Below are 56,128 nucleotides of genomic sequence, written 5' to 3'. Positions count from 1 at the left end.
CGAAATCTGCGACGACGACGGCCCGTTGGTCAAGCGGTCAAGACGGCGGCCTCTCACGCCGCAAACAGGAGTTCGATTCTCCTACGGGTCATTTAAACTCCTAGGTATCTTTCAGTAGCTTCTTGACAAAAATAGCATATTGTAGTAGTATTCGGTTACAATACCGATTACATAGTTGGTGTTGCTAACGGTGAGGGTCCACCCGTTCCCATTCCGAACACGGCAGTTAAGCTCACTCGTGCCGACAATACCTGGCTGGCGACGGCCCGGAAAGATAGGTAAATGCCAACACAAAAAACAACCTCATTTAGTGTGAGGTTGTTTTTTTGTTCAAAATCGGCAGGAAATACATGGTATGCCGTAAAACCTCGATAATGCAACAATATAATTAGATCCTGCAAAAAACACGAATTATACAACGACATCATAAAATAATATTAAGAATATGAATTTCGCACTTGACAAATGTTCATTGCTTCAATATTATAATAACATACTTCCGGAAGAAGTTACCGCAAAATTTAATCAGGGCAACGGAGCCGATAAAGCTGTACGTCGATGTACGGCATTATTGGCTCTATTATTTTTTAAAGGGAGTGGATATCATGGCGGCACTGAACTCAGGAGATGTCTCCTGGATGCTGACATCGTCGGCGCTCGTACTTATCATGACACCCGGCCTGGCATTTTTCTACGGCGGACTCGTTAAGCGCAAAAACATTATCAATACCATCATGTCCTCGGTCATCCTGATGGGCATTGCATCCTTACTGTGGGTGCTGATCGGCTTTACGCTGTCCTTCCATGGGGGAGAAGGCGGCATCTTCGGCGATTTCGGCTGGTTCGGCCTGAATTTCGATACGCTGAACGACACGACGCTCCCGTACCCGAACACGCTGTGCCTGGCGATTTTCCAGATGATGTTCGCCATCATCACACCGGCGCTGATTACCGGCGCTATCGCCGAGCGCATGAAATTCGGCGCGCTCGTCATTTTCACAACGGTCTGGTCTATTCTCGTATACTACCCCCTGGCGCATATGCTCTGGGGCGGCGGCTTCCTGTTCAAGCTCGGCGCCGTCGACTTTGCGGGCGGCAATGTCGTCCACATCAGCTCCGGTGTCAGCGCCCTGGTTCTGACTCTCCTGCTGGGTAAGAGGAAGAACTTTGGCAAGGCGCCATACCATCCGCACAATGTGCCGTTTGTGCTTCTCGGCGCGGCGCTGTTGTGGTTCGGCTGGTTCGGCTTCAACGCGGGCAGCGCGCTGGCGGCCAACGGCCTGGCAATCCACGCATTCATGACGACGAATACGGCGGCCGCTACGGCGCTTCTGTCCTGGCTCCTTATCGAGGTCATCAGAAACGGCAAGCCGACCCTTGTCGGCGCATCCACCGGTATCGTCATCGGCCTTGTGGCCATCACGCCGGCTGCGGGCTTCGTGCCTGTCTGGGCGGCCATCATCATCGGCGCGCTTGTCAGCCCGATCTGCTATTTCTTCATTACTGTCATCAAGCCGAAGTTCGGCTATGACGACGCCCTGGACGTCTTCGGCTGCCACGGCGTCGGCGGCATCTGGGGCGGCATCGCCACCGGTCTGTTCGCGCAGAAGTCGATCAACTCCGCCGCGGCCTGGGACGGACTCGTCTTCGGCGACGCGCACCTCTTTGTCCGCCAGCTCGCGGCTATCGGCATCACCATCGGCTTTGCGGTCGTCGGCACGCTCATCGCCGCCGGGATATCCTCTCTCGTCACAAAGGGCATCAAGGTGCCGCCCAAGAGCGAGGATGCCGGCCTCGACAGCTCCGAGCACGGCGAAACGGCTTACCCGGCGTTCAACGGCATGGATTAAGTCTGAAACGGAGGGTTTTGTATGAAAAAAATCGACGCATTCATCAGACCGGAAAAGCTCGAAGAAATCAAGGGCGTCCTTGACAAGCTTCAGCTTAACGGGCTGAGCATCAGTCAGGTCATGGGGTTTGGCAAACAGAAGGGCTGGAAGGAATATGTCCGCGGCACGGAGATCGATTACAACTTCCTGCCCAAGGTCAAGCTCGAAATCGTTACCGCCGATGAGGAGGTTGAGGGCGTTATCGCCAAGATCTCGGAAATCGCCTATACCGGCAGTGTCGGAGACGGCAAAATCTTCATCTCGGATATCATCGACGCTGTCCGTATCAGGACGAAGGAGCGCGGTATCGACGCGATAAAATAAAACCAATTACTCCTATCATCCCTCTCAATATACGTACCGCGCACCCGGTAACAGGGTGCGCGGTGACGTTTGGGTAAACTGATTTGTACACGCCACTGACCAGCGGCATCATCTCCCAGGAGGTCTGTGCGCCGGCCATCCTCGTCGTCCTCCTGACAACGGTGATCACGCCGGTGCTTTTGAAAATCGTCTCGGCTCGACAGAAAGAAGTCCGGTGAAATCCCGATGGGGACCGTATGACGCCCATTAGTTACCGCTCGAATGGGGGGCTGGCATAGGGACGCGGCCCGTCGGCGGATCAATGCCGGCTGACAAGATTGGCGGGCGATTCGTGAATCGCCCCTACATAAGCGGGGGTTCATGCTTGCTGCGCTTGTGCGGTGTGGCGCCGACAAGCTCCCTCCTTCAGTCGCCTGCGGGCGACAGCTCCCTCGTCTGAGGGAGCCGGGGAAAACGGGGATACACGCGCAGCCCGGTTCCCGGAGTGCGGTGCGATGGGACGCTAAGGGCGGCGCCCCCTATGACGGATTCGACAGGAAAACAGGCTTGTATTGGATGAAAAAGGGCTTCTGTTGGATATGGTTTGGCTGATTTTGATTAAAAATGCTTTGTAAACCCTTAAAAGAGGCAGAATTGGCGCGATATTTTCCTTGATATGTTACGAGAGTATTAAGCGTTTGGGGCTCGAAGAGTTGTCAAAGCGCTGCGGTTGCTGGATAATGGGTTTTTGAGAATCTCGATTTGTGTTATATTTATATTTTAAAAAACGCCGATTGAAGGCGTTTGTCGGTTTATGTCGAATGAGTATGCGGGTGGGTAGACGGCTTTCTTATAACGGAAAAAGCACGCTCAGTATGTTATACTGAGCGTGCCAGCGCGGGGATGATAGCGCCCCCGAGAGGGCGTTCGGTTATAAAAAATTCGACGGGGCGCGGCACGGAAGGCCCTCATCCGGCGCTGCGCGCCACCTTCCTCGGAGGGGAAGGCTTGGGGACTGGGACCGGCGCTTATTAAAACGCAGGAGCTGTTATTTTAGTTCATCGAAGTGCGTGACCTTCTGTATTCGCACGGCGACAGGGTAGAGGAGCAGGGCAATGACGACACTGGCGCCCCACTGGATCATATTGCCTGGGATGGCATTGCTCACAGCGGCGCCGAAGCCGCCGATGCAGATATCGTATAAACCATAGCCAACGACCATGACCGCGCCGCACAGCACACAGGCTAAAGCATAAATCCAGAACTTCCTTTTCAGCATCAGGCAGCCGGCGATGAGGCCCATGAGACCCTTGATAATCAGGGTCGCCGGCGCATAAACAGCGGCGCCAGCGGTCAGATCCGCCAAACCGCTGCCAATACCGGACGCGAGCGCCGCTAAAGGACCGCCAAAAAGATATGAAATAATATAAATGGCGATATCGCCGAAATTTACATAGGAGCCCGAGGCTGAAACCGTGAAAACGAAAAGGCGCGTTACCGTAAAAACAATCGCGGCGGCGAGCGCCGTATATGTGATTCTCCGGATATTTTTACTCATGTATCTCACCTGATCTTTATGATTTTCGAGGCCACTGGTTTCAAAGCGTTGTTTTAATGCCGTCGTAACCGATCTCGGTATTCCTGAAAACGGCCCGGGCGTTGCCGATATAAGTCTCCGGGTCCTTCATGGCGGGGCTGAAATGCGTCAGCCACAGGCGGCCGGCGCCGGCCATCGAGGCCAGGCGGGCGCTGTCGGCGAAGACCATGTGCCCTTTTTCCTCCATTTTGTCGCGCATCTCCGTCTCCCCGTACATGCCCTCGCAGACGAGCAGGTCGCTGTCCCGGGCGAAGTCCGCCATGGGCGCGGTGGGCACGGAATCGGTGATATAGGTGACGGACAGGGGGCGGCGCTCTCCGTCCAGGACCATCCGCGGCTCGATCTGCCGGCCGTCGTCCAGGCGGACGGGGGTGCCGGCGTGGAGTGTTTTGAACAGATTTTTCGGCACCCCCAGCTGCCCGGCCTTCTCCGGATTGAACACGGGCTTCCGCCGCAGGGAGACGCGGTAGCCGAAGCAGGGAATGCCGTGCTCCAGCGGCAGGTATGACACCGAGAGCTCGTCGTCCTCCAGGAGCCCTTCCGTGCCGTTTTTCAGCTCGATAAGCTCCACGGGGTACGGCAGCGCCGGGGCGATGATCATCAAAGAGGAGACGACGGCTTCGAGGTGCTGCGGCCCGACGATTAGGAGCGGTGTTTTCTTGTCATGGTTGCCCAGCGTCAAAAGGAGGCCCGGCAGGCCGGCGATATGGTCGGCGTGGAAATGCGTCACCAGCAGGATATCCAGGCGGCTCAGCTTGCAGCCGGCTTTTTTCAGGGCAATCTGCGTGCCCTCGCCGCAGTCCACGAGCAGCGCCTTACCCTGGTACTCGATCCAGCAGCAGCTGAGCCACCGCTCGGGAAGCGGCATCATGCCGCCCGTGCCCGGCAGGCAAACGTCCAGCATCACGACGGCCTCCTCTCTTTCGTAATAATATTCGGCAAATTTTAGCATGCAGAAATTATATAGATTTTATACGCTGAGGGCGGGCCGCGTCAATGGCCAATCCGCCGATACGCGCGAAAAAGCTTCTATAAAAAGGGGCGCTGCGCTATAATGGGAGTAAACCGGCCGCGGCTCACAATTTTGCGTAAAGGAGCATCCGCCTTGAACGTGACGAAAAAAACAGACGATTTTCTGCGCCGCTGCGGCATGCATCCGGACGGCGTCGATTTTAATGAAATCAAAAACACCTTCATCGACGAAATGAAGGCGGGTCTTGAGGGAGAGCGGTCTTCTCTGGACATGCTGCCGTCGTACCTGTCGGCGCGGCCCGCCGGGGACGGAACGGCCGTGGCTGTGGACATCGGCGGCACAAACCTCCGCATCGCCCTGACGGCCTGTCAGGGCGGACAATTTCGCATCCTCAGCCTGGACGAATTCCCTGTGCCGGGACTGGAGCGCGAGGTCACAAAGGCGGAATTTTTCCGGGAGATCGCCGGGCATCTCCTGCCGGCGGCCCGGCAAAGCGGCAATATCGGCGTCTGCTTTTCACACGCGGTGGAAATGCTGCCGGGCGGAGAGGGCAGGCTCATCGCTTTCAGCAAGGAAATCAAGGTTTCCGGCGCGGCAGGAATGGAAATTTTAAAGGAGCTGTCGCAGGCGCTCCGTGAGGCCGGCGCCGGACCGGCGAAACACAGCGTCCTGCTCAACGACACGGCGGCCGTGCTCCTGGGCGGAGCCATGGCTTCGGGCGGGCAGGACTGCGGCGGATATGTCGGCTTTGTGCTCGGCACCGGCATGAATCTCAGCTATGTTGAAAGAACCGCGGAGATCAAAAAGCTCGGCGGCGGCGCTGATGATACCATGATCGTCAACACCGAGGCCGGCGGCTTCGGCGGCGTGCCCGCCGGCCTGTTGGACCGGGCGCTGGACGCGGCGTCGTCAAATCCCGGCGCGCACCTTTTGGAAAAAATGACGAGCGGCCGGTATCTGGGGCGGCTCATTCTCCTGACGCTGCAAAAAGCCGCGGCCGACGGGCTCCTGACGCCGCCGGCGTCAGAAGCGGTCCTGCGGCTTGGAGACCTGCCGCTGCCGGCGGCGAGCGATTTTATGTCCGACCCGAGGGGCGGGAGCCGCCTGGCGGCGCTCTGCCGGGACGAATCCGACCGGGACGCGGTCTATACCGTTGCCGACAGGATCGTCGGGCGGGCGGCAAAGCTCACCGCCGCGGCCGTGGCGGCGGCCGTCGAGAAGACCGGCGCGCGGCCCGACAGGCCCGCCTGCGTCACGGCGGAAGGCTCGACGTTTTATAAGCTCTACGGATTCAGGGAGAAGTTCCTGAATTGTCTGGCAAGGGGCGGCTATGGCCATACGCGGGTGACGGGCGTTGAAAACGCCACGCTGCTGGGGACGGCCGCGGCCGCCATGGCCGGCAGATAAAAAAGCAAGCAGGAGCTTGATCCTGCATTAGGCTGTCGATAAAACCGAGGCTGTACACAATGTACAGCCTCTTTTGTATTTTGCCGCTCTGCCGCCGTTCCCGGCCGCATTTGTCCGATGCCGCGATTTGGAATACCCGTAGGGCGGGGGCTTGCTCCCGCCGTTCTTGTTGGCGCGGCGGGGCGGCTGCGATGCCGCGCGGTACGGGAGGCAATCCTCAGTCGGCTTCGCCGACAGCTCCTTTCAAAAAGGAGCCTTGGGACGCCGAGGGCGGCTTCCCCTACGGGGGGAACGTGTCGGCACGGCTTGTTGTCCAGGATAAGGACCGGCGGCGGGCCGGGTCGTCCCGCCCTACGAACATGCCGTTGGATTGCCGCAACGAGGGCGGGATGACCACCTCCCGCCGTTCTTGTGAGCGCGGCGCAGAGGTGTCTCGTCCGGCGCTGCGCGCCGCCTTCCGGGGGAAGGCGTGGATTCCCGCCTTCGCGGGAATGACATGACGGGGGGTGCGCGGGTGACGGCAGGGGGTGCGGGAATGGTACGGCGGGGGTGCAGGGGTGACATGGCGGGGATGGTGTGGCGGGAGGTAGGTAGATGACGCGGGGGCGGCTACTCTTTGCGTTTCAGCTTTTCACGCGTGCCGTCGGGGCGCTGGATGTAGGTGTTGTCCAGCGTGTTGGTGAGGGCGGTGCGGAAGGCGGCCACGTATTCCTCGCGCAGCGCCTTCTGCAGCGCCAGCTCCTCCTCGCAGAGTCCGCAGGCCCGGGCCTTTTTGGCCAGCTCGTTGATTTTATCGATTTTGGATTGCTCCATAGGGGCGCCTCCGTTTGATCAGAAAGTCAGGTTGCCCGGCGTCCTGGGATACGGGATGGTGTCCCGAATGTTGCCGATGCCCGTTAAATACAGGATGAACCGCTCCAGGCCGACGCCGAAGCCGGCGTGCTTGACCGTGCCGAAGCGGCGCAGGTCCACATACCACTTGAGGGGCTCCACGGGAATGTCCAGCTCGCTCATGCGCTTTACCAGGTGGTCGTAGCGCTCCTCCCGCTGGGAGCCGCCAATCAGCTCGCCCACGCCGGGGACCAGCATGTCGCAGGCGGCGACCGTTTTGCCGTCGTCGTTCATGCGCATGTAGAAGGCCTTGATGTCCTTGGGATAGTCCGTGATGAAAACGGGGCCCTTGGCCACCTGCTCGCAGATATACCGCTCGTGCTCCGTCTTGAGGTCGCAGCCCCAATCGTACGGATATTTGAAGTCGACGCCGGATTCCCTGAGGCACTCGACGGCCTCCGTGTACGTCAGGACCTTGAAGCTGGAGTCCGCCACCGCCTGGAGGCGGGAGATGAGGGTGTGCTCCTTGTCGATGAGGTCGTTGAAGAACTGCATCTCCGGCGCGGCCTTTTCCAGCACCGTTTTGATGCAGTATTTGATGAGCCCTTCCATGACGGCCATGTCGTCCTGCAGGTCGGCAAAGGCGAGCTCCGGTTCGATCATCCAGAATTCGCTGGCGTGGGTCGTCGTGTTGGAATTCTCCGCCCGGAAGGTGGGGCCGAAGGTGTAAACCCTGCCGTAAGAGAGCGCGAACGGCTCCACGTGCAGCTGGCCGGAGACGGTCATGCACGCGTGCTTGCCGAAAAAGTCGTTTTCATAGTCGGCGTCGTTCCGGGTGGTGACCGTGAACACCTCGCCGGCGCCCTCGGCGTCGTTGCCGGTGATGATGGGCGTGGTGATATACAAAAAGCCGTTTTGCTGCAGGTAATCGTGGATGGCGGCGCAGAGGATGGACCGGACGCGGAAGAGCGCGGAAAAGGTGTTTGTCCGCGTTCTCAGATGCGGGATCTCGCGCATGAATTCCAGCGTGTGCCGCTTTTTCTGCATGGGGAAATCGGGGTCGCAGCTGCCCAGCAGGAGAACTTCCTGAGCGAGCACCTCAAAGGGCTGCTTGGCTCCCGGCGTCGGCTTGAAGGTCCCGGAGACCTCGATGGAATAGCCGGTGAGGTATTTGGAGGCCTCCTTGAGCTCGCCGTTTGCATCCATGTCATAGACAAGCTGGCAGCCTGAAAAACAGGAGCCGTCGTTGAGCTCGATAAAGCCGATGTGGCCGTTGTCCCTGTTGGTCCTGATCCAGCCCCTAATATTGACGGCTTTGCCGGCCGCGCCGCTGTCATCCTTCATTTTATAAAGATCCGATATAAGCTGATACCCGCTTTGAATCATAATATATCTCCTTTTTAAAGCACCGCTACCACCATCCCTCACAGGGCGGGCGGCACTCCTCTTACTAGAAGAAGTATAAGATAATATGTCCCAATAATCAACTTAAACGTCATGAGAGTCAATATGACCGCCTGGAGAATATCATGGAATGCAAACTGCGGAAGTCACGCATCCGTGGACAAACCAGAAAGGATGATCATTTTGACTATTTATACCGTAAGGAGGGGTGACAGTCTTTACGCGATCGCGAACAAATACGGCGTGACGGTCGATGCCCTGATTTACGATAATCAGATCGCAAATCCTCTCCGCCTCGTGGAGGGTCAGGCCATCTATATCCCGGTCACAAGCGTTTCCTACCGGGTCCGTCCGGGCGACAGCGTCTACTCCATCGCCCGCAGCTACAACACGACTGTGGCTGCCATCACGGCCGCCAACCCGACGCTCAACCCGGCCAGATTATACCCGGGCCAGACGATCACCATTCCGTTCCCCAACGCGATGCTGGGCAATGCCCAGGTCAACGGCTTTACGGTCAGCGGGTCGGAGACGACGCTACGGGAATGGATGCCCTATCTTACATATATCAGCTTTTTCTCCTGGCAGGCCGATGCCGGCGGCGGAATCACGCCCATCAACGACGACAGGGTGCGGACAAACGCCCGGGAGGCAAATGTCGCCCCGCTGATGAGCGTGACGAATATTCAGCCCGGCGGCGGCTTTTCCAGCGATATCGCTCACGCCATCCTGACAAACGAGGAGGCCCAGAGCACGCTGCTGACAAATATTATGGCGGCGATGCGGCAGAGGAATTACTACGGCGTCATTTTCGACATCGAGTACGTCTACCCGTATGACCGGGAGAGCTACAATCAGTTCTTGCGCCGCGCCGTCAGCATGCTCCACGCCGAGGGCTATATCGTCATGACGGCCATCGCGCCGAAGACCTCGGCCACCCAGGCGGGTACGCTGTACGAGGCGCACGATTATCCGGTGCACGGAGAGCTTGTCGATTACGTTATCATCATGACGTACGAGTGGGGTTATTTGTACGGCCCGCCCATGGCCGTGGCGCCCATCAACGAGGTGCGGCGCGTGCTGGACTACGCGGTGAGCGTGATCCCGTCCAATAAAATACTCATGGGCATGCCGAATTACGCCTACGACTGGACGCTCCCGTTCGTCCAGGGGTCGGCGGCGCGGCCCATGTCCAACACGGCGGCCATAGCTCAGGCCTCGGACGTGGGCGCGGTCATCAAATACGACGAGCAGGCACAGGCGCCGTTTTACAATTATTACGACAGCCAGGGCAGGCAGCACGAGGTCTGGTTCGACGACGCCCGGAGCATCGAGGCGCGCCTGCGGCTCATCCACGACTACAATCTGGCCGGCCTGAGCTACTGGACGATCGACAACCTGTTCAGAGCGCAATTTCTTGTGCTGCACACGATGTATAACATCGCCAAGGTCATATAACAAGGACTTGCGGATTTGCTGTCCGCGGAAAGCGACGGAAGGAGGGATACGCGGCACTTTTGGTGCGCCGTATCCCTCCTTCCATCGCCTGCGGGTGAAAGGCGTGCGCCCGGGCGCGCGGCAAGGTTCCCTCCTTCAGTCGCCTGCGGGCGACAGCTCCCTCGTCTGAGGGCGCCGGGGAAAGGGGGCGTCACCTTCCGGGGCTATATCGTGCGCCGGCAGGAGCGGCGGGAGCAAGACCCCGCCCTGCCTTGGTGTAAGGGCGCTGCTCTTGCCGCATGATATTCGGATTGGGCGGGTCACTCCGCCTTGCGCCGATGCGACTATAGCCGCGCCCCGGGGAGGAGGACGGTGAAGACGGTGCGGCCGTTTTCGCTGGCGGCGCGGATTTTGCCGCCGTGCTCGCGGACGATGGATGTGGCGATGGACAGGCCGAGCCCGTACCCGCCGCCGGACCGGGCCTTGTCCAGCCGGTAAAAGCGCTCGAAGATTTTATCGAGCTCCGCCTTCGGGATCGTCTCGCTTTCGTTTGTGATCTCAAGGCAGACCTCGTTTTTGGCGCCGGGCCTGGCGGAGAGCGTGACGCGGCTGGCCGGGGTCGAATATTTGCCGGCGTTGTCCAGAAGTATTCCGGCCAGCTGGTGGAGCCGGGACGCGTCCCCGGTGACAAAAAGGCCGTTGGCAATCTCATAGTCGAAGGCTTTCCCCATGTCGAAAATGACCGGCTCGAACATCAGCGCGGCGCCGAGCAGGACGGCGCTGAAATCGACCCTTTCAAAGCGGGGCCCGGCCCCGGCCTCATCGGAGCGGGCCAGGGAGAGCAGCTCGTCCACAAGGCTTTTCATGCGCTTGGCCTCGGCGAGGATATTGCCCAGGCGGTAGGCCGCCTTGCCGCCGCCCTGCCCGCCTTCCTCGGCGAGCATGGCGCTGTTGGACAATATGACGGTGAGCGGCGTTTTCAGCTCATGGGAGGCGTCGGCAATAAAGCGGCGCTGGCTGTTCCAGGCCTTTTCCACGGGCTTGACGACCCAGCGCGCAAGAAGGACGCTCACCGCGAAAAAGAGGAGAAGCGTGGACGCGCCGACGACGGCCGAGTTTTTCAGGAGATTGGCCAGCACCCGCGACTCCATGGCGTTGTCGATAAATACCAGCCGGGCCGATCCGTCGGGGCTTTTTTCGAGCATGTACCGCAGATTGTAGTCCCTGAGGATGCCGGAGGCTTTGCCGCGCTCCAGCGCCAGGCGCGTGATGGACGGCACGTCACCGTCGCTGAAATTAAAAATCTGATTGCTGAAATCGGTCACGCCGCCGGCGCTGTCGGACGTGACGGTGATGATGGGCACCGGCCTGTCGCCGGGCCTGATGCCCGGCCTACCGCCGCGGAGCGTGGGCCCGCCCGATCGGTCGAGGGCGCTGCTGAGGGCAAACCTGTTCTCCTGCTCCAGATTGCCGTAGGTGGAAATCCAGACGCCGATGAAAGCCGCCAGCATCAGCACCGCCACAACGGACATGATCACCAGGATAAATTTCCGGCGCAGCTTTTTGATCAAGTGCCGCTCACCTCCAGATAATAGCCCACGCGCCGGACAACGGCGATAGAGACCCCCGAGCCTAAAAAAAGCAGCTTTTTGCGGAGAAACGAGATGTAAGCCTCCACGTTGTTGTCGTCGGCCTCGGAATCATAGCCCCAGACCTTGTTGAGGATGGTCTCCTTGGACAGGATCTGCTCCCTGTTCAAAAAGAAAAGGCGCATGATGGCCAGCTCCTTGAAGCTGAGCCGGACCGACCTGTCCCGGCACCGGAGCTCGCAGCCGGAGGGGTTCAGCGTGAGGTCGCCGTAAGTGACGACGTCGGGCATGATGTCGCCGCGGCGGCGCATGATGGTGCGCAGGCAGGCCAGAAACTCGGCGTTTTCAAAGGGCTTTGTCAGGTAATAGTCGGCGCCCAGGTCCAGCCCCGCCACCCGGTCCTCCAGCTCCGCCCGCGCCGTCAGCATGAGGACGGGCGTGCTCACCTTGCCCGCCCGCAGGCGGCGGAGGACCTCAAAGCCGTCGATGACGGGCAGCATGACGTCCAGCACGATGGCGTCGTAAATGCCCGACAGCGCGTTGTCCAGGCCGCTTTCGCCGTCGTAAGAGACGTCGGCGATGTCGCTGCCGGTGGATATGATATCGGCCAGCGTGTCGGCCAGCCGCTTTTCGTCCTCGATCACAAGTATCCGCATGTCTGTCCCTCCTCCTTGACTATCTCACGGCTTCATGATTTCCCCATGACGAAATCATGAAGCTTTTGTAAATTTATCGGAATGCTCCGGCGATGCCATCATAACGAAAAGACCTGAAATTCACCTGAAAGTCCCTGCCGGGCCGCAAGGCGGATTTACAGTATATTCACAAAATGCCAAACTTTTTTCAGCTTGCTTTAAGCGGACGGCTGTACTATTTTTCATGAAATATTACCAGTCGAGCCAATGGAGGGTAAAGCAGATGAGGAATAAGCCTCTGGAAGACACCGCCGGGACGGCGGCGGAAAACGCAGGGCAGGCGGCGCGGAAGGACGAAAAGAGAAAGACGTTCTTCCCCGGCAAAAACAGGAGCCCCGGCAGCAAACCGTTTAATAAGCCGAAGAAGCTATCGGCCAAAAAGCTTTTGCTGATCATCCTGATCTTGGCCGTTTTGGGCGGCGGGGGATTTGGGATTTACAGGTTGTTTTTCTATACCGAGCCTGTGGACATCGCGACGGGCACGACGAAAAGGGACTCCATCACGACCGTCATCACCGGGACGGCCACGGTCGAGCCCACGTCCTTTCAGGACCTGACGATACCCGTCGCCGGCGTTGTGAAGGACGTCTACGTCAAGCAGGGCGACAAGGTCTCGGTGGGAGACCAGCTGTTCGACATCGACACGACGAGCCTGACGGAGGACATCGCCACGGCGGAATCGAACATCGCCAATTACGAGACGCAGCTGGCCACATACCAGAAGAATCTCAGCAACTTGACGGTCACGGCCCCGTTCTCCGGCAAGCTCACCGCGCCGACGGACGCCCTGGCGGGCGATACCGTTAATTCCGGCGCCAAGCTCGCCACGCTGGTGGACGACAGCAGGATGAAGCTGGCGCTGTACTTTTCAAACGCCTATCTGGATGCCATTAAAAAGGGCATGAGCGCCGAGGTTTCGGTGCCGCAGTACATGTCGACCCTGACGGGGACGGTGACCGCCATCGACAACGTCAGCTATGTGACGAGCGAGGGGACCGTCTGCTTTAAGGCGACGATCACTGTGGACAATCCGGGCTCGCTGGTCAAGGGGCTTGAGGCCACGGCCACGGTCACGGCGGACGGCCAGACGATCAGCCCGGCGGACGCGGGTACGCTGGACTACAACCAGGCCAGCGATATTACCGCCAAGGTCAGCGGGACGCTGTCGAAGCTGAATGTCCAGGACTCCCTGAAGGTCTCCTCCGGCGAGGTGCTGGCCGTTATCACGAACGACGATTACACCAATCAGATCAATACGCTGCAGAAGCAGATCACGTCGGCCAACCTGAAGCTCACGGAGCTGCAGGACCAGCTGGCGGAATGTGCGCCCACGGCAACCGTGGACGGGACGGTGATCTCCGTCAGGATCGAGGCCGGCGACGAGGTCACTGCCGGGACGACGGCCATGGCCATCTATAATACGGACCAGATGAAAATCGTGGCGGATATCAGCGAGACCGACAATGATTACATTACGGAAGGCATGACCGTCACCATCACGAAGGGCACGTCGACCTCCTCATCCTCCTCCTCGTCAGCGGCGCGGATGCCGTCGGGCACCGGGGCGAGGGCATCCTCGGGCGCGGCGGCGGCATCACCGGGGGCGGCGGCGGCATCACCGGGGGCGGCGGCGGCATCACCGGGGGCGGCCTCCGCGTCGCCGTCGGGGGCGGCGGGAGACACCGCGTCGCCGTCGCCGTCCGGGTCGTCGTCAACCTTTACGGGGAAGGTCACGAAAAAGAGCCTGGAGGCGACGGCGTCCAACGGTGTGGCGTATTTTGAGACGACAATCGCCATCGACAGCGCAGGCCTCCTGTCGCCGGGCATCTACGTCACTTATACGATCACGGCAGCCCAGGCCTCGGATGTGGTGCTGGCGCCGATCGCGGCCATTCAGCGGACGACGGCGGGCACGTGCCTGTTCATAAAATCCGATACAAAGCCGGATAACGCCGTCGAGCTGGGGGACGGCGTCGTGCCGGACGGCTACTACGCCGTTGTTGTGGAGACGGGCCTGACCAGCAACGACTATGTGGAGATCAAGAGCGGTGCGGACGAGGGCATGACCGTCTTTGAGCGTTACATAAAGCAGAATACGACCTCCGGCAGCGACAAGACGTCGGAGACTTCGAACAACGCCGCGATGCCGTCGGGCGGGCAGTTCCCGGGCGGATACAGCGGCGGCAGCTTCCCGGGGGGCGGCAGCGGCGGATTCTCCGGCGGGCCGCGCGGCAATTAAGGCGGGCCGGGCGATGCTGATATGTATTAACGATGTCTATAAAATTTACGGCGAAGGGCTGGAGAATGAGGTCCGGGCTTTAAACGGCGTCAGCCTCGAGATCGATTACGGGGAGTATGTCTCCATTATCGGCACCTCCGGCTCCGGCAAATCGACGCTGATGAATATCCTGGGCTGCCTCGACGTGCCGACGCGCGGCGCGTACCTGCTCGACGACATCAGCGTCCGGGAGCTCAGCGACAACGACCTGTCACGGATACGCAGCCTGAAGGTGGGCTTTATCTTCCAGGGCTACAATCTGATCCCGACGCTGACCGCCTATGAAAATGTCGAGCTGCCCATGATTTATCAGGGCGTCCCGGCCGGGCAGAGGCGCGCGGCGATACTGGAGGCGCTGGAGCGGGTGGATATGACGGGGCGGATGGGGCACCATCCCTCGGAGCTGTCCGGCGGCCAGCAGCAGCGCGTGGCCATCGCCAGGGCCATCGCGACGAAGGCGCCCATCATCATGGCGGATGAGCCTACAGGCGCGCTGGACTCCAAAACGGGCGCCCAGATCATGGATACGCTCTCCGAGCTCAACAAAACCGGCAGCACCGTCATCCTGATCACCCACGACCTGGCGATCTCCAAAAGAGCGAACAGGATCGTACAGCTGAAGGACGGTAAGATCGTCGGCGACAAGGTGAAGGAGGAACTGGCGCAATGAACCTCATGCAATCCTTCCGGATGGCGCTGGCAACGATCAGGATCAACAAGGTCCGGTCGTTTCTCACGATGCTGGGCATCATCATCGGCGTCACGGCCGTCATCGCCCTGGTGTCCGTCATGCAGGGCTACAACGCGGACCTCACGCAGTATTATGAAAAAATGGGCGTCAACAAGATCACGGTGTCGGCCTCCGTCTATCAGTTTTATGATTCGCTGACGCTGACGGCGGAGCTCGAGGACTACGTGCAGAGCGATCTCGGCACCGTCGCCGCGGGCGTCACGCCGACGCTCAGCACCTCGGGCACGCTGGCATACGGGGCCAACACCGTCGACACCTCGACCGTCTCCCTCGGGAGCGCGCAGTTTTCCGTCTGCAATAACTTTGTACTGCAGGACGGGCGCGATATCGCCTACATGGACGTTGTGAACAAAAACCACGTCTGCGTGATCGGCAGCTATGTGGCGGAGACGCTGTTCGGCTCCGCCGATCCCGTCGGGGAGACAATCACCTTTAAAAGCATACCGTTCCTTGTCGTCGGCGTTTACTATGAAAAGGACGGGTCCACGGCGTCCTCCATGGACGATATGATCGTCATGCCGTATACTTTAAACGCCGAGGTCCTCGGCTCCGTCGCCGTTTCCACCTATACGGTGAAGGCGGCGGACGCCACCGTCATGGACACGCTGTACAATGACCTCGACGCTTTTCTGAAAAGCAAGCTCGACGACGACACCGGCACCTACACGCTGAAAAATGAAAACTCGGAGCTCAACGAGAGCGACGAGGAGGCCGCGTCCCTCAGCCTTGTGCTGGGCGCCGTGGCGAGCATCGCGCTTTTGGTGGGGGGCATCGGCATCATGAACATCATGCTCGTCACCGTCACGGAGCGGACGCGGGAGATCGGCATCCGCAAGGCCATCGGGGCAAACCGCCGGGCGATCATCACGCAGTTTCTCATCGAGTCCGGCGTGCTGTCGGCGCTGGGAGGCGTCATCGGCATCATACTGGGATTTATTATTACAGTCATCGTCGGCAAGGCCATGTACGACATGATTCTCGTGCCGAACACGCTGATGGCTGTCGGCTCGTTCGTGTTTTCCATCGGCATCGGCGTCGGATTCGGCCTGTATCCGGCAATAAAGGCGTCAGGACTGCAGCCTGTTGTTGCATTAAGGGCCGATTAGGGTATATCATAGAAAAGGCAAATTAATGAAACAAGGAGAAACATACGATTATGAGAAAGCTTACGGTTTTTCTGCTCTGCGCAGTCCTGTGCTTTTCCCTCGTTACGGCGCCGGCCGCCGCGGCCTCCGTCGATAAAACGACGTCCGCCGCCGCGGCCCTCAACATGATGGGCGCGCTGCAGGGCGACGGGAGCGGCGATTTAAATCTCGGCGGCGCGCTGACGCGGGCGCAGTTCTGCAAAATCGCGGTCGTCGTCCTGGGGCTCGGGAAAAATGTCGGCCAGTATGCGGGCTATACGATCTTCCCGGACGTGCCAGCGTCGGGCTGGGCCTCGGGCTACGTCAACCTCGCGGTCCGGTCCGCCGGCATCATGTCCGGCTACACCAACGGAAAATTCGGCCCGGACGACGTCATCACCTACGGACAGGCTGTGACGGTTTTGATGAAAATGCTTGGCTACACGACGGCCGACGTCGGGTACACGTGGCCCGACAGCTTTATTTTAAAGGCGGCCGACGTGGGGCTGACGGACGGGGTTTCGCTGTCTAAAAACGACACGGTCACCCGCGGCAGCGCGGCGATACTGTTTGTCAACCTGCTGAACGCCGAAATGAACGGCGGGGCGAAAAAGTTCATGGAGACGATCTCCGGAGCCACAGTCGTGAGCGACGTGTTCCTGGCCTCGAAAAACGCCAAGACGGACAGCGGGGAGACAGGGGCCGTCAATGTCGCCGGATCCAAAAGCGGCACGTATCTCCCGGAGGGCACCGTGCCGTCCGGCCTCGTCGGCGCGTACGGCGCGCTGGTGCTGAACGCCGCCGGAAAAGCCCTCGTCTTCGTCCCGGCCGGGACCGGGAAAACGGTGGTGTCCACTGTTTCCAGCGCCACGGCGTCGTCGATCACATGCGCCGACGGGACGAAAATCTCCGTGAGCTCCTCGGCGAGCTTTTACCTGAACGGTACGGCGAAGACCTACGGCGACAGCTGGGTGGATATCGGCGGGGGCATGCTCGTCTCGGCCTATTACTCCGACGGCGGCACGGTGCAGAGCGTGCTCGTGGCGGACACGGATTCCACCGCCGGCAGCGTTACGGTGGTGACGACGGATGGGTACGCGCTGCCCTCCGCCGCGGCGGTGTACATAAACGGCGCCAAATCCACGGCCGCCGATATCGAAAAATATGACGTTGTCTCCGACAGCGGTTCGGGCATTTACAATGTGACGCGCCGCCGGGTCACTGGGCGCTATGACGACGCCACCCCGAACACGTCATCACCCGGCACCGTCAAGGTCCTGGGGACGGAATTCGAGGTGCTGGACAGCGCCTCCGCGAGCCTTTCCGGCTTTAAGATCGGCGACACGATCACCCTGCTGCTGACGTCCGACAACAAGGTGGCGGGCGCGGTGTCCGGCTCGGCGCTCAGCAATACGAATTACGGCGTGGTGACGGCGCTGACGACGTCCAGCGCCACCGTCGCACTGTCAAACGGCGTTACCGTGTCGGGCGCTGTCCAGAGCGTCGGCACCGATGTGGTGAAGGGAAGCCTCGTCACGGTCGGCTCTTACGACGCGGGGACGATTTATCTGTCCGCCGTGGGCAGCGCGTCGTCGGCGTCGGCGCTCAGCGTCGCCGCCGGCACGCTCGGCAGCCTGAGCCTGTCAAAGGCCGTCACGGTTTACGAGTGCGTGGGCGCCAGCGCCGTCAGCAAGATCGAGCTGGCGGACATTTTGGTGGACACCGTCTCCGGCTCGAAAATCAAGTTCTACGCCACCGATCCGGCGGGCGACGTCAGTATCCTGCTGCTGAACGACGTGACGGGCGACGTCTACACCTACGGGTTTATCAAAAACGGCACCGTTACGCAATCCAGCGGGGGCCTTTCCGCCACCAATCCCACCACCAGTATCATAAACGGCGACGGGACGACGACGGCGGTGACCGGCACCACCGGCCTGACCAACGACACGCCGGCCGGCATCGCGGCGACCGGGAGCGGGACCCTGGCCGGTTATGCCGCGCTCACGGCGGTCAGCGGCGTCAGCCGCACGAGCTTCCACGAGGACGCCGACGGAACGCTGTATGTGACGACCGCAAGCGGATACATCCCGGTCGCCGACAACGTCCAGGCGTATATCGAAAGCAGCGAGACCTGGGCCGCCCTTTCCAAGGCGCGCTCGGTTTCGGACAACCTGACGATCTACTATGACAAAACGCCCGCCGCCGGCGGCAAGGTGCGCGTCGTCATCGCGCACTAAGTAAAAGAAAAGGCGGCTCACGGAGGGTCAAATCCGCGAGCCGCCTTTTTATAGCCTCAATCCGTTTTCATGACCTTTGCGGCGTTGCCGCCGGTGAAGAACGTGGCCGCCGCGGTGGCCGACGGCTTGTCCGGCTTTGATGCCGGCAGGGCTTCCGCGCGGACGGCGCAGAGCGTCCTGCCCGACATGTCGCAGGCGGCTTTCACAATAAGCGCTTCTCCGGCGGGGATGGGCCGCAGGAAGCTTATCTGCATGTTGGTCGTGGGGGTCATCGTCCCGCCGGAGAAGTACACAGAGAGGAGCCCCATGGTGAGGTCGAACATGGTGGCGAGGACGCCGCCGTGCAGGATGTCCGCCACGTTGAGCATCCAGTCCTGGACCTCATAGCGCAGGCGCAGCGTTTTGTTTTCAAGATCGCAGTCCATAAACTGCGGCCGGCAGAGCGCGTTGATGCGCCCGTTCCGTTCCTCCGGCAGCTTTTCGCAGAAGCCGCGGAAGGTGTTTTCCATACTCTCCTGAGACGTGAGATATTCCATTGCGTATAGATCCTTTCAAAGATTGCTGATATAAGGTTTATCGGTAAGCAGGTCCTTATGCGTTATTATACATTAACCGGGGCTGTTTGAGGAGCCTCCGCTTGTTTTCCCGGCGCCGGGCATATATAATATGCGCACGACGACAGGAGGCGGCTTATGAGAAAATGCAAAATAACCGTTCAGAAAACGCTTTATTTTAAAGATCTGGCGGAGAGATACCCACCCCACGAGAAAGGCCCGTGCGATTTTTTGAAGGAGGGCGACGTCTTTTATACGGCCGGGCCGCACGGGGTGGACATCCCCGAGGGCTTCTGCCCGCCGGCCTGGGCGGCGATCGCGCAGTATGCCCACGTCCTCGCCGCGGGCGGCAAGGTCTACAACAGGGACGAGGTGCATCTGACGGCCTGTCCGGACGGCATGCGCCCGGTGATCTTTCTTATGGAGCCGTACGAGGACTGAGCTGAGATAATCCTTGTGAACGGCCCGCCGCGGTGTTATAATTATCCGGATAACCTGAAGGAGTTGGTGCTTTTTGGACGTGCGGCATCTCATCAGCATAGAGGATGTGTCGGTTTCCTGGTGGGACGAGCTGTACAGGCAGTGCTGCGACATCATCGCGCGGCCGGGCGATTACAGCCTCTCCTGCAGCGGCCGCGTTCTGGCGACGCTTTTTTTTGAGCCGAGCACCAGGACGAATTTCTCCTTTCAGTCGGCGATGATGCGCCTTGGGGGCAGCGTGTTCGGCTTTTCGGAGCCCGGCGCCACATCCACCGCCAAGGGCGAGACGCTGGCCGACACCGTGCGCATGATGAGCTCCTACGCCGATGCCATCGTGATCCGGAGCCCCTACGAGGGCGCGGCCATGGCCGCCTCGCTCTACTCGGAGGTGCCGATCATCAACGCCGGGGACGGCGGGCACTTCCACCCCACGCAGACGCTGGCCGACCTCACGACGATCTCCCAGAAGCGCGGCGCCGTCGGCAACCTGAACATCGGCCTCTGCGGCGATCTCTTAAACGGCCGGACGGTCCACTCGCTCGTGCTGGCGCTGTCCAAATTCCCCAACATCAATTACTTTCTCATCTCGCCCCGGGAGCTCTCCATCCCAGACTACATGCTGACGCACCTGAAAAACCAGAATCAGAAATACATCGAGATCACGAGCCTGGAGTCGACGCTGCCACAGCTGGACATATTGTACATGACGCGCATCCAGCGCGAGCGCTTTGCCGACCCGAAGGACTACGACCGGCTCAAGAACGTCTACATCCTCAACAGGCGGAAGCTGATGGCGGCGAAAGAGGAATGCCTCGTCATGCACCCGCTGCCCCGGCTGGACGAGATCGCCCGCGACGTGGACGACGATCCCCGCGCGGCCTACTTCGAGCAGGCCCGTTACGGCATGTTCATCCGGATGGCGCTGCTTCTCCAAATGACCCATCTGGAGCGCGTCGCGCCCGGGCCCGCCGTATCGAATACCGCGCTGCGGTGTACAAACCCGAAATGCATCACCGCCACGGAAACCTACCTGCCCGCGCTGGCCAGGGAAAGCGACCGCGAAAGCTGCGCTTACTGCGATAAAAAGATGTTGACAATTTAGAGTGCGGATGCTATTATTTTTAAGCCGTCATTTTCCGCCAGATACTCTGGGGCCGATGAGGACATACTAAAAATGGCAACCGGCAGCTCATACTCCGATGGGATATGCGGGTGTAGTTCAATGGTAGAATTCCAGCCTTCCAAGCTGGCCGCGTGGGTTCGATTCCCATCACCCGCTCCATTTTTCTGCCAGCAGGAAACGGCGATGTTTGCACAGACACGCGCCAATAGCTCAGTTGGATAGAGCAACTGCCTTCTAAGCAGTAGGTCAGGGGTTCGAATCCCTTTTGGCGTGCTAATAGGACAAAAACGGGAATGGCAGCATTCCCAATATGGTGGGTATAGCTCAGTTGGTTAGAGCATCGGATTGTGGTTCCGAGGGTCGAGGGTTCGAGTCCCTTTACCCACCCCATTTGTTTCAGTCCTTTTCGCTGAGAAAAGGACTGAAACAATAAAACAAACAAAAAGTTGATATTTTTGGGAATAAGGCAGAGTAACCGATAATGGGATGTAGCCAAGCGGTAAGGCACCAGACTTTGACTCTGGCACTCGCAGGTTCGATCCCTGCCATCCCAGCCAGTATGACCCGTTAGCTCAGTCGGCAGAGCACCTGCCTTTTAAGCAGGGTGTCCGGAGTTCGAATCTCCGACGGGTCACCATGAAAAACCTCGCGGCCAGAGTGGCTGCGAGGTTTTTCCTCGCTCTCGGATTTTACTGGAATATGGTATTTGTGAGCAACGTGTGAGTAACCGCTAATTCGTTTTTTTGTATCGGCGGTATTCCTACAATTTTCCTCGTTTGATGGATACATCAGGCGGACTATCCATATCGGGGCCAATCAAGGTTTCAACGTCTATGTCAGCTTCGGACTGAACGCCAGCTTTCTTCTTTGAAATGTTCTCAGCAGCCGTTATGAGTAAATCGACTTCAGCTTCAGTGAGAATGTTTTAGATAATAAGGACCCGGACCTGCTCGATTCAAGGTTCGGGTCCTTATTATTTTGCGATGGCAGTTACCCTTAGAAAAGTTTATGAAGAACTATTTTGCGAAATCTTCAACAAACCGCTGCAGGATCGTCGCGACTTCCGCACGGGCGGCGGCGCCGCCCGGCGCAAGCGCTGTCGTCGTACGTCCCGTAATGAGGCCTTCGGCGTTTGCCCAGGTCATGCCCGACTGGGCCCAGTTGCTGATAGCTGCTGCGTCTGTAAAGGCTTTGAGATCAACGGCCTTGGCTACGTCGTAGCCCTTGTACTTCGCGTAGTTGTACAGGATCGTTGCCATCTGTTCACGCGTAATGTTGTCGTTTGTGCCGAATAAACCGTTGCCGTAGCCGGTCACAATTTTGTTGGCGTTTGCCCAAATGGTTGCACTTGTGTACCATTGCCCGTCAATCACATCAGTGAAACTGTTTATTTGAGTGACAGCCGGAGAGCCCTCGAGCCTATAGAGAACAGTGACCAGCATAGCGCGGGTCATGGGGTCATTCGGACCGAATGTTGTGTCGCTCGTACCGTTAAACAGGTTCTTTTGAACGGCAAACTGCACGGCGCCATAGAACCAGTCGGTTGACTTCACATCGGTAAACGGATTCTTCCAGACTTCCGAATAACCCACGACATAGTAGGACAGGTGAGTTGTTGTAAAGGTGGTCATGCCTGTCGTCTTGTCATATGTGCATGTCATCTGCTGGAGCTTACCGGAATCGTCCATATACCACACAGTTACGCCGCTTGGATCCTCTCCATCTTTCAGGGTGTATGGGAGAGAAATAGTGATGGTGTTGTCTCCGAAACTTGATATATGACTGTTGCCGCTTAAAATGGAGATGTTGTAAACTGTTTTGCCGGCCGCAGTGCTCTTTTGTGTTTCTGTGAGTGCCGATGGCTCAACTGTACTCAGGCTTATTGTAACACTGCTGCCTGATGCCTGGGAAGCGATTACGGTCAGGGCGCTGTTCGGGATCGTGATGTTCCCCACAGGTGTTTGAACCGTCAGCGCGGCACTTGTCTCGGAAGCCATGGAAGCGATTGAACTCTTCGGGAGTTCTACACTGACCTTATCGGCCACGCCAGTAATCTCGGGTGATATGATGATAGCCGAGCTCTCGTTTTCTTTTGCGCTTGCTATGGCGGATGTCAAGTCGGATTCACTGAGTTTTACATCGGCAACACCGTCGGATACGGTGACTTTGGGCGATATCGTGGATGACGAGCTGTCATTTTTTGAGTCTGAGGGATTCCACGGCCCCTCGTATCCGGTTTCCTTTGTATAATCGTCCGTGTAGAACCACAGCACCTTATCGCCGCTGTTTAATACCTTGGAGGCATAGCCTGCATTGGAAATAATGCCGTTGACCCGGTACATCCAGCCCGAGTTCGGGCCATTGTCAAACTCGCCGAGATACTTGTCCGTGCCGGGAATCTGAACCTTGTCAATGTAAGTCCCGCTTTCCGTATGAAAGCCTATTTTTGCATTCATGAGCATCATGTCGGTGACGTATTTGACGGTGGAGCCTTTTGGTACTGTCACAGTGGTCGTCGGTATCCAGGGCAGTACCGTATGCGGCCCTGTGCTCGTACCCGGCAGATGCTTGTCGGTCGGGTTCGTTATGTAATGTATGGTATCTCCGGTAAAGGTAAAGCTGACGGTGATCGTGTTTGACGGCGTCTCCGCGGATTTTCTTGTGATGGTGATCGGATATGTTTTTATAGTATTTCCGTTCGGAGAGGTAATCGTCAGCGTAAAGCTGTTCGCGCCGATGTCGACCTTAAGCGGGACGGTCGCTTCGCCGTGCGTGATTGTCGTGTTGTCGAGTTTGATTGTAGCTTTGGGATTCAGTGCTTTCACCGTGAATGTGATGTACTGCACATTATTTTCCAATGTGGCGACGTAATTGCCGCCTGTATCTTGGGAAAGCTCCGTGTCGCCGGGAGTGAGCTTGATGGATGTAAGGTCGGCATTTTCAGTCGGGTCGCCGCAGTTCGTACATTTTATGACATAGATATGCGGCTCCTTTTCGCCGTTCTGGACGATGACGCGAATCGTGCGGCTGCGGCTCTCATCCGGCAGGCCGACATACTCGCCCTGGCCAACAAACCTTTCGGTATTGATGAAGATGTTGTCGTTTTTAGCGCCGCTGACCGTGACGGCTGGGAAGCCTTTGCCGTCCAGGTCGATCTCGTAATACTTGATCTGGCCATCGCTTAAAGCTTCTGCCGGAGCGGGGAGCGGCTGATTCATCACACGGATTTCCGGCTCCGCTGTCACACCGACTTTCTGATCCACATATTTCGCGTTGACCTTCATCACGGTGCCGATCTCGGTGGAATTCTCGCCGAGGGATGCGCTGTACTCATCCATAATGTTCTGGACGCGGATATATTTAACGGAGTCCACCTTTACCGGCTTGCCGCTCCCATCCACGGCCCAGCTCAAATCAAAGCCGTCGCCTATGTTTTGGAAATCCGCGTTGTTATAGGGGTTTGTTGGCTTGGCTTCCGGGTAATACGCCGGATCGGCATTCGCATAAATTGAGCACGAAGAGACGTCCGCGTAGCCGAAATACACCTTTGGATAGAAGGTATCCGACAGTAGCTTCAGGGATGTCGTCCGCGTCCCGTCCTTCAATGCGGCTGTCTGGCCTTTGAGCATTTCCAGCTCGTAGTGGTTCGAGCCTGCCAGGTCATACCACCTTACGCCGTCGGATGAAACCTGCACCCCTCCGGGTTCATTCGCGGCGCCCCCCTTAAAGGCGTTCCCATATATAATAAAGTCGACGCCGTAGGGGTGGGTGGGGTCATTGGTTATGGGGTCGTCATACTCAAAGGTGACATATCCGCCGAAGCTGCCCAGCGACAGAAAATCCGCATAACTGGTACGCGCCCGCAGAGGGGTATTTATTGGTGTATTATCGAAGACATACTGGCCTTGTGCAGGCTTGTATTCCACCACTCTGTCAGGCGTATAAACGCCCTCATAGGGCGACCTCGGGGTAAGCGTGATCTTTCCGGTAAACTTCTCCGTCCCATTGTCCACAGTCAATTCCTGTGCCGACGCAGATGTGTCCAACTTGAGTTCGTAAACATTCCCCTTTCTCTCAGAGTACTTCAGGGCTTTGTATGTGTTAATCGGTGTAAGCTCCTGACCATTATAAGTAACTGTATTGTCCGCTTCTATTATTACTCTCACTGTGACCTGCTTTGCACTCTGATCACAAAGTAGGCTGACATTCGCGGTTTTAGATACGGGCAATCCTGGGTTGTTGAACTTCAGCGCCCCTTCAACAGGTTCATAATCCAGCAGCCAGAGGTAGGGCGTGACCTCGCTCCTGATGATCTCAACCGTATATTCCTGTTCATACGGTATGCCGTCCTCGGTATAGCTTACACAAAGCTTAGCGGTTGTGGTATCGCCGGTGAGTGTCACCGGGATTTCAGAATAGCTGTGCAAAGCTTCCCGATTCCCATCGCCAACCTGGAGCTCCACGTTTAAGTTGTCATAGTTTGTGGGGGGCTCAAGGTTGAATGATACCTCCGCGGCGTCGCTGTTGACATGGTATTCATAAGAATAGTATGTCGGATCGAAGCCCTCTATGTCCTTCGTTGCGCCCTTCTTTACAAACGAACCGGCAACATAACCGCTTTTCAGCTCAGTATACGTATCCGACACCCCGCCGCTCACGGAGAGCGATTTCAGGTTCAAATCCGGGCTATTCACCGTAACGTCAAGATAGCTGATATCGTAAATACCCGATGCGTCCTTTGCGGCTACTTTGTAAGAACCTTCCTTGTCAAACTTCAGTTCAATCGCACCGTTGACGTCGGTTGCCCCGATTTTGTTTGCCTCGTCAAAGATGTTTGCCGCATTATCTGCCCCAGTGGCGTACACATCCATATCGGGAAGGGGGCTTGTTCCGTCGGCCAACGTAATTGCGTATTTCACACCCGGCCGGGCTGTCTGTGAGTAAATCTTCGTACCCTTGTACCAGTAGCTGCATGTGGGATCTGCCTGATCGTAGGTAACGGCGAGCGTCTCGCCCTTGCCTACCACGGCGTCAAAAACGGAATCCGTGACTTCGCTTCCATTGATTGTGAAGGAGAAGTTCGCTACATACGTACCAAAGGCTTTTACAACCTCTCCTTCATCCGTGACATCCAGATACTGTTTATAATTCTCCCTGGTGAACTGATCGCCGTATATATTATGGTGCGCGGTCAGAAGGACGTCCAGTGCGGAGACCTCGCCAATCTTGGACGCGGCTCCGACCTTAAAACCATATGATTCCGCATAACCTGAATAAACGTCTATGCCCGAGTATGCAGATTCACCATTGTTGACGTCCAGAGAAGCGTTTGAGGAGATGTACTCATATTGTCTCTTTTTACTATCTGCAAATGTTGCGGTTGTTGAGCCGTATTTGCAATACAATTTCGCACCGCTGGGAAAATTGCTGAACGAACCTGATGTAAACGACGTGTCGGGGGTTAAAAAAGTTACTTTTTTTAATGAAGAGCAATCATAAAATAATTGGTCGCCAACACTCGCCACCGAATACGGGATTGTAAGACTTTCAAAGCCTGAAGCTCTAAAGGGAGCCGTATAAATTGTCTGCAAAGAAGGGGGCAACGTAATTTCTTTCAATGATGGGCAATACGCAAAGCTATTTCCACCTATATACTCTACTGATTCTGGTAGTATGACCCTCGTTAAATGGTCACAGCGGCTGACAACATTATCGGGTATTCTGGTTATGCCTACCGGGAATTCAATCGATTCCAAATTGACATCGTACATGAAAATTGCAATATCTAGTTCGGGCACGCTGCCGCCAAACTCCACGCTCACAAGACCTGCATATGCAAATGCGCGGTTGCCAATAGATTTAAGGCCGTCGGGGAAGGTTATAGACGTCAGTCCGGTGCATTTATAAAAGGCATATGCCGCAATACCGGTGATTGTGTCCGGTAGTATGACCTCAGTAACAGAATTGGTGTTTGCAAAGGGACATTTTGTTTGGTCGCTGGATGTCCCGCCGCCGCCGATTACTGTGATTCCGCGAGGCACCTCAACCACAGTGTCACTCCCGGTATACTTAGTCAGTACATAGTCGCTGCCGGTTTTCTCAACGACGAAGCCCTGGGCGCCGCATTCTTCAATAAAAGTATCTGTATCGTCGTCTGCTAAGGCTGGGACAGACATGAGGGGTTGGAGAATCAAGGCAAATAGTAAAAAGAAACTTAATATCTTTCTAAGGTGCTTCTTTTTCATTCGGAACACTCCTCTCAAATATATAAAAACGGCATCCGTTCCATCGGATGCCGTTTTTATGTTCATAGTGTCACCGCGGGAAACCCGCAGGTCCAGCTTTCAGTTTTCAGTATCGTTACACGAGGTGTGCAGCCATCATCTTGACGCCATTGGTTGTTTGCTCGTCGAGCGTAAACTTGAATGTATGCTTCTCGTAACCGAAAGTGAGATTAACTTGAGTCAGTTGATGTTCCTGTATAATATCTGCAAGGGGAACTTGGTTGACGGCGGCTTCAGGATAATCGTCGCCGTTTGTTCTGGCCGGGTGCGCGGGATCATATGGCGTTTCGATTTCCGGATGCCATGTCGGCACTGTTCCGCCTGCGATCAGGGCATACATCCAGTCTTCGCCTGTCCATATGTAGGCTTCTTCTTCCTCGTCGTAACTAGCGCTGCCGTTGTTTTCCAAATCTTTATCAATAAAATGGTCTTCATCCGTAATTGTAATTCTCTCAATAAATATAGGATTTGAATATGGACCTTCCTGGCGGTTTTCCTCCTGTGTGTAGGTGACGTTAAACACCATATCGGGATATCCCGGATGATGAGCCTCAAGATAATCAAGTACATCCATAACCGTATCGGTTCTGTTGAATTCCATACCGGTAAATGAAACTATCGCTTCCGGGTTCGGATCGGTAGGTTCAGGAGTTCGATCCAACTGCTGGAAATAAACGTTGACAATTATCCCGTTTCCTTCTGACAAATTTGCTGACATAGCTTTGAGCTTTGGGCGTTTCACATACTCCACTTTATTCCCCTGTAAGAGAATATTATTGAAATGCAGTCCGTTAAGCTTCCGGGACATAGTTTTGTCCTCCTAACATTAATTTATTTTACCCCTTAAGGCAGGCAATACCTTATAATACTACGCAGCTCTTAAATCCCAAGAACTGTGAATACTAACAGAAACGCCGGTACACGACTGAACGTGCTCCGGCGTTTTTATTTGCTCCGATGCAAAAACAAATAACAACGCGCTTAATCTCAGGAAGCACATTCGGTCGCTTGACAAGCTGAGAATATCCCGACTTAGCCCATTTCCGCGTTTATTGCGGTTTTCCTACTTGCTGGGGAGCCTTCCCGTACTATCGATCCTGTACTAGAATCGATTTCCAGTGGCTATCCCTTCGTTGGCCTCACGGTTGCTGAGATGCAGTACGGCATTTCCACCGCGTTTCTCTCAACTTGCCTATTATATTATTATAATAATATACCATATTTAAGTATAGTTGTCAATAAAAACCAATGGCGTTTTCTCTCAGCTTGTCTAAAGTATACGTTATGAAATTGACAAGGTACATCATTTCTTCGGTATTAAAAATTCGTTATAGAGAAACATAGAGGCTACATTTTGGATAAAATCTTAATATTCGTTATGAAGAAATATCATTGCCGGGAAAGGGGCGCACAGATAAATTGCAAAAAATAAGACCAGACATGGCTATAGGTATAATATCCAACATCTCAGAAATCAAAATGCAATGACGCAAGGTCAGGTCATAGCAAGGATGGGGATAATGGGATTGGACGTATCGCTCAGTACTTATGCTAAAATCGAAACCAACCGTATGAATATCCGCGTCAGTGAATTAGTTTCATTGAGCATAATATTCAATGTTGATTTTAACGACTTCTTTACGGGTCTGAAATTGCCTAAAAATAATTACTTTTATTGACCTTGTTCCATGATGCCACTGACGGTTAACCGAAAATGAAAAGTATTACGATTGCTCTGATGAATAAAACTCTGTTTTTCCCGGTTTCTACAAGGATAAATGGAAGATAAAACGGCTGTGACAATTCAAATGAACTGTCACAGCCGTTTTTCTGCACACAAAAAAGCCCCGACTCCCGCCTGCCGGCGGGCAGAGCGATTTCAAAGCAGGTCTTCTGACTTACGCTTATGGAGATAAACTCCTGCGGCGCGCGCTCTGCCTTCTCAGGTTTCCCCAATGACCGACTTTCGTCGACGAGCACGCCCTCGGCGTATACAGCGGCGGAACCGTCCGGGATTCTCACCCGATTCCCTATCCTCCCCCAAAGACTGAACGTCAGAGGGGGCACTTGAAATATCATTTTATTAAATTAGTGTCATAATATAACTAATAAACAAAAATGTCAACTATTGCCATTAAATTATTATTCGTCAATTTCATGAAATATAATACTAAACTACAAATATCTCACAATTATCTCATTTAGATTGCTTAATATCATTTCTTATCATACGCAAGGCCGTCTGCTTGCCGACTCTCTTAGTCGTGAGGAAGTTGAATCCCCCCATCAAAATGCCTTTGATCAGGTCTAGTTGGGCGCCAGTTAGCGTAATGCCCTCGGTCTGCACTGTAGCCGAAATATAGTTCATAGCTGCCGTGACTTTATCAGCAGGAGAGCCGCTTGATCCACTCGTATACATTAGCAGTATGCCGTTGATGATGGTGCGCGCGATCTTGTCAAAATTACTGTCGGCCTTTACCCAGCCTGCCGCGACCAGCAGATCCTCGACGAGAGATAGGAGCTTACCGGCGAGGCCGATTTCCGGGATAATGCCAAATCGTCTTGCAAGGTAGACGAGCACCAGAAAAACTATTACCGCACCGACGATAATGATAGTTGTCCAGTTCATATGTACCGTCCTCTCTAGGCCACAATCGTCCATGTATCATAAGCGAGCTTATTTTCGACGTAGTCATAAGGCAGGTAGAAGTAACCTTTATCGCCCCAACCATCACCCCAGGAATTACGGACAATAAGGACCTTGCGGGTATCGTCGTAGCCAACGATCAACACCGCGTGACCGCCCAGCAATTGCTCGGTGGATGTATCAGGCATCGGTACGATGCCAGTGCGCGCGACCTCATCGGACTCGAAGCTGGAGTAGACGTCCATGCCGATGAGGACAGGCAAAGACTTTTTGGCCAAATATGCCCTTATCTGCTGTATGTCATTAACGGTGTCACCGTCGAAGGTGGCGTATTCGGTGATTTTGTGTTTCGCTGCGGCGGTGCACGCCTTTTTCGTCGGCTTCTTCGCAAACTTTGTGACATCGTATGGCCAGCAGGATTCCGAACAAATGCCGTACTTGTGTAAGGCGTCGCAAACATCTCGCATTTGGGCTCCACAGTCCAATTCGACCGTTCCCTCGATCAGGCGCACGGTATAATAGAGGTAAAGGCGTGACGGATCAAAACGAAGATTCATAACCAATTTTGCCGCTTCCGCCCCGGCGTTCCCTGTGCAGGCGCCAAGCACTCCCTGATCATATACCGGCGAGCATTTTGGGCGCAGATCGATTATCGGCGGGAGCTTTTCAACTGCAAGCCGCGGACGTTTATAATCCCTTGCGTCAGGCTCTTGCCTGACGAGATTATATACATGCTGCATAATATACCTCCTTGTCTTGGATGACCATTATTGTCTGGATTGATAAGATTATTCCATTACTGCATGCTTGTAAAATGCTCTTTCAGATCGTCAACAAATATTCTTCCAGCTTCGGCTGTACAACTACACGGACCGGCAAACATAGGCGGTCTGCCGGTTCACACGGTCAGGAGTGATGGCGAAAGTGTAAAATAAAAAGCCATAACAACCTCAAGGGGTTGTTACAGCCGTATTTCTGTACAACGCAATTTGCTTTTTGCCGCATATTAGGGCAATACTTCCAAGCAGGTCTTCTGACTCGCGCTTATGGAGAGGACCTCCTGCGGCACGCGCTCTGCCTTCCCAGTTTCCCAGTGACCGACTTTCGTCGACGAGCGCGGCCTCGGCGCATACAGCGGCGGTACCGTCCGTGATTTGCACACGATTCCCTATCCTTCCCCAAAGGCCGTACGCCCAAAGGGACACTCGAAATGATATTATATTTTCCAATATCAGGGTATCACATGTCGAAACTATTGTCAACGAGTCAAATAAAATCCTTCGATTAACGGCCGTTGCAAAGACAGGCAGCATCGCCAACAGCTACCTCTACAGATAATGCCGCCGCAAAAACTGTAGACATTCCGATCAGCTATGATATACAATATATATTTAGACTGGATGGAATATGACAAGCCGGGGGTGATGCATTCTATGGCGGTGCACCGATACACATTTTATGTAATCGACGATCTGTGCCACGTCGAATCCGGGCGGCCGTTTGTAGCGACAAGCGGGCTGACACTGGAGGAGGCGGTACAGTATTACCGTGCGTTACCACACACGCAGGAAAAGGCGCTGGGTATTTCGGCGGACGGGGTCCGTTCCATCGAGCTTGTCGTCTGCCATCCGGTGCCGGCCGACCCAACAACAGGCCGGAACATGCTCCTGCCGACGTACCTCGGCCGATCCGGCTGGCGGCGCAGCAGAGTCGTCGCCGCGGCGGTAGCTATGCTGAAACGGGAGCTCTCGATAGAACATATCCTGGACGGCGAGCTCGTCCTGCCTTGCCCTGACGAGCCCGGCGTCGTCCGGTGAATGCCGGCTTGAGTATATTAATAATTTTATACGGGATCAAAATCTTTGGTCCCGTTGTTGCAACAGCCTGAAAAATGTGGTAACATAAAAACAATTGAATAATCTGTGCGGTTTACCGGGCTAAAGGTGCGGTAATTAAAGCGGAACGGGGTGAAAGTCCCCACGAACTGGTCACTGTGATACCCCGGAAGGGGATAAGTCAGATACGCGCCGGATAGAATAACGATGAACTGCTGTTGCCAGGACAACAGACGGCAGGACGGGCACTGAGCTTCATTCTACTATTGAGATGAGGTAAGGTGTTATTGGTATTGTAAGTCTTCCGACGGTTCTCCCCGGGAGACTTTTTGGTTTTTGTGCGCATTTTTTTGCCACGAAGCTTTCCAAGCCGGCCGGCAGGTCTCCTGACAGCCGGCTTGTTTTTATGAAATGGGGAGTGCACAGGATGAGCGAACAGGTTTACGGGTATGTACGGGTATCGAGCAAAGATCAGAATGAGGAGCGGCAGCTGATCGCCATGAGAGAATTCGGCGTCAGGCCCGAGGCGATCTATATGGACAAGCAATCGGGAAAGGACTTTGACCGCCCGGCATATCGCCGGCTGCTGCGGCGCCTTAAAGCCGGGGATACGCTTGTGATCAAGAGCATCGACCGGCTCGGGCGCAATTACGAGGAGATACTGGAGCAGTGGCGGATCATCACGAAGACAAAGGGCACGGCAATTGTCGTACTGGACATGCCGCTGCTGGACACACGGGAGGGACGGGACCTGACGGGGACGCTCATTGCGGATATTGTGCTGCAGCTTTTATCGTACGTGGCGCAGACGGAACGAGAATTCATCCGGCAGCGGCAAGCGGAAGGGATCGCGGCGGCGAAGGCGCGTGGCCAACGGTTCGGCCGGCCGGAGCTGCCGGTACCGGACGAGTTTTACCCGCTTTTTGAGCGATGGCAGGACAGTGAGATCTCCGCGCGGGAGGCGGCGCGGACCTTAAATGTGACACACAATACTTTCCTGCGGTGGGCGGTCAAAATGGGCGGCCGAAAAATTTTTTGATTATTTGGTTATTTATGTGGACTTTTCCAGCCAGTTTCCAGGTGAAAATACATAACAAATACAAGGCGATGTTTTTGGTAATGTCGCTGTAAAATATAATTGATTTCTTGGCAGATGGACTTTTTGGGCTTTCCCGGACATTATATCGCGGGAGGTCGAAAAAGTCCGCTTTTTTATCCATATATAGAACTGAATAACATTTCGAGTGTCCCTTTGGGCGTACGGCCCTTAGGGAAGGATAGGGAATCGGGTGAAAAGCCCGGACGGAACCGACGCTGTAAGCGCTGAGGCCGTGCTCGTCGACGAAAGTCGGTCACTGGGAAACTGGGAAGGCAGAGCACAGGCCGCAGGTAAGCAAAAGAATGCTTGCCATAAGCGCGAGTCAGAAGACCTGCTCAGAAATTGCTTTGCAAGCTGGTGGGCTTTGTCAGGGCTTTATAATTGACACAGAAATGCGGCTGTGACAATCTTTGCTGATTGCCGCAGCCGTATTATTTTTATAGCCAAATACCATCCTTCTGATTTCGGCAGGAGTATATAAAGAAAGGGTAGGAAACGGGACATGGTAAAGCAAACGAATAACCAAGCGCAGGATCTCAGCGAAAGAGAAATCAACCTGCTCAGGATGCTCCGGGAGATGGGAAACGGGGAGCTGACACTTTTGATCTGCGATGGCGCTCCCGTTGTCGCTGAGGAGATCAGAAAGAACATTGAGCTGTGATACGACAAAGCGGCTCGATGAAAGATGTTCAAGGCGGAGGTGATTTAATGAATGATGCAGAGAAGACGCCGTTGTTGAACGGATCCGTATTCAAAACGGGGGACGACGCATTTCAGGCGCAGGAGGCGGCTTTTGCGCGCAGGTACAGGAATGCCACCGACGAGGAAGTGTTCCAGTATGTCCGGAATATCGCAGAAAGGCTGGGGCGGCTGCCGACGAAGCATGACGTGCCGGGTTTCACATATCTGAAAAGCCGTTTTGGCCCATGGCCCCGCATGTTGGAAAGAGCCGGGATGAAAGAAAGGTGCCGCAAAAAGCGGCGCGTATGAACACGGACTGCAGGCCGAAAGGAATACAGCTTGCCCCTGATTTCTCGGGGAGTAAGCTATTACAGAAATATTATCTATCCGCCACTAAAAAGAGAGGTAAGTGTCATGAAAAGAACGAAAACAAATAAGCTGCTGGCGATACTGCTGGTGCTGGCGATGTGCTTGTCGCTGCTGCCGATGACAATGGGCGCGGGGGCTGCCGCCGACACGGGGAGCCTTGTAAAAAACCTCAAAATCTCTTCTCAAGCCGAAAAAATTCAGGTCGGTGATACTGTCCCGCTGTCGGTTGAGGTTTCTCCCAATTCTGCTGATGCCACTCTCAAGTGGAGCAGCTCAAACACGGCTGTCGCTTCTGTGGACGCCAGCGGAGTAGTCACCGGAAAGAGCGCGGGGACGGCAACAATCACCGTCAGCGCAAAAGAAGGCGCCGGCGGTGCGGTTACCGGCACCTGCACGGTCACAGTGGCTGACGACCCCTATTCCGTTGAGGTCTATGTCCCGAAGGGCGTGACGGGAGAGAAAGGGCTGATCGTCTATCCGACCTTGGGCTTCGATACGGACAACCGCGACACCTTCAAAGCTGAAAGCGCCATTACAGCCTTCAGCATGGACACGAAAACCGACGCCAAATATGATATTTACACCATGACGCTCAAGCGCGGAACATATTCCTTCCGCGCTGTGGACGGCAGTGGTAAAAGCCTTGGCGGCGGCGCGTTCAAGATTCCCGCGGAAGCCGGCTACGAAACGTATCAGAGCCATGACGACACTAAAATCTATCTGCGTCTGGTTGAGGCATATGTCGCCCCGGATGACGGCGGATCAAAGGCTGCCGCCAAGGATTACACCGTTAACTTAATGAACAAGATCGGCGCGGTTACCTGGGGCGCGCCCTATGTAAATGCCAAGGGCTATGAATGCTATCCTGCGCTTTCATATGTGAACGGGAACGCCCTGCTGTATTACGCCATTTTTGCCCCATCCCAGGCCTACGCGTCGGCACATGACCTGGGATATGCTATATGGAAAAACTACGCTATTCAAGCCGATAACAGCAAGCTGGATTTTGCGTCTGAGCTTAACAAAACGTCAACCTTCACTATTAACGCCCCGAAGGGAGCGGAGGCGGCACTTTACACGCAAGTACTTAATTACAATGCAGAACGCATAGACAGCGTTAAGACCACCGAGCTGGCAGACGGAACTGTTGATCATATATTCAATATAGCGCGCAGCAGCGACATGACCTATCGCGTTTCAATGGAGGGCATGAGGACGAAGGCGGGCTTCGTCAACAATGTCTCCGGTAACAGTATGGAAGTCAGATTTGACGCGTCAGAGTCACCGAAGGCGCAGGATACCTCCGGCCAGACGTTCGACGAGAGCAGTCTTTTGCTGAATATCAATGAGCGCAACAAGCTCGATTTGAACGTGGGCGAACAATTTAAGGTCCGTGCTTACCGCGCGGCCTGGCAGATAATCCAGACCATAACCGACAATATTATGGTCGAGCCGGACTTCCATTATAATATTATCTCCGGTGACGACGTCATATCGATCGATACGATGGACGGCGGCAATGCAGGCGGCAACTGGGCTTGGGTCACCGCAAAGAAGGAGGGCGTTGCCATCGTTGAAGTGAGCTACGACGCCCTGTCTGTCAATGACGACGGAAAAACCATGTGGGTAACAAAATCCGATGGGTTTTACGGCGCCTCTGACCCGGTCCGTACCGGGGTGTTCGTGGTAACGGTCGGAGATAAATACAGAGACGTCTCCGGCGTCAACTGGGACGCTGAGTACGACACCTGCTATTTCCTGGGCGATACGGGTACGATGACGATCGAGCCAACCGGGAAGAACGCCGCTGTTAACGTCGCGTCCGTTCTGGGAGGTCAGATCAGCGCGTGGAAGCAGGTTTCCGGAGCTGCGGGGAGCTTTGATGTCCCAATAGAACCCGGCAACAACATTATACGTATAGAATCCGACGGATTCACGGATTATTACGTGGCACGCGGCGCGAGACTGACCGCTGTTATTGATAATAATGTCGAGGGACGCGATGAGATATATCCCGGTGATACGGTGTCTGTGAGCTTTAAGGGGCTGTATATGCCAGTGCCTAAATTCGCCGGCATTTACAATCCCGGCTTCCCCAGCACGGCGTACGCTTCCTACGAAATGAATGGGGAGAGATATTTCAGCAGCGGAACGCAGTACCATCTTATTCAGCCGGAGGCAAACCGGATAAAAATTGAGATTCCGGAAACCGCGGCCGGATCGATTGCGCTGACAGCAGGCAAGCTCTCCCTGACTTCGATGGGTTCGAAATATGGAGCGCATCGTGAACTTACGGACGTCGGAGTCCCCGCGAACTTCAGCGCGGCAAATCTGCGTATGAAAGACATCAGGCTGCCCGATATAACGATAGAGATATCACAGCCGCCTGAGGGCTGGGATAATTCGAAGACCGGGCAGGCAGGCGCCAATGGCAGCGAAGCGGCGGGTATAGGCAAGACCCACATCAAAAGCTATTATCCCACGACCGGCCTGACCTTTGATTTGACCTCGAGCGAAATAGACGGATATGTGACGATGAGCTTTGAGGATTACGGCGTGCGCCTCAACGATGCGGATTTCAAAACGCCGCTGGGTGCCATAATCTCACCCACACAGGTTCCCTATAAGGCCGGAGACAATATTGCCGTTGTCACGATGCGGCTTCTTGACGCGTTGGGTATCGGATATAAAAACACAGGAACGATTCAGAACGCTTTTTATCTCTCCGCCATTCAGAACTTCAAGCTATCCGACGGTACGGAGATCGAGTCCTTCGGAGAATTTGATTCCGGAGCCGGGTCAGGTTGGATGGTCACGTTTAACAACTGGTATATTAACAGCAGCACCTCCGACTTTAAGGTGGAGAACGGCGACATCATAAGGTGGCAGAATACCTGCCAAATCGGCGCCGACATCGGCTGCGATTGGGAAAACGGCAGTGCCGAAATTACCGGACTGCGTTTCTACAACAACTTTGGCGAACTGTCCCAAACGTTTAACAATGACGTGACTGAATATACATATACGATCCCCTCGTCGGTCAAGAGCATACAGCTGGAGGCCGTCCAGGAAAACTACTGGGCAAGCCTGACATGCACAAGCAACGGCAAGACCTATAAGCCCAAAGCGCCCATACCGGTGGAGGACGGCACGGTAATTGAGCTTTACTGCGCATTTTCCGAGTTTGCCGGAGGTATTCCGAAAGATACGGACAGCCTGAAGCTTACGATTAAGCTCTCGGATACGGCGTCTGCGCCGAATGTGGGAATCTCCCGCGAAAGATTTGTTACCCTCCTGGTACGCGAGGCGCTTGGCGTTGATATTTGTACAGCCGACGGCGCCATGGGGTGGGCCGTGTCTGCCGGTATCACCGACGGCACGAGCCCCGGCCAAAGCATTGACCGCGAGCAGTTTGTGACGATGCTCTACCGCTATGCAAATCAGGCCGGGATGGATGTGAGCAATAGGGTTGATCTGAGCAAAGATTACATTGATATAGGCAAGGTGTCCCGCTGGGCGGCGGGTGCGATGTCCTGGGCGGTCGCTGAGGGCATAATCGACAGAGGCACGACGAATATGATTATGCCGAAGGGCATGGTCTCAGCACAGGAAGCGGAAAGCATGCTGAAAAAATTCGCAGAGCTATAACAGATCAAGGGTTGGGTTTCGGCGCCAGCTGTGGAATGGACACAGTGCGAATAATTAAATAGAACAGAGGCTGAATTATTCCCCAAAGCGTCTTTTTCGACGCGGGGAAGGTCAGGCGTCGCGGACGGTGAGAAGCCCTGCGGCGCGTGGAACCGGCGCGAAAGCGCGGGAGACGGCATTCGGCGCCGGTAATCACATACCTTAGCTGGCGCCTGTTACTGTAAGCGTTAGTATTTTACAAAGTCTGTCAGTTCTCAGGCGGCGGGTGCCGCCGGGGGCGATGAGTCGGTCACTGGCGAACGTAAAGGGGGTGGTATCCCGAAGCGGCGCGGGGAAGGCTGGACTGACGGATGCGTGGAGAATCATCCGCGAACGCGAGCACAGGAGAACGACTATCCAACGCATGGATTAGCCTTGTATTCAATTTTAGAGTTGAAGTTGAATATGAGGCTGATTGTTTTGCGTGGAGCTTTCCCTGCGAGGAAGGTTGTATTGCGCCTCTGGACGGACAGTAAGTACGGAGGTGCTTTTTACAGAAAACAGAAAGAGGATAACTGCCGGTTTTTCACAAAAAGGCTATAGATAATGAGGGCATTATTGCCCGCGAGGGCGGCGCGCAATCCCGGCCGCGTGCGCCAAGCCTTTATGACCACATCGCTAAGGCGCGAAATTAGCTTATCAAGCTAAGATGATTCATGAAAGAGAGTGTAATATGAAGAAAACGGGACGGTTATTGACATTTTTGATGTGCGCTGTGCTCATATTGTCACAGGCGGTGCTTCCGGTGACGTATGCCAGAGCAAACGGCGACGGCCTTGTCGGCTCTTATGAGTATATTGGCGGCACAGACACTGGAGAGGACAGCGCTACGGTGCCTACCGATGAGAGCGGCGCCGGGACACCCGCCGGTGAGGATGGCGCTGGGGCGCCCACCGACGAGAGTGGCGCTGAGACGCCCGCCGGCGAGGACGGCGCTACGGCGCCCACCGACGAGAGCGGCGCCGGGACGCCCACCGGCGAAGACGATGCTGGGGCGCCCACCGACGAGAGCGGCGCTGAGACGCCCGCCGGCGAGGACGGCGGCGACAACCCCTCCGGGGACGAGGAGCTGTCGGTACTTGAGCAGCTTCGCTTGAGAATAGCGGCACTGCCCGAGCCCGAGGCGCTTGATGGCCTTGGCGAGGCTGAGCTGGAGGCTGTTCTCGCAGAGTGCATGGAGATAAACGCGCTGATAACAGCCTTGGGCCTTATGCCGGTGGAAAGCACCATGAGCATTATGAGCACCGGCGATATGCCGGACGATACGTCGGGCGATAGACTAACGGACGAGGAATACGGAAAGCTTGAGACTCTTATCGCGCTGCTCACCGCTGAGGCGAGTTCGTGGACGGGTACGGGAACTGAGCAGGACCCCTACATAATCGCCGACGCGGCGGGCCTGGCACAGCTCGCGACGAACGTTAACAGCGGTACAAGGTACACAGGCACGTATTTTGAACTTGGAGCCGACATCAACCTGGACAACCAGCCGTGGACGCCCGTAGGTACGTCGGCTGCCAATCAGTTCGAGGGCTCTTTTGACGGAAAGAACTTTACCGTATCCGGGCTGTATATCAACATGGCCGGAACCAATCTGGGCTTTTTCGGTTATATCGGCGCGGCTGAAATCAAGAACCTGACTGTCAGCGGCAGCGTCACTGAAACCTCCGCTCAAAGCACCGCCGGCACGAATATAGGCGGTATAGTCGGATACGTCAATGGTGCCGCAAAATTGACGAACCTGACTAACAAGGCCAATGTAACCATGCTCCGCAACTATGCGGGCGGTATCGCGGGCTACGTCAGTGGCGCGGCGATTGTTAAAGATTGCCTGAACGAGGGTAATGTAAGAGCAAACCAGTATGCGGGCGGCATTATAGGCGGCATCCCCGCAGGCTCTGTCAGCCACTGCATAAATAAGGGGAATATCAATGACTCCGCCGGATATTCAGGTGGTATTGCGGCAATTCTTTCGACGGGTAAAATTGAATATTGCACAAATGAAGGATTCATTTCCGGCGGCAATATTAAGGGCGGAATAGTGAGCCGTATCGACAGCACGGGTACAGTGGACGGTTGTACAAACAAAGGCACCGTTCAGCTCAGCGTCAACAGCTATGCGGGCGGCATCACCGGCGACCTGATGGGCGCCGGAACAATTAAAAACTGTATAAACGAGGGTCCCGTCTCTATTCCAGGCATAGGCGCGAGCGCTTACCTGGGCGGCATTCTCGGCGGCGCGGGATCGTATGCGGGCATCATCACCGGCAACGTGAACACCGGAACAGTCGGAGGCTCATTGTTCACGGGTTGCGCTGGCGGCATTATAGGCTACGGAACCTCCGCGACGGTTAAGGTTGAGAACAATTATAATTTAGGAAAGCTACTCCATGCGGGCAGCAATTACATCGGCGGCGTCGCGGGCAACCTGACGGCGGCCGGTGTCAGCAACTGCTTCTCATATTACCTCGATCAGGACGGCAATGCGCCTTTCGGCGTACTCGGAAAGGGAAGCCCCGGAGCTGTGACGAACTCCTTTTATCTGAGCGACGCCGCAGTCGCTGGGTTTAAAGGCCTGGCGAAAAATGCCGACGCGTTCAAAAATGGCGAGGTCTTATATTATGTCAATGGGGCTTCTGCGCATAAAGTCGTGTGGAAGCAGGGAACGCTCTATCCGGAACTCGCAAAAGAAGGCGAAACGGTAAGCCCTGTTTACCAGGTTAACCTTGCGCCCCGAATGGTTGGGTATGAAGGCGTAGAGGCGGCGTTCTCCGCTGCATTCAACGGCAAGGTCGTAGGGGACGCCGCCGTCGGGTCAAAAAGTGTTTATGTGACGGGGGAAACAACTGTAGAATTTACCCTCACCCACGCTACTGGGGACATAAGCGTTACCATAACGGGCGTCACGCCTGCCCCGTCTATTGAACCCGCTAAAATAATCAATGGAACCGTAACGGTTGCCGGCGATGATATCAGGATTATATATACACTGGGGGCGGCGAACCCCAATGATGCCGATATCAGCTGGTATTCCGATAAGGATGTGGCATTTATCCTGAACTCGCCAGGCGAATTCAATGGGTTTGCGTATCTGGTAAACCAAGGAAAGGACTTCGGTGGGAAAACAGTAACACTAAACAGCGATATCGACATAAGCGGCATGGAATGGACGCCTATAGGAAGTGCGGCGAGACCGTTCAACGGCGCCTTCAATGGCAATGGAAAAACTGTGAGCGGGCTGAAAATCGGCGGTGTCTCTAATCCTATAAATGGCGATTATCAAGGCCTCTTCGGGTACAGCACGGGTGCCATAAGCAATCTCAAGGTGACGGGTGAAATTTACAGCACCGGCGGATACGTCGGCGGTGTGGTAGGCTATTCGACCGGTACGCTTAACGGACTAACCTTTATCGGTACGGTTGCTGCTACAGGCGCGTCCAGCGATTATGTCGGCGGTGTGGCCGGCTATTCGACAGGAGCAATCGGGGCGGCCGCAGGCTTAGTATTTGGCGATACAAGCGATCCGGCAAGCAGCGTCACAGGGCGCGATTACGTCGGCGGTATCGTCGGTTATTCAACGTCTGCGGTCAATAGCTCGAAGAACTTCGGCGCGGTCAGCGGCAGAGACTACGCCGGCGGTATCGCAGGGTATTATACAGCCACAGCAGCGTTGCTAACGGCGAACAACAACGGCGTGGTCATCGGCGGAAACTACGTCGGTGGTATTGTAGGGTTTTACACAACCACAGCAGCGTTGCAAACGGCAACAAACAACGGCGCGGTCAGTGGCGGCAGTTATGTCGGCGGCATAGCCGGCGCAGCATATGGACCGCTTGGTAACAATACCTTTGCGACCAGTGTGAAAAACACTGCTGCCGTAACTGGTACAGGTAATTATATCGGCGGCCTCGGCGGGTATCTTAAGTCTGCCGCCGCAACCACCAGAACGGTATCCTACGGATGCAATACCGCTTCGGTCACCGGTTCCGAAACCTCCGACTGTGTCGGCGGCGTCCTGGGCTGGGGTGACGGCCTTGTACAGTATACATACGCGGCGGGTGAGAGCGGCGCGATCACGGTAACAGGCGGCACGAATGTGGGCAGTCTTGCCGGATATATTGACAGAAGCTTAACGATAAGCTATTCATACGCTTACGCCAATGTAAATGGCGGCGTCGGCGGCGCGCTTGCCGGCGGGGTGAACACGGGTGTTGAGGTCACTTATACAAATTCCTATTACCTCGCCGAAGCAGACGATGAGGACGAGGCTAACGCTAAAACAGCGGCGAGATTCGCCTCCGGCGAGGTGGCGTGGCTGCTGTGCGGTGGCGACGGAACGCGTAACACAATCTGGGCGCAGGAGCAGGACACGCTGCCCACTCTTGCGGCAACGAGTAAACCTGTGTTTAAGGTAAGCATTACCAAAGCTGCTGAACCGGACGGCTCCACGGTGAATATAACGAGCGGGTCCTTCGGCATACCTGGCGAAACAGACGGCCAGGGCAAGCAGTGGGTATATGTGACCTCGGGAGAGAAGTTTGAGGTTACAGCGGTCACGCCGGGCGTTGCGCCCGACGCCGTGTACATGATCAGTTTTGTCGACCCGCTGGACGTTGCGGTCCGCTCCCGTGCAGATGACGGCGCGAAAACGACGGCGGTTTATTCAGTCGGTCCGATAACTGCGAACTACGACGGGAAGTATACTTTTGCGCCGGACGTTAAATCGGCTTACCTCTGGTATGACCAGGACACGAACGCCGCGACGTTTACGCTGACGACCGAGGAAGATCTTAAAGGCTTCGCGAATTTGGTAAACGGGCTTGACGGACGGGCGCCCACAACCTTCGCAGGCAAGACTGTTGAGCTGGGCGGTGATATTACCATTATCAGCGGCAACTGGACGCCGATCGGCACCTCCGCCGCGCCGTTCCAGGGTGCTTTTAATGGCAAGAGTCATAAGGTTAGCGGCTTGACCATTTCAGCCAGCGGCACAGACCAGGGGCTGTTCGGCTATATCAGCGGCAGCGCGCGGGTCGAAAACCTTACGGTGCTGAACGCGAGCATTTTAGGCACAAATTCGACTGCTGGCGGCATCGTGGGTACGGCCGCGGACAGCAGCGTCCTGTCTAACCTCACCTTCGGCGCGCCTGGCGACGGTTCGACAGTAAAGGGGCAGAACCAGGCCGGAGGTATCGTCGGTAATGTGACGGCTAACACCGTGACAATGACGAAATGTACTAACTACGGTTCAGTCGCCGGCACGCTTTTTGCAGGCGGCATTGCCGGGCAGACGGCTGCCGGTACAAAGACTGCACCCTTCGGGATTACGAACAGCCTGAACGAGGGCGCCGTATCCGGCACATACAACGTGGGCGGCATCGTCGGACAAATGGGCGGGTTTGTCGTCCTCAGCGGCTGCGAAAACAAAGGCGACGTCACCTCCACCGGAAACGCCGCGGGCGGCATTGTCGGAGTGACAGGCAACGGTAATACATCTGTTTACAACAGGATCGAGGCTTGCTCGAACTCGGGCAAAATCTCTGGCGCCGCGTATACGGGCGGTATTGCCGGCTTGGTGGGCAACTACACCAATTTCGGCAAGCCCAATGATACGAATGGCGAATATGCATGCACAAACACGGGCGACGTTACCTGCGCAGGCGCGATGTCGTCTGTCGGCGTGGGCGGAATCGTCGGTCAGACGGGTGTATACGCTATATTTTACAAAAGCGAAAACTCAGGCAAAGTCAACGGCGGGATTGCCTGTACGCTCGGATCATCGATCTCCGGTGTGGGCGGCATTGCCGGCAGGACGGGCGCCTTCTCCGAGCTTTACGATAGTGTGAACTCGGGCGAAGTCAACGGCACTATCAGCAACACAGGAGCAAGCTCGAGCGCCGGTGTGGGCGGCTTAGCCGGCGTTATGGCTTCCGGCAGCAATGTCAAATCAGACTATGCCTACGCGAAGCTTAACGGATGCACAAACACCGGCTACATTAACGGCGTCGTATCCAGCACCACCGTCGGCGGCAGCGGCGTCGGCGGCATTTTAGGCCTTGTGACCTGCAGCGGCAACAATATTATTAATTGTTCAAACACGGGCACTGTTACCGGCAGCAATAATGCGGGCGGCATTACGGGTCAATCGGGACCCGGCACCAACTATACAGGATGCTCAAACGCGGGCGTCGTTAAATCGTCCGGTAACGCCTTTGCCGGAGGCATTGCCGCGAACATCGGCACCGGCAGCACAGTAGTGAATTCCTATAACACAGGCGACATTATCGTCGCCACCACATCGGTGGTCTCCGGCGTGGGCGGCATCACAGGCACCAATCAAGGCTCGGTCAGTACCACCGACTCCGCCCCGAGCTTTGTAAAGAACAGTTACAGCACAGGCACCGTTAAAGTCATCGGTTCCAGCTCTACCATCAACGTCGGCGGAATTACCGGGGCGTTTATGACAAACAACAGTAATAACTATTTCTACAAGCACAATGTCCTTGTAGGACCGAGCGAAGCCGCGCTTGCCGTTCCCGCTCAAACGGGAGACGAGGCTGGCGCCGGCCGCAACACCCCCATTCAGGCAGGTGCGGCCGAGAGCGGCGAGCTGGCGTGGCGGCTTGACAAGGGCGACACGAGCACGCGCCTGAACATATGGGGTCAGGATACCGTTAACAAGCAGCCGACGCTTGACACCGATACATATAAGCCTGTCTACAGGCTTCTGGTGGAAGGCGCCGCACACGGTGCGGTGACGCCCGAATATTCGTATGCTTCCATCGGCAGCGGCGTGACGCTGACAATAATGCCGGACTCAGGCTATACGCTCAAGGCGTTGGGCCTGAAAGACAGCGTCGGGAAGTACTACGCGCCGACCGTCTCCCCGGACGGCACAGCGGCGACGCTTTCCATGCCGGCGGTAAACCTGACGGCGTCCCCCACATTCGTTCTGTCGTCTGAACTTCAGGGCGGGCCTTTTACCGTCACCTTTGACCTGAACGGCGGTGTCGATAGCGACGGCACCGCGGGCACTCAGACGGTCGACGCAGGCAGCAGAGCCGTACAGCCCGCCGATCCCGCAAAAGTGGACGCTGTCTTCCTAGGCTGGTACGACAAGGCGGTCGCGGGAGCGGACGGAAGCGGATACCTGAGTGTTGACTCATTCGATTTCAGTACGGCAGTCGCGGAAAATATAGACCTTATCGCCTGCTGGCGTTCCGTCAACAGCGCGATCGTCGTGTTCGAGCTGAACAGGGCCGCGGGCGCGAGCGGCAGCGCACAGGTGCCGACGCAGGTGCTGGAGTTTGGCAATAAGATTGAAAAGCCCGCCGACCCCACGTGGGAAGGCAAGACGGAAGGCCAAAAGTCAAGAACGTATGAGTTCATAGGCTGGTATACCGCTCAAACGGGCGGAACGGCGTGGAATTTTGACAATGCCCTTCAAGCGGCAGACGCTTCCGGCGGCGTATTCGTGCTCTATGCCCGCTGGCAGGAAAAAATAACATTGACCGACGGATACGAAATCAATGACCTGGAAGGCCTGAAGGATCTGGGTATAAACGTTGCAGGAGGCGAAAGCTATGACGGTTATACGTTCATCCTCAGCGCGAACATTACCTTACCCGCGGATTGGGCGGGCATTGGCGGGGCGAACAAACCGTTCAAAGGCGAGCTTGACGGTCAGGGTTATACCGTTACCCTCAATGCTGCTGTGACGCAGCCGCTGTTCCAGGAAATAGGCGAGAATGGATTTGTGCATGGCGTCAATGTCGCCGGGAACCTTGCGGGCATATCTCGTACGAATTTCGGCTGCGTTGCGGGTACAAACAAGGGGACGATAGATAACTGCGCCGTGACCCTCACGGGTGAGGGGAGCGTGTTCGGCAACTCCAGCGGCGGTATTGTCGGTATCAATACCGGCGGCACCGTCAGCAATTGCACAGCTACGCTGAACATCGACTTCAACGGTGCCAACTGCGGCGGTATCGTCGGGACGTCGACACTCGGCGTCATTACAAACTGCAGGCTGACCGGAACAAGCGTACTCAACAGTACAACCGATGTGGCAGGTTTATATGCAGGTGGAATCGTGGGCATGGTAAGTCTCACCGAGGTGACGCATTGCGTTGCCGAGGAAGGCGCCTTGTTGACGACTGCGATAGGGATGGGGAATCAGGGGCGCGTCGGCGGCATTATAGGAAATTACGCCGGCAGCAGCGGCAACACAAGCACAGGACTTGTCAGCGACTGCGTGAATTATGCCAATGTGAATTCGAAAGGTACTTATGTCGCTGGAATCATAGGCAATATCGGAGGTTTAACTGCCGGAGCAATCACCCTGCGGATCACTGACTGCAAGAATTACGGCAGTATAACAGGCGGCGGAATTGGAACGGGCGGCATCGCGGGGCGTGTGGACATGTCTTGGCCCTCCTCCGTGATCAACGCCGAAATAGAAAACTGCGTTAACTACGGTGATATTTCTAATATTTATCCGACTACTGGTCAGTCCGACGCGGGCGGGATCGTAGGACGTATTCCCGGAGGTTCGTCCTCCCCTATTATCAGGTTAACCAACTGCGGCAACGAGGGGAGAATAAGCGCCATATGTGATTATGCCGGCGGTTTAGTGGGCTTTGCGGGAATAGGAAATATCTATCTAAAGGACAGCTACAACAAGGGTGTTGTTGCAGGCAGCAACAGCGCCGGTTCAGGCTGTAAAACCGGTGGCGGTCTTGTGGGGGCCTGTGGTTCGACAAGCTATGCTACCTTGTTGAATATTGACAATTGTTATGTGACGGGCGATATTGAAGGCTTCACGACGTATGCGGGCGGTCTTGTAGGAAGTGTCGTTGATAAAACACAGCTCACCGTAAACAAAAGCTACTGGGAAGGCGATTACACGGGCAGCTCCGCTGCCACCGTCGTGGGCGGCATTGTCGGCAACGTCTCCACGACGACCACGGCCGTGACCGTTGCGGCGATCAACGTTTACTGGGCAGGCGGCTGCGGAGACGCGGCCCCTAACACGGTGGGCGGCATCTTCGGGAACATCGGTTCACTGACGACCGGAAGCGTCACCCTTTCTAACGCGTACTGGTATGGCGGCGGGACGTCAATAGGCATGCTGGGTACAGTCGCCGATGCCTCAAACGTCAGCGTGTCGAACGCCTACTACAGGCTTGACACACCGGCGGACGCCAATCCCAACGCCTATGGAACAGCGAAGGGCATGGACACGTTTGCAAGCGGCGAGATAGCGTATCTGCTGGACGGCGGCGCGGACGGAAATCGCGGAGTATGGACCCAGAACAAGAACCATGACCAATCACCACTCAACGTTCCGGTCTTTGGCCAGCCCAAGTTCTACCCGGTGACGCTCTATGTTGAGCTGGACGGAGCCTCGGTCCCGGCGGAGGGCTACGCGGCAATAAACGACAGAAGCGACGGTATCTATCTTGGCGCGGGCGCGGGCATCGATCTTAAAGTTGATCTCCCGGTATATAACAATGAGCCGTTCGGTCCGCAATTCGCGTATGTATATTCCGCAACTGTTGCCCCGACGGAGGGGGGCGAAGGAACAGACGCGCTTGTAATGCTTGACGACGAAACCGATGTAACGGTGCGTATTGCACGTGAACAAGTCGGCAACATAGATAAACCTGAGGGCCCCAAGCCGCCCGCAGATACTGAACCGCCCGCCGACACGGAGCCACCCGCGGAGCCCGAGCCGCCCACAACGCATACAGGTACCGGAGAAGGAACAGGAGAAGGCACGGGTACCGGCGGTATCGGCAATGAAACGGGCGGCGCCGGCGGCGACACCGGAGGTGCCGGAGCCGGGAGCACGCGGCCTGCCGGTTCCGCACAGAATCAGCAGACGAAGCCCCAGACATCCCAAATAGATATTCCCGAGGAGACCAAGGCGGAAGAGCCCAACGACTTGCAGGCGGCCGAGGAGCCTGAAGTGTCGCCGCCGGAAACCAGGGAGGAGAACCTGAAAGTCGGCACGGATGTGGAAGAGGTCAGCCGACAGAACAATCTGCCCATGATACTTATCATCAGCGGCGCGGCCGCGCTGGTGGTCACCATTCTTACGACAGCATTGGTCAGACTGAAAAAGACGAAGAACAAGTCGGGATCGATGAAATAGCGGCAATACCTCCGAAAAAACACCAAATGAAGCGCTTGCCGGGGAGGCGTTAACCCGGCAGGCAACTTCATAATGAAATGATAGTCAGGAAAAGGTATGAGAAAAAATCTTGAGAATGTGCAGAAGGAAATCAGAAAGGTCGTCGTCGGCAAGGACGAGGCCATCGGTAAGGTGCTGATGGCTATTATGGCCGGCGGCCATGTGCTTCTGGAGGATGTGCCGGGCGTCGGCAAAACGACGCTGACCCTGGCGTTTGCCCGGGTATTGAACCTGGATACAAAGCGCATCCAGTTCACCTCCGACAGCGTACCGTCCGATGTGGTGGGCTTTTCCATACTGGACAAGCGTACGGGAGAATTTCAATATAAACCCGGCGCTATTATGACCAATATCCTGCTGGCCGATGAGATCAACCGCACCAGCAGCAAGACACAATCCGCTTTGCTGGAAGCGATGGAAGAGGGGCGCGTGACGGTGGATGGGGTCACCCATCCGCTGCCGGACCCGTTCATTGTACTGGCCACGCAAAACCCCGTCGGTTCCGCCGGTACGCAGATGCTGCCCAACTCGCAGCTCGACCGATTTATGATACGCCTCTCCATGGGCTATCCCGACACCGGCAGCCAGATCGTTATTCTGCGGGACAGGCGGAATGTGAACCCCCTTGATCAGATTACCCCCGTCCTGTCCCGCGGGGAACTGCTTGCCGCCATCGCGGAGGTGGGAGAAGTCCATATTGATGACAAAATTTACGCATATGTCACCGCCTTGACGGAGGCCACCCGGCAGCACCCGCTGGTGAGCCTGGGCATCAGCCCCCGGGGAGCGCTGGCGCTGTGCCGCATGACCAAAGCGCGCGCTTATCTGTCCGGCCGTGATTTCGTGGTCCCGGAGGACGTGGAGGCCGTCGTACCCGACGTATACGCGCACCGGCTGATCCTTGGCAGCAAGGCCCGTTTCAACGAGGTGGACAGCGCCGACATTGTTGCTGAAATTCTGCAGCAGGTAAAAATGCCTGTTTTAGAGGAGCTGAAAAGATAATGAGACGCGTCATATGGGCGATGGCCGTGCTGCTGTGCGGAGCGGCCTGGGCGTTCACCGGCACCCCGGCCGCATTGGCCGTTTTATCGGCGTCCGTGCTGCTGCCCTGCGTTTCAATTGCACTGACGGCATTAGCGGCCGGTAAGGTGACCTCCGCGCTGTATATACCTGTGGGTCCGCAAAAAGGCTCCTTCACTGACGGCTGGCTGCAAATAAAGAACAGCGCGCCGCTGCCGATGGCGCGTGTGCGCACAACAATAGATGTGATAAACCAATTGACCGGAGAAAGCCGGACCTTGAAAATTGACTGCTCGGTACCGCCAAAGGGCATAAAACGCGTGGAATTTACCTTTAATCCGGTCTGTTGCGGCAGAATCCGCTTCTCCGTCGCAGGGCTGCAGATATTTGATCCCTTTGGCTTGATCGGCTGGAAAACAGGCGTTGCATCAACGGAAAAACGGACGGTTTTGCCTGAGACATTCCCCATGACGGTGAGATTATCCGGCAGCGAGACGCTCCTGGGGGACGACGTTTTGAACCTGAACCGTAGGGGACAGGACTACTCGGAACCCTTCCAGATTCGGAACTATGCCGAGGGCGACAGCCTGAAGCAGATACATTGGAAGCTCAGTCAGAAATATGATAAATACCTTGTTGCGGATCCGTCCGCCGCTCTTACGCGGGCACTGCTGGTGTTTTGGGACAAATCCGTGCCGGCACCGCCCGCTGTGACGGACGCACTGGGAGAAGCGGTGATGTCCCTGTGCCTGCGTCTTGCGGAAGAGGAGATACCGTATAGCCTGGCTTTGGGCGGCGGCGAAAACCCGATACTCGATATCACCGCCGTCGAGGATTTGTACGGCATCGTGCACCAGCTGCTCAGAACTCAGGAGAACGGCAACGGCGTTACCGAGCTGCTGCAAATGCTGGGCGGCAGGCGGTATCCCCTGATTGCCCTTTTTACGCCGCAGATATCGAAGGAACTGCCGGCACTTTCGGCCGTCGGCAAGACAACGGTTTTCCTGTGCAGTGAGACCGGTGAGGGAGAGAGGGCCGGAGATATCATGTGTTATGTATTCTCGCCGGCGGATTATAAAACCACCCTGCGGGATGTGATCATCTGAGGAGTGTCGGAGTGGAAAAAAGCGGAGAAGGTAACGGCTTTCAACTTGTTATATGGCAGGCTCCCGACAGGACGGCTGACCTCTTTGGACGTTCTTTACTGGGTCTTATAATTCTTTTGTCTATATGCGGCTGCACCTGGAAGGGATTGAATCTGTCCGGCGGCGGCTATACCCAGGCAACACTGCTGCTCGTGGGCACGTTTTTCTGCTCTTTAAGCTGCGGCCTGCCCCAAAAATATAGGATAGTGCAGTATGTGTCCCTGGCCCTTCTGGCGGTCTACGCTGTGACGGCCAGCCGATGGATCGCCGACGGCTGGAACATCACGGTCAATCAGGTGTTTGCCGGTTTGGAGATCCAGCTCGGCCGAATTTTTCCGCGGTATGAGGTGCGTGCGGACCAAAACATGCATCAGGTCTGCGCGGCGCTGTTTCTTGCATTGCCCGCTGCAATACTCGGCCTAGCAGCCGGATGGTCGGCAAACGGAAAGCCGGTTATGCTGTTGGTGTTTGACGCTCTTGTGTTGGCAGCAGCGCTTATCGGGCTGTATACTCCGGACAGCTGGACGGTACTACTGATACTGGCAACAGCAGCGGCGTGCAGCAGCCGCGTGACATATCGAAACAACAGCGCCAACGGCGGTAGTATGGCTGTCTGGCTGCTGGCGATTATGGCGCTTCTGACGGCGGCATCGCTGCTCCCGGCGCTTTTGGCGGGTGACGGTTCCGCGGCGGCTGAAAAAAGACGCCTGGATGCCGCGCGACAGATCTATCGTCTGCGCTATGAGCAAACAGAGCAGCTGCTGCCAAGAGGGGATTTTACCGAACTAAAGAATTTCGCGCCGGACGCGGATAAAAATGTAATGACTGTGACGATGTCGGAACCCGCCAGCATATATCTGCGCGGCTTTGTGGGTGAGCGTTATATCGGCGACGGCTGGATCGGATTGCCCGCGGCGACGAAGGCTGAAAGTGCGATGGCTTTCACCTGGCTTCACAACAGGGGCTTTTACGGCCAGAATCAGCTCGCGCAGCTGGCGGACGCTCTGAATATGGAAAAGCGCCTGATACAGGTGTCCGTGGACAATAAGACAGCCGGCTCCGGATACATTTACACGCCTTACGAGCTGAAAACCGGGTCGCCCGATGCCAATCAGATCGGGGACGCGGACCTGCCGGCGGTGGGGCTGCATGGTCAAAGGCAATACGAATATTATGTTACCGACCGATCTGTATCAGGCGATGAGGCGCTTTATTCCACGCTTAGTGAGAAATGGCGCGCGGGCGATGAGTATGCCATGAAATACCTTGAAAGTGAAAACGTATACCGGGAATATGTGTACGCCAATTACCTGGATGTACCGGAGGAAGCGGCGGAAACCATCCGAAAGCTGCTTGGCGGGCAAGAGGTGCCGGAAGGTGGTTTAAGCTTTGATACAGCGCGAAGCACGGTGCAGGCATTTCTGTCCTCGGCGCTGGCTTACAGCGAGACGCCGCAGCCTTATGAGGGCGGAGATTTTCTGACGTTCCTGCTGGAAGACAGCCATGAGGGGTACAGCGTACACTACGCAACTGCGGCGGCGCTGCTGTTCCGCACCTTCGGTATCCCGGCACGCTATGTGGAGGGATACTATATCTCAGCCGAGGATGCGGCGGCCGCCTGGGAAAAAGGAGAGCCTGTCGAGGTCGGTGAAGCCGATGCCCACGCGTGGGTAGAGATATATCGGGATGGCGTGGGCTTTGTCCCCTTTGAAGTAAAGCCTTCCGATGTGTCGTCTCAGGAGCATTCCGAACAAAATAAGGATAACGCCGGCGGCGCGGAGGAAGAAGAGCCGCCGTTGGCGGAGCCAATAAGCATACTCGAAATCCTGCTGTGGGCCCTGATCGGAATGCTGGTGCTCGGTTTTCTCACCCTTGCGTTTCGGCGCATCTGGCTGCGCAGGCGTTGGAATCGGCGTTTAAGAAACTGCAGCCCGGGGCATGCTGTGGAGCTCTGGACAGCCTATATCGTCAGGCTTCTGGGCTATTTCGGCGTGTCGCATTGCAACGGGTCGTTGTATCGCCTGAAAGACGCAATTATAGGTGCGCTGGGACGGGAAATGGCGGAGAGCTTTGAGGAAGTGGTTACCATCCAGCAGCAGGCGCGCTTTTCCCTGCTGCCGGTGAAGGATAACCAGCGGGTCACGGTATGCGATTTTGCCGACAGCGTGACGCGGAGACTGAAAGATCACTGTAGATGGCCTGTCCGGTTCCGCCTGAGGTATCTGGACTGTATCATCTGAAGGACAGGAGAAAACGATATGAAAAAAACCTCATAAAACAAACAAATAGGAGAATACAGAAGGAGGATTACTATTATGTCAATCATGAAAAAAGGCACGGCATTACTATTGACGCTTGTCCTGGTGCTGGGACTTGCCGTTCCGGGGCTGGCCGCGGATAAAGCGGCGCTGCAAGCGGCCGTCGACAAGGCAGCGTCGTACATGGTCAATACCGTCAAGGAGCCGCAGGTGGGCTCCATCGGGGGCGAGTGGGCGGTGCTGGGTCTGGCGCGCAGCGGGTACGAGGTACCCGATACATATTATCAGGACTATGACGCCACAGTTGAAGCGTACGTCGAGGCCTGCAAGGGGGTCCTGCATCAGAAGAAGTACACGGAATACTCCCGGGTGATCGTGGCGCTGACGTCCATCGGGAAGGACCCGTCCAATGTGGCGGGGTACAACCTTTTGACGCCTTTGGGCGACTATGACAAGACCATCTGGCAGGGGCTCAACGGGCCGATCTGGGCGCTCATCGCGCTGGATACAGGCAATTACGCCATGCCGCAGAATACAAGTGCCAGGACGCAGGCCACACGGGCAATGTACGTGGACGAGATTTTGTCGCGTCAGCTGGCTGACGGCGGATGGTCGCTCACGGGGACGGGCGGGAGCCCGGAACCGGCCGACCCGGACATCACGGGCATGGCGCTGCAGGCCCTGGCCAAATATCAGGACAGAGCCGACGTCAAGAAGGCCACCGGCGAGGCGCTTGCCTGCATGTCTGCCAAGCAGGACGCCAAGGGCGGATTCTCAAGCTGGGGGACGCCAAACTCTGAAAGCGTTGTGCAGATACTTGTGGCGCTGTGTGAGTTGGGAATTTCGCTGGACGACAGCCGCTTTGTCAAAAACGGGCACACGCTTCTGGACAATCTCCTGACGTATCAGCAGGCGGACGGGAGCTTTCAGCACACCGCCGACGGCAGCGGCTCAAACCAGATGGCGACCGAACAGGGCTTTTACGGACTCATCGCCGCACAGCGTGCGCGGGACGGCAAGCCGAGCCTCTACCGGATGAGCGACGCGATTTCCGTTGGGGAGAGTACGAGCACCGGACCGGCGAAAGGCGCGGGACTTGAGGGCAAGAACGCCGCTGTGAAGACCGTGCCCATCACAAAGCCGGGCACGACCTTTGGCGACATCATCTTCAGCAGCGAGATCACCGCCATCGAGGCGCTGGCGTCCCGAGAGATCATCGCCGGCATGGACGACGGCAGCTTTAAACCCGACAACACCATGACGCGCGCGGAGTTTGCGGCGATCGTTGTCCGGGCGCTGGGCCTGACGCCGAAGGCAAACGGCATCTTCTCCGATGTCCCTTCGGCCGAGTGGTATGCGCCTTACGTTGGCACTGCAAACAGCTATGGCATTGTCGGCGGTACGACCGCTGCGACTTTCAATCCGCTCGGTACGATCACCCGGCAGGAAGCCGCCGTCATGATCGCCCGTGCGGCAAAGCTCTGCGGCATGGATACGGCCATGGACAGCGGCGCGGTCCGCGATACGCTGGCACAATTTGAAGACTATGTCCAATCGGACGACTGGGCGCGCCCATCGCTGGCCTTCTGCTACAGCGCCGGTATTCTTTCTCAGCAGGATCTTTCCATCCGTCCGAAGGAGACGGCCAAACGCGGCGAGGTTGCGCAAATGCTGTTCAACCTGCTGGGAGAGGCAAACCTGCTGTAACGGAGGCACAAAATGAAGGACTTTTTAAAAAGACATCAATGGAAAATCATTATTCCGGTTCTTGCCGTCTGCGTTCTGGTGTTCGCGTTCTGGTACGGCGGAAACGCGCCGGGTCTGAGAGGCTGGGAGGCTGCCGCGCCGTCCATCTCCCTGGCCGCCGCCGCACCGCCTGACGGGAGTGCCGCGCCGGAAACCCCGGCCTCGGCCGTATCGCCGTCCGAAACCGTTTCGCCGTCTGTGTCCCCGCCCGGGGCGTCTTCGGAGCCGTCCGCCAAGCCGTCCCCATCGCCGAGCCCGGCCCGGCCGTCGCCTTCGGGGGGCGCGTCCGCCGCGCCGGGGGCCGGCAGCGGCCATGCGCTGTCGGCGGACGAAAAGCTGGCCCTCGCGGCGGAAATCGCGGGCGACAAATCCTCCGCGGGCGTTCAAAAGGGGGACACCGGGTACTCCGAGGGGCAGGGCATGCAGCTCGATCCCTCGACAGGCAAAGACAAGTACCAGACAGACCCGGTTCCCTCCGGCAAACCGGTCCCCGTCGAGCCGCAGGACGCCAGGATCACAGACATGGCATATACCTGCACCCTGTCGGTCCGATGCGATACCATCCTTGACAACATGTCCTGGCTCGATCAGGAAAAGCATGAGCTGGTGCCCCCGGACGGCGTGATCTTCCCGGCGACAAAGGTGACCTTCTACGAGGGGGAGAGCGTCTTCAACGTCCTCCAGCGGGAAATGAAAAAGGCCAAAATCCAGATGGAATTCGAAAACACACCCATGTACAACTCGGCCTACATCGAGGGGATCAACAACCTGTACGAATTCGACGTGGGAGAGCTGTCCGGCTGGATGTACAAGGTCAACGACTGGTTCCCGAATTACGGGTGCAGCAGGTACCAGCTTAAAGACGGCGATGTGATCGAGTGGGTTTACACCTGTGACCTCGGTATCGACGTGGGCGGATACTACTCCACGGGATCGTGAGGCGGCATGGCTAACAAAGATGCGTTCTCCAGCTATCATCCGCTGATCAACTTTCTGTATTTCGGGTTTGTGCTTGTTTTCTCGATGGTGTTTACGCACCCTGTATGCCTCGGTATATCGCTTTCGTGCGCCATAGCGTATTCGGTTTACTTAAATGGGCGGAAGGCCGTGCGCTTCAATCTTCTTGTCATGCTGCCGATGTTCGTGCTCGCGGCGCTCGTCAACCCGGCCTTCAGCCATGAGGGGGGCACGATACTGGCGTATCTGCCCGGCGGCAACCCGCTGACGCTGGAGTCGATCACCTACGGTATCGCCATGGCCGCCATGCTCGTGGCCGTGATCGTGTGGTTTTCCTGCTACAACGCTGTGATGACGTCGGACAAATTTGTGTATCTCTTCGGGCGCGTCATCCCGGCCATGTCGCTGCTGCTGTCCATGACGCTGCGCTTTGTGCCGAAGTTTAAAGCGCAGATCAAGGTCGTTTCCAACGCGCAGAAGTGCGTGGGGCGCGACGCATCCAATGGGGGTATCCTCCGGCGGGCGAAAAACGGCCTGACGATTCTGTCCATCATGATCACATGGGTGCTGGAGAACGCCATCGAGACGGCGGACAGCATGAAGAGCCGGGGCTACGGCCTGCCTGGGCGCACGGCGTTTTCCATCTACCGGTTCGACAAGCGGGACCGGGCGGCGCTCCTCTTTCTGCTGCTGTGCGGCGCCTGCGTCGTTGCCGGCGCCCTGGCCGGCGGCCTGAAATGGCGGTATTACCCGACGATGAAGGGGGTCGGCCCGGGCGCGTTTCCCCTGAGCGTTTTCCTCGCCTATTTGGCGCTGTGCATTACGCCGGTCGTCATCAACATCACGGAGGACAAGAAATGGACAGCTATACAATCCGCGGCCTGACCTTTTCCTATCCGGAGCAGGCAAAAAAAGCTCTGGACGGCATGACCTTCACCGTCAGGCAGGGCGAATTTGCTGTTCTGGCGGGTCCGTCGGGCTGCGGGAAATCGACGCTGCTGCGCCAGCTTAAAACCGCGCTGGCCCCGCACGGGACCTTGGGCGGCGAAATACTCTTTGAAGGCCGGCCGCTGACGGCGCTTGACCAACGGGAGCAGAGCGCGCGTATCGGCTTTGTGCAGCAGAACCCGGACAACCAGATCGTGACGGACAAGGTGTGGCACGAGCTGGCCTTCGGGCTGGAGAGCCTGGGCTGCGATACCCCGACGATCCGGGGGCGCGTTGCCGAAATGTCGAGCTTCTTCGGCATCCAGACATGGTTCTACAAGAACGTGACGGAGCTGTCCGGCGGACAAAAGCAGCTTCTCAATCTGGCGTCCATCATGGCCATGCAGCCGTCAGTGCTGATTCTCGACGAGCCCACGAGCCAGCTGGACCCTATCGCGGCGGCAGACTTTCTCGCCACGGTTTGGAAGATCAACCGAGAGCTGGGCACGACCGTCATCATGACGGAGCACCGGCTGGAGGAGGTTTTCCCCATGAGCGACCGGGTGCTTGTCATGGACTGCGGCAAAATTCTTTGCGACGGCG

At 56.4% G+C, this 56,128-nt stretch carries 36 protein-coding genes, 6 tRNA genes, 1 rRNA gene and 3 riboswitches (1 of these 46 only partly in view); of the genes, 32 read left to right on the top strand and 11 right to left on the bottom strand.

Annotated elements, in window-relative coordinates:
- Positions 1-19 precede the first annotated feature (19 nt).
- The 5 genes from BUB60_RS14095 to BUB60_RS20775 all read left to right on the top strand — a co-directional run bounded on the left by BUB60_RS14095 (position 20) and on the right by BUB60_RS20775 (position 2,431).
- A tRNA-Glu gene (locus BUB60_RS14095) sits at positions 20-91 on the top strand.
- Positions 92-174: 83 nt separating this feature from the next.
- Positions 175-291 (top strand): 5S ribosomal RNA (gene rrf, locus BUB60_RS14090).
- 314 nt (positions 292-605) lie between these two features.
- Positions 606-1,850, top strand: coding sequence for an ammonium transporter (locus tag BUB60_RS14085; protein ID WP_073080290.1), 1,245 nt, complete (start codon positions 606-608; stop codon positions 1,848-1,850).
- 21 nt (positions 1,851-1,871) lie between these two features.
- The gene (locus BUB60_RS14080; protein WP_073080257.1) at positions 1,872-2,213 is read left to right on the top strand and encodes a P-II family nitrogen regulator; all 342 of its coding nucleotides are present in this window, start codon (positions 1,872-1,874) and stop codon (positions 2,211-2,213) included.
- 83 nt (positions 2,214-2,296) lie between these two features.
- On the top strand, positions 2,297-2,431 hold the full coding sequence (locus BUB60_RS20775) for a hypothetical protein (RefSeq protein ID WP_278277515.1): 135 nt from the start codon (positions 2,297-2,299) through the stop codon (positions 2,429-2,431).
- 809 nt (positions 2,432-3,240) lie between these two features.
- Here the strand turns inward: BUB60_RS20775 and BUB60_RS14075 are convergent.
- Positions 3,241-3,750, bottom strand: coding sequence for an ECF transporter S component (locus BUB60_RS14075; protein ID WP_073080255.1), 510 nt, complete (start codon positions 3,748-3,750; stop codon positions 3,241-3,243).
- A gap of 40 nt (positions 3,751-3,790) precedes the next feature.
- Entirely contained in the window at positions 3,791-4,693 is a 903-nt protein-coding gene (locus BUB60_RS14070) for a ribonuclease Z (RefSeq protein ID WP_073080253.1), read from the bottom strand.
- A gap of 207 nt (positions 4,694-4,900) precedes the next feature.
- On the opposite strand from BUB60_RS14070, the gene BUB60_RS14065 reads away from it, so the two are divergent.
- The gene (locus BUB60_RS14065) at positions 4,901-6,169 is read left to right on the top strand and encodes a hexokinase family protein (protein ID WP_242941215.1); all 1,269 of its coding nucleotides are present in this window, start codon (positions 4,901-4,903) and stop codon (positions 6,167-6,169) included.
- 609 nt (positions 6,170-6,778) lie between these two features.
- On the opposite strand, the gene BUB60_RS14055 is transcribed toward BUB60_RS14065, so the two are convergent.
- Both BUB60_RS14055 and asnS read right to left on the bottom strand, forming a co-directional pair.
- Complete coding sequence (locus tag BUB60_RS14055; RefSeq protein ID WP_073080247.1) at positions 6,779-6,982, bottom strand: DUF896 domain-containing protein; 204 nt, start codon at positions 6,980-6,982, stop codon at positions 6,779-6,781.
- Positions 6,983-7,000: 18 nt separating this feature from the next.
- Entirely contained in the window at positions 7,001-8,386 is a 1,386-nt protein-coding gene (gene asnS / locus BUB60_RS14050; RefSeq protein ID WP_073080245.1) for an asparagine--tRNA ligase, read from the bottom strand.
- 192 nt (positions 8,387-8,578) lie between these two features.
- On the opposite strand from asnS, the gene BUB60_RS14045 reads away from it, so the two are divergent.
- Complete coding sequence (locus BUB60_RS14045) at positions 8,579-9,862, top strand: glycoside hydrolase family 18 protein (RefSeq protein ID WP_341444228.1); 1,284 nt, start codon at positions 8,579-8,581, stop codon at positions 9,860-9,862.
- Between the two features lie 323 nt (positions 9,863-10,185).
- Here BUB60_RS14045 and BUB60_RS14040 read toward each other — a convergent pair whose 3' ends face one another.
- Positions 10,186-11,412, bottom strand: a complete 1,227-nt coding sequence (locus tag BUB60_RS14040) for a sensor histidine kinase (RefSeq protein WP_073080243.1) — start codon at positions 11,410-11,412, stop codon at positions 10,186-10,188.
- On the bottom strand, positions 11,409-12,086 hold the full coding sequence (locus tag BUB60_RS14035) for a response regulator transcription factor (protein WP_073080240.1): 678 nt from the start codon (positions 12,084-12,086) through the stop codon (positions 11,409-11,411). Before BUB60_RS14035 ends, BUB60_RS14040 begins: the two co-directional genes overlap by 4 nt.
- A gap of 262 nt (positions 12,087-12,348) precedes the next feature.
- On the opposite strand from BUB60_RS14035, the gene BUB60_RS14030 reads away from it, so the two are divergent.
- From BUB60_RS14030 to BUB60_RS14015, 4 genes are read left to right on the top strand one after another with little or no spacing between them, the layout of a single operon-like run.
- A complete protein-coding gene (locus BUB60_RS14030) occupies positions 12,349-14,364 on the top strand; it encodes an efflux RND transporter periplasmic adaptor subunit (RefSeq protein ID WP_073080237.1) in 2,016 nt (671 codons plus the stop codon).
- Between the two features lie 13 nt (positions 14,365-14,377).
- On the top strand, positions 14,378-15,073 hold the full coding sequence (locus tag BUB60_RS14025) for an ABC transporter ATP-binding protein (RefSeq protein ID WP_073080235.1): 696 nt from the start codon (positions 14,378-14,380) through the stop codon (positions 15,071-15,073).
- Complete coding sequence (locus BUB60_RS14020; protein ID WP_073080234.1) at positions 15,070-16,260, top strand: ABC transporter permease; 1,191 nt, start codon at positions 15,070-15,072, stop codon at positions 16,258-16,260. Before BUB60_RS14025 ends, BUB60_RS14020 begins: the two co-directional genes overlap by 4 nt.
- A 50-nt stretch (positions 16,261-16,310) precedes the next feature.
- A complete protein-coding gene (locus BUB60_RS14015; RefSeq protein WP_073080232.1) occupies positions 16,311-18,518 on the top strand; it encodes an S-layer homology domain-containing protein in 2,208 nt (735 codons plus the stop codon).
- Positions 18,519-18,574: 56 nt separating this feature from the next.
- On the opposite strand, the gene BUB60_RS14010 is transcribed toward BUB60_RS14015, so the two are convergent.
- Positions 18,575-19,054 carry a PaaI family thioesterase gene (locus BUB60_RS14010; protein ID WP_073080231.1) on the bottom strand — a complete coding sequence of 160 codons (480 nt, stop codon included), beginning with the start codon at positions 19,052-19,054 and terminating at the stop codon, positions 18,575-18,577.
- Positions 19,055-19,210: 156 nt separating this feature from the next.
- Here BUB60_RS14010 and BUB60_RS14005 point away from each other — a divergent pair, with 156 nt between their 5' ends.
- The 7 genes from BUB60_RS14005 to BUB60_RS13975 all read left to right on the top strand — a co-directional run bounded on the left by BUB60_RS14005 (position 19,211) and on the right by BUB60_RS13975 (position 21,312).
- Positions 19,211-19,513 (top strand): TIGR04076 family protein, encoded by a 303-nt coding sequence (locus BUB60_RS14005; protein ID WP_073080229.1) that lies wholly within the window; start codon positions 19,211-19,213, stop codon positions 19,511-19,513.
- A gap of 79 nt (positions 19,514-19,592) precedes the next feature.
- Positions 19,593-20,654, top strand: coding sequence for an aspartate carbamoyltransferase (pyrB, locus tag BUB60_RS14000; RefSeq protein WP_073080284.1), 1,062 nt, complete (start codon positions 19,593-19,595; stop codon positions 20,652-20,654).
- A gap of 106 nt (positions 20,655-20,760) precedes the next feature.
- Positions 20,761-20,834: transfer RNA gene (locus BUB60_RS13995), tRNA-Gly, on the top strand.
- Between the two features lie 40 nt (positions 20,835-20,874).
- Positions 20,875-20,948, top strand: a tRNA-Arg gene (locus BUB60_RS13990).
- A gap of 40 nt (positions 20,949-20,988) precedes the next feature.
- A tRNA-His gene (locus BUB60_RS13985) sits at positions 20,989-21,065 on the top strand.
- A gap of 92 nt (positions 21,066-21,157) precedes the next feature.
- Positions 21,158-21,232: transfer RNA gene (locus BUB60_RS13980), tRNA-Gln, on the top strand.
- A 4-nt stretch (positions 21,233-21,236) separates the two neighbouring features.
- Positions 21,237-21,312, top strand: a tRNA-Lys gene (locus BUB60_RS13975).
- 379 nt (positions 21,313-21,691) lie between these two features.
- Here BUB60_RS13975 and BUB60_RS13970 read toward each other — a convergent pair.
- Positions 21,692-26,920 carry a leucine-rich repeat protein gene (locus BUB60_RS13970; protein ID WP_073080226.1) on the bottom strand — a complete coding sequence of 1,743 codons (5,229 nt, stop codon included), beginning with the start codon at positions 26,918-26,920 and terminating at the stop codon, positions 21,692-21,694.
- Positions 26,921-27,035: 115 nt separating this feature from the next.
- Positions 27,036-27,767, bottom strand: a complete 732-nt coding sequence (locus BUB60_RS13965; RefSeq protein WP_073080224.1) for a hypothetical protein — start codon at positions 27,765-27,767, stop codon at positions 27,036-27,038.
- 610 nt (positions 27,768-28,377) lie between these two features.
- Between BUB60_RS13965 and BUB60_RS13960 the strand changes: the two genes are divergently transcribed.
- Positions 28,378-28,638 (top strand): helix-turn-helix domain-containing protein, encoded by a 261-nt coding sequence (locus tag BUB60_RS13960; protein ID WP_479725500.1) that lies wholly within the window; start codon positions 28,378-28,380, stop codon positions 28,636-28,638.
- Between the two features lie 188 nt (positions 28,639-28,826).
- Positions 28,827-29,045: riboswitch (cobalamin riboswitch) on the bottom strand.
- 111 nt (positions 29,046-29,156) lie between these two features.
- On the opposite strand, the gene BUB60_RS13955 is transcribed toward BUB60_RS13960, so the two are convergent.
- Together BUB60_RS13955 and BUB60_RS13950 are read right to left on the bottom strand one after the other, a co-directional pair.
- Positions 29,157-29,588, bottom strand: coding sequence for a hypothetical protein (locus tag BUB60_RS13955; RefSeq protein WP_073080222.1), 432 nt, complete (start codon positions 29,586-29,588; stop codon positions 29,157-29,159).
- 14 nt (positions 29,589-29,602) lie between these two features.
- The gene (locus BUB60_RS13950) at positions 29,603-30,346 is read right to left on the bottom strand and encodes a C1 family peptidase (protein WP_073080220.1); all 744 of its coding nucleotides are present in this window, start codon (positions 30,344-30,346) and stop codon (positions 29,603-29,605) included.
- Positions 30,347-30,612: 266 nt separating this feature from the next.
- Positions 30,613-30,830, bottom strand: a riboswitch (cobalamin riboswitch).
- Positions 30,831-31,039: 209 nt separating this feature from the next.
- Between BUB60_RS13950 and BUB60_RS13945 the strand changes: the two genes are divergently transcribed.
- From BUB60_RS13945 to BUB60_RS13885, 13 genes are all read left to right on the top strand, one after another.
- Positions 31,040-31,423 carry a hypothetical protein gene (locus BUB60_RS13945; protein WP_073080218.1) on the top strand — a complete coding sequence of 128 codons (384 nt, stop codon included), beginning with the start codon at positions 31,040-31,042 and terminating at the stop codon, positions 31,421-31,423.
- A 445-nt stretch (positions 31,424-31,868) separates the two neighbouring features.
- The gene (locus tag BUB60_RS13940) at positions 31,869-32,480 is read left to right on the top strand and encodes a recombinase family protein (protein WP_073080216.1); all 612 of its coding nucleotides are present in this window, start codon (positions 31,869-31,871) and stop codon (positions 32,478-32,480) included.
- Positions 32,481-32,666: 186 nt separating this feature from the next.
- Positions 32,667-32,893, top strand: a riboswitch (cobalamin riboswitch).
- 149 nt (positions 32,894-33,042) lie between these two features.
- Positions 33,043-33,201, top strand: coding sequence for a hypothetical protein (locus BUB60_RS20200; protein WP_159435430.1), 159 nt, complete (start codon positions 33,043-33,045; stop codon positions 33,199-33,201).
- Between the two features lie 17 nt (positions 33,202-33,218).
- Positions 33,219-33,530, top strand: coding sequence for a homing endonuclease associated repeat-containing protein (locus tag BUB60_RS13930; protein ID WP_143162365.1), 312 nt, complete (start codon positions 33,219-33,221; stop codon positions 33,528-33,530).
- 105 nt (positions 33,531-33,635) lie between these two features.
- Positions 33,636-37,238 carry an Ig-like domain-containing protein gene (locus BUB60_RS13925; RefSeq protein ID WP_073080208.1) on the top strand — a complete coding sequence of 1,201 codons (3,603 nt, stop codon included), beginning with the start codon at positions 33,636-33,638 and terminating at the stop codon, positions 37,236-37,238.
- Positions 37,239-37,950: 712 nt separating this feature from the next.
- Complete coding sequence (locus BUB60_RS13920; protein WP_073080206.1) at positions 37,951-47,433, top strand: beta strand repeat-containing protein; 9,483 nt, start codon at positions 37,951-37,953, stop codon at positions 47,431-47,433.
- Between the two features lie 96 nt (positions 47,434-47,529).
- Positions 47,530-48,474, top strand: a complete 945-nt coding sequence (locus tag BUB60_RS13915) for an AAA family ATPase (protein WP_073080203.1) — start codon at positions 47,530-47,532, stop codon at positions 48,472-48,474.
- Positions 48,474-49,598 carry a DUF58 domain-containing protein gene (locus tag BUB60_RS13910; RefSeq protein ID WP_073080200.1) on the top strand — a complete coding sequence of 375 codons (1,125 nt, stop codon included), beginning with the start codon at positions 48,474-48,476 and terminating at the stop codon, positions 49,596-49,598. Before BUB60_RS13915 ends, BUB60_RS13910 begins: the two co-directional genes overlap by 1 nt.
- A gap of 146 nt (positions 49,599-49,744) precedes the next feature.
- Positions 49,745-51,877 carry a transglutaminase-like domain-containing protein gene (locus BUB60_RS13905; RefSeq protein ID WP_073080197.1) on the top strand — a complete coding sequence of 711 codons (2,133 nt, stop codon included), beginning with the start codon at positions 49,745-49,747 and terminating at the stop codon, positions 51,875-51,877.
- 75 nt (positions 51,878-51,952) lie between these two features.
- Positions 51,953-53,602: an S-layer homology domain-containing protein gene (locus tag BUB60_RS13900; protein WP_143162364.1), complete on the top strand. Its 1,650-nt coding sequence runs from the start codon at positions 51,953-51,955 to the stop codon at positions 53,600-53,602.
- Between the two features lie 12 nt (positions 53,603-53,614).
- Positions 53,615-54,580 (top strand): DUF4430 domain-containing protein, encoded by a 966-nt coding sequence (locus tag BUB60_RS13895; protein WP_073080195.1) that lies wholly within the window; start codon positions 53,615-53,617, stop codon positions 54,578-54,580.
- Between the two features lie 6 nt (positions 54,581-54,586).
- Entirely contained in the window at positions 54,587-55,483 is an 897-nt protein-coding gene (locus BUB60_RS13890) for an energy-coupling factor transporter transmembrane component T (protein ID WP_073080192.1), read from the top strand.
- Positions 55,456-56,128 carry the beginning of an ECF transporter S component gene (locus tag BUB60_RS13885; protein WP_073080190.1) on the top strand. The gene runs 2,129 nt beyond the window's last position, so 673 of the gene's 2,802 nt are visible here — the first part of the coding sequence; the start codon lies at positions 55,456-55,458; the stop codon falls past the right edge of the window. The genes BUB60_RS13890 and BUB60_RS13885 overlap by 28 nt, the downstream gene beginning before the upstream one ends.

The sequence above is a fragment of the Sporobacter termitidis DSM 10068 genome (assembly GCF_900130065.1).
GTDB classification, from domain to species: Bacteria; Bacillota; Clostridia; order Oscillospirales; family Oscillospiraceae; genus Sporobacter; species Sporobacter termitidis.
Note: the sequence above shows the minus strand (reverse complement) of the source record. Positions and strands in the feature narration are given on the sequence as shown.

Bases quoted from the DNA above. Each gene is read 5' to 3' on its own strand.
- BUB60_RS13930 (WP_143162365.1), top strand. From the start codon at position 33,219: ATGAAAGATGTTCAAGGCGGAGGTGATTTAATGAATGATGCAGAGAAG.
- BUB60_RS14010 (WP_073080231.1), bottom strand. From the start codon at position 19,054: ATGGAATATCTCACGTCTCAGGAGAGTATGGAAAACACCTTCCGCGGC.
- BUB60_RS14075 (WP_073080255.1), bottom strand. From the start codon at position 3,750: ATGAGTAAAAATATCCGGAGAATCACATATACGGCGCTCGCCGCCGCG.
- BUB60_RS14035 (WP_073080240.1), bottom strand. From the start codon at position 12,086: ATGCGGATACTTGTGATCGAGGACGAAAAGCGGCTGGCCGACACGCTG.
- BUB60_RS13890 (WP_073080192.1), top strand. From the start codon at position 54,587: ATGGCTAACAAAGATGCGTTCTCCAGCTATCATCCGCTGATCAACTTT.
- BUB60_RS14015 (WP_073080232.1), top strand. From the start codon at position 16,311: ATGAGAAAGCTTACGGTTTTTCTGCTCTGCGCAGTCCTGTGCTTTTCC.
- BUB60_RS13900 (WP_143162364.1), top strand. From the start codon at position 51,953: ATGTCAATCATGAAAAAAGGCACGGCATTACTATTGACGCTTGTCCTG.
- BUB60_RS13895 (WP_073080195.1), top strand. From the start codon at position 53,615: ATGAAGGACTTTTTAAAAAGACATCAATGGAAAATCATTATTCCGGTT.
- BUB60_RS13940 (WP_073080216.1), top strand. From the start codon at position 31,869: ATGAGCGAACAGGTTTACGGGTATGTACGGGTATCGAGCAAAGATCAG.
- BUB60_RS13920 (WP_073080206.1), top strand. From the start codon at position 37,951: ATGAAGAAAACGGGACGGTTATTGACATTTTTGATGTGCGCTGTGCTC.
- BUB60_RS14070 (WP_073080253.1), bottom strand. From the start codon at position 4,693: ATGCTGGACGTTTGCCTGCCGGGCACGGGCGGCATGATGCCGCTTCCC.
- BUB60_RS14085 (WP_073080290.1), top strand. From the start codon at position 606: ATGGCGGCACTGAACTCAGGAGATGTCTCCTGGATGCTGACATCGTCG.
- BUB60_RS14045 (WP_341444228.1), top strand. From the start codon at position 8,579: ATGATCATTTTGACTATTTATACCGTAAGGAGGGGTGACAGTCTTTAC.
- asnS (WP_073080245.1), bottom strand. From the start codon at position 8,386: ATGATTCAAAGCGGGTATCAGCTTATATCGGATCTTTATAAAATGAAG.
- BUB60_RS13965 (WP_073080224.1), bottom strand. From the start codon at position 27,767: ATGTCCCGGAAGCTTAACGGACTGCATTTCAATAATATTCTCTTACAG.
- BUB60_RS13925 (WP_073080208.1), top strand. From the start codon at position 33,636: ATGAAAAGAACGAAAACAAATAAGCTGCTGGCGATACTGCTGGTGCTG.
- BUB60_RS14020 (WP_073080234.1), top strand. From the start codon at position 15,070: ATGAACCTCATGCAATCCTTCCGGATGGCGCTGGCAACGATCAGGATC.
- BUB60_RS13910 (WP_073080200.1), top strand. From the start codon at position 48,474: ATGAGACGCGTCATATGGGCGATGGCCGTGCTGCTGTGCGGAGCGGCC.
- BUB60_RS14080 (WP_073080257.1), top strand. From the start codon at position 1,872: ATGAAAAAAATCGACGCATTCATCAGACCGGAAAAGCTCGAAGAAATC.
- BUB60_RS14005 (WP_073080229.1), top strand. From the start codon at position 19,211: ATGAGAAAATGCAAAATAACCGTTCAGAAAACGCTTTATTTTAAAGAT.
- BUB60_RS13945 (WP_073080218.1), top strand. From the start codon at position 31,040: ATGGCGGTGCACCGATACACATTTTATGTAATCGACGATCTGTGCCAC.
- BUB60_RS20200 (WP_159435430.1), top strand. From the start codon at position 33,043: ATGGTAAAGCAAACGAATAACCAAGCGCAGGATCTCAGCGAAAGAGAA.
- BUB60_RS13970 (WP_073080226.1), bottom strand. From the start codon at position 26,920: ATGAAAAAGAAGCACCTTAGAAAGATATTAAGTTTCTTTTTACTATTT.
- BUB60_RS13950 (WP_073080220.1), bottom strand. From the start codon at position 30,346: ATGCAGCATGTATATAATCTCGTCAGGCAAGAGCCTGACGCAAGGGAT.
- BUB60_RS13915 (WP_073080203.1), top strand. From the start codon at position 47,530: ATGAGAAAAAATCTTGAGAATGTGCAGAAGGAAATCAGAAAGGTCGTC.
- BUB60_RS14055 (WP_073080247.1), bottom strand. From the start codon at position 6,982: ATGGAGCAATCCAAAATCGATAAAATCAACGAGCTGGCCAAAAAGGCC.
- BUB60_RS14030 (WP_073080237.1), top strand. From the start codon at position 12,349: ATGAGGAATAAGCCTCTGGAAGACACCGCCGGGACGGCGGCGGAAAAC.
- BUB60_RS13955 (WP_073080222.1), bottom strand. From the start codon at position 29,588: ATGAACTGGACAACTATCATTATCGTCGGTGCGGTAATAGTTTTTCTG.
- BUB60_RS14025 (WP_073080235.1), top strand. From the start codon at position 14,378: ATGCTGATATGTATTAACGATGTCTATAAAATTTACGGCGAAGGGCTG.